The sequence below is a fragment of the Nocardiopsis sediminis genome, from assembly GCF_042650565.1.
GTDB lineage: Bacteria > Actinomycetota > Actinomycetes > Streptosporangiales > Streptosporangiaceae > Nocardiopsis_B > Nocardiopsis_B sediminis.
The window spans coordinates 214417-269448 of the sequence record NZ_JBHSBH010000009.1; the positions used below are offsets into that span (position 1 = coordinate 214417).

At 73.5% G+C, this 55032-nt stretch carries 50 protein-coding genes and 2 tRNA genes; 33 read left to right on the forward strand and 19 right to left on the reverse strand.

Going from position 1 to position 55032, the window contains the following annotated elements; translation table 11 throughout:
- Window positions 1-126 precede the first annotated feature (126 nt).
- The 5 genes from ACFOVU_RS14735 to ACFOVU_RS14755 all read left to right on the forward strand — a co-directional run bounded on the left by ACFOVU_RS14735 (window position 127) and on the right by ACFOVU_RS14755 (window position 5389).
- A complete protein-coding gene (locus ACFOVU_RS14735) occupies window positions 127-792 on the forward strand; it encodes a DUF6758 family protein (RefSeq protein ID WP_378533914.1) in 666 nt (221 codons plus the stop codon).
- 67 nt (window positions 793-859) lie between these two features.
- Window positions 860-1744, forward strand: a complete 885-nt coding sequence (locus tag ACFOVU_RS14740) for a PHP domain-containing protein (RefSeq protein ID WP_378533916.1) — start codon at window positions 860-862, stop codon at window positions 1742-1744.
- Window positions 1745-1929: 185 nt separating this feature from the next.
- Window positions 1930-3177, forward strand: coding sequence for an MBL fold metallo-hydrolase (locus ACFOVU_RS14745; protein ID WP_378533918.1), 1248 nt, complete (start codon window positions 1930-1932; stop codon window positions 3175-3177).
- A 326-nt stretch (window positions 3178-3503) separates the two neighbouring features.
- The gene (locus ACFOVU_RS14750) at window positions 3504-4700 is read left to right on the forward strand and encodes an acyltransferase family protein (protein WP_378533920.1); all 1197 of its coding nucleotides are present in this window, start codon (window positions 3504-3506) and stop codon (window positions 4698-4700) included.
- Between the two features lie 38 nt (window positions 4701-4738).
- The gene (locus ACFOVU_RS14755) at window positions 4739-5389 is read left to right on the forward strand and encodes a TetR/AcrR family transcriptional regulator (RefSeq protein ID WP_378533922.1); all 651 of its coding nucleotides are present in this window, start codon (window positions 4739-4741) and stop codon (window positions 5387-5389) included.
- Here ACFOVU_RS14755 and ACFOVU_RS14760 read toward each other — a convergent pair.
- Window positions 5386-6270: an alpha/beta fold hydrolase gene (locus ACFOVU_RS14760; protein ID WP_378533924.1), complete on the reverse strand. Its 885-nt coding sequence runs from the start codon at window positions 6268-6270 to the stop codon at window positions 5386-5388. The two genes, ACFOVU_RS14755 and ACFOVU_RS14760, sit on opposite strands and share 4 nt — an antisense overlap.
- A 144-nt stretch (window positions 6271-6414) precedes the next feature.
- On the reverse strand, window positions 6415-7845 hold the full coding sequence (locus ACFOVU_RS14765; RefSeq protein ID WP_378534064.1) for a DEAD/DEAH box helicase: 1431 nt from the start codon (window positions 7843-7845) through the stop codon (window positions 6415-6417).
- Between the two features lie 801 nt (window positions 7846-8646).
- On the opposite strand from ACFOVU_RS14765, the gene ACFOVU_RS14770 reads away from it, so the two are divergent.
- The 3 genes from ACFOVU_RS14770 to ACFOVU_RS14780 all read left to right on the forward strand — a co-directional run bounded on the left by ACFOVU_RS14770 (window position 8647) and on the right by ACFOVU_RS14780 (window position 10360).
- On the forward strand, window positions 8647-9387 hold the full coding sequence (locus tag ACFOVU_RS14770) for a ferritin-like fold-containing protein (RefSeq protein WP_378533926.1): 741 nt from the start codon (window positions 8647-8649) through the stop codon (window positions 9385-9387).
- Window positions 9388-9547: 160 nt separating this feature from the next.
- Window positions 9548-9859, forward strand: coding sequence for a DUF6401 family natural product biosynthesis protein (locus tag ACFOVU_RS14775; RefSeq protein ID WP_378533928.1), 312 nt, complete (start codon window positions 9548-9550; stop codon window positions 9857-9859).
- 252 nt (window positions 9860-10111) lie between these two features.
- The gene (locus ACFOVU_RS14780) at window positions 10112-10360 is read left to right on the forward strand and encodes a hypothetical protein (RefSeq protein ID WP_378533930.1); all 249 of its coding nucleotides are present in this window, start codon (window positions 10112-10114) and stop codon (window positions 10358-10360) included.
- Between the two features lie 130 nt (window positions 10361-10490).
- Here the strand turns inward: ACFOVU_RS14780 and ACFOVU_RS14785 are convergent, their stop codons facing one another.
- The 3 genes from ACFOVU_RS14785 to ACFOVU_RS14795 all read right to left on the reverse strand — a co-directional run bounded on the left by ACFOVU_RS14785 (window position 10491) and on the right by ACFOVU_RS14795 (window position 12650).
- Entirely contained in the window at window positions 10491-11291 is an 801-nt protein-coding gene (locus tag ACFOVU_RS14785) for a mechanosensitive ion channel family protein (protein WP_378533932.1), read from the reverse strand.
- 231 nt (window positions 11292-11522) lie between these two features.
- The gene (locus ACFOVU_RS14790) at window positions 11523-12152 is read right to left on the reverse strand and encodes a TetR/AcrR family transcriptional regulator (RefSeq protein ID WP_378533934.1); all 630 of its coding nucleotides are present in this window, start codon (window positions 12150-12152) and stop codon (window positions 11523-11525) included.
- 261 nt (window positions 12153-12413) lie between these two features.
- Complete coding sequence (locus ACFOVU_RS14795; RefSeq protein ID WP_378533936.1) at window positions 12414-12650, reverse strand: hypothetical protein; 237 nt, start codon at window positions 12648-12650, stop codon at window positions 12414-12416.
- A gap of 164 nt (window positions 12651-12814) precedes the next feature.
- Between ACFOVU_RS14795 and ACFOVU_RS14800 the strand changes: the two genes are divergently transcribed.
- The 8 genes from ACFOVU_RS14800 (at window position 12815) to ACFOVU_RS14835 (ending at window position 23504) form a co-directional block, all read left to right on the forward strand.
- A complete protein-coding gene (locus ACFOVU_RS14800) occupies window positions 12815-13762 on the forward strand; it encodes an alpha/beta fold hydrolase (protein WP_378533938.1) in 948 nt (315 codons plus the stop codon).
- Window positions 13763-13966: 204 nt separating this feature from the next.
- Window positions 13967-15145, forward strand: coding sequence for an adenylyltransferase/sulfurtransferase MoeZ (gene moeZ / locus ACFOVU_RS14805; protein WP_378533940.1), 1179 nt, complete (start codon window positions 13967-13969; stop codon window positions 15143-15145).
- Window positions 15146-15292: 147 nt separating this feature from the next.
- Window positions 15293-15655, forward strand: a complete 363-nt coding sequence (locus ACFOVU_RS14810) for an SPW repeat protein (RefSeq protein ID WP_378533942.1) — start codon at window positions 15293-15295, stop codon at window positions 15653-15655.
- Window positions 15656-15683: 28 nt separating this feature from the next.
- Window positions 15684-16007, forward strand: coding sequence for an MGMT family protein (locus ACFOVU_RS14815; RefSeq protein ID WP_378533944.1), 324 nt, complete (start codon window positions 15684-15686; stop codon window positions 16005-16007).
- A 143-nt stretch (window positions 16008-16150) separates the two neighbouring features.
- Complete coding sequence (locus ACFOVU_RS14820) at window positions 16151-19390, forward strand: ATP-dependent helicase (protein ID WP_378534066.1); 3240 nt, start codon at window positions 16151-16153, stop codon at window positions 19388-19390.
- Between the two features lie 19 nt (window positions 19391-19409).
- Window positions 19410-22874: an ATP-dependent helicase gene (locus ACFOVU_RS14825; protein WP_378533945.1), complete on the forward strand. Its 3465-nt coding sequence runs from the start codon at window positions 19410-19412 to the stop codon at window positions 22872-22874.
- Between the two features lie 94 nt (window positions 22875-22968).
- On the forward strand, window positions 22969-23214 hold the full coding sequence (locus ACFOVU_RS14830) for a type II toxin-antitoxin system Phd/YefM family antitoxin (RefSeq protein ID WP_378533947.1): 246 nt from the start codon (window positions 22969-22971) through the stop codon (window positions 23212-23214).
- A 158-nt stretch (window positions 23215-23372) separates the two neighbouring features.
- Window positions 23373-23504 (forward strand): hypothetical protein, encoded by a 132-nt coding sequence (locus ACFOVU_RS14835; RefSeq protein ID WP_378533949.1) that lies wholly within the window; start codon window positions 23373-23375, stop codon window positions 23502-23504.
- A 5-nt stretch (window positions 23505-23509) separates the two neighbouring features.
- Here the strand turns inward: ACFOVU_RS14835 and ACFOVU_RS14840 are convergent, their stop codons facing one another.
- The 4 genes from ACFOVU_RS14840 to ACFOVU_RS14855 all read right to left on the reverse strand — a co-directional run bounded on the left by ACFOVU_RS14840 (window position 23510) and on the right by ACFOVU_RS14855 (window position 29049).
- Window positions 23510-24640 (reverse strand): hypothetical protein, encoded by a 1131-nt coding sequence (locus tag ACFOVU_RS14840; RefSeq protein WP_378533951.1) that lies wholly within the window; start codon window positions 24638-24640, stop codon window positions 23510-23512.
- A gap of 192 nt (window positions 24641-24832) precedes the next feature.
- Window positions 24833-25756 carry an alpha/beta hydrolase gene (locus ACFOVU_RS14845; RefSeq protein ID WP_378533953.1) on the reverse strand — a complete coding sequence of 308 codons (924 nt, stop codon included), beginning with the start codon at window positions 25754-25756 and terminating at the stop codon, window positions 24833-24835.
- A 182-nt stretch (window positions 25757-25938) separates the two neighbouring features.
- Entirely contained in the window at window positions 25939-26586 is a 648-nt protein-coding gene (locus ACFOVU_RS14850) for a response regulator (protein ID WP_378533955.1), read from the reverse strand.
- Window positions 26587-26607: 21 nt separating this feature from the next.
- Complete coding sequence (locus ACFOVU_RS14855) at window positions 26608-29049, reverse strand: histidine kinase (RefSeq protein ID WP_378533957.1); 2442 nt, start codon at window positions 29047-29049, stop codon at window positions 26608-26610.
- 336 nt (window positions 29050-29385) lie between these two features.
- Between ACFOVU_RS14855 and ACFOVU_RS14860 the strand changes: the two genes are divergently transcribed.
- Both ACFOVU_RS14860 and nudC read left to right on the forward strand, forming a co-directional pair.
- A complete protein-coding gene (locus ACFOVU_RS14860; protein WP_378533959.1) occupies window positions 29386-30843 on the forward strand; it encodes a M20/M25/M40 family metallo-hydrolase in 1458 nt (485 codons plus the stop codon).
- Between the two features lie 37 nt (window positions 30844-30880).
- Window positions 30881-31867: an NAD(+) diphosphatase gene (gene nudC / locus ACFOVU_RS14865; protein WP_378533961.1), complete on the forward strand. Its 987-nt coding sequence runs from the start codon at window positions 30881-30883 to the stop codon at window positions 31865-31867.
- 63 nt (window positions 31868-31930) lie between these two features.
- Here the strand turns inward: nudC and ACFOVU_RS14870 are convergent, their stop codons facing one another.
- Together ACFOVU_RS14870 and ACFOVU_RS14875 are read right to left on the reverse strand one after the other, a co-directional pair.
- A complete protein-coding gene (locus ACFOVU_RS14870) occupies window positions 31931-32440 on the reverse strand; it encodes an ANTAR domain-containing protein (protein ID WP_378533963.1) in 510 nt (169 codons plus the stop codon).
- A gap of 79 nt (window positions 32441-32519) precedes the next feature.
- Window positions 32520-32780: a mycoredoxin gene (locus tag ACFOVU_RS14875; RefSeq protein ID WP_378533965.1), complete on the reverse strand. Its 261-nt coding sequence runs from the start codon at window positions 32778-32780 to the stop codon at window positions 32520-32522.
- A gap of 470 nt (window positions 32781-33250) precedes the next feature.
- Here ACFOVU_RS14875 and ACFOVU_RS14880 point away from each other — a divergent pair, with 470 nt between their 5' ends.
- From ACFOVU_RS14880 to ACFOVU_RS14905, 6 genes are all read left to right on the forward strand, one after another.
- Window positions 33251-35350, forward strand: a complete 2100-nt coding sequence (locus ACFOVU_RS14880) for an ATP-dependent DNA helicase UvrD2 (RefSeq protein ID WP_378533967.1) — start codon at window positions 33251-33253, stop codon at window positions 35348-35350.
- The gene (gene tesB / locus ACFOVU_RS14885) at window positions 35340-36263 is read left to right on the forward strand and encodes an acyl-CoA thioesterase II (protein ID WP_378533969.1); all 924 of its coding nucleotides are present in this window, start codon (window positions 35340-35342) and stop codon (window positions 36261-36263) included. The genes ACFOVU_RS14880 and tesB overlap by 11 nt, the downstream gene beginning before the upstream one ends.
- Window positions 36264-36436: 173 nt before the next feature.
- Complete coding sequence (locus ACFOVU_RS14890; protein ID WP_378533971.1) at window positions 36437-36724, forward strand: hypothetical protein; 288 nt, start codon at window positions 36437-36439, stop codon at window positions 36722-36724.
- A 192-nt stretch (window positions 36725-36916) separates the two neighbouring features.
- A complete protein-coding gene (locus tag ACFOVU_RS14895; protein WP_378533972.1) occupies window positions 36917-37195 on the forward strand; it encodes a WhiB family transcriptional regulator in 279 nt (92 codons plus the stop codon).
- A 69-nt stretch (window positions 37196-37264) separates the two neighbouring features.
- Window positions 37265-37423 (forward strand): hypothetical protein, encoded by a 159-nt coding sequence (locus ACFOVU_RS14900; RefSeq protein WP_378533974.1) that lies wholly within the window; start codon window positions 37265-37267, stop codon window positions 37421-37423.
- Window positions 37424-37751: 328 nt separating this feature from the next.
- The gene (locus ACFOVU_RS14905) at window positions 37752-38255 is read left to right on the forward strand and encodes a M48 metallopeptidase family protein (protein WP_378533976.1); all 504 of its coding nucleotides are present in this window, start codon (window positions 37752-37754) and stop codon (window positions 38253-38255) included.
- Window positions 38256-38276: 21 nt separating this feature from the next.
- Here ACFOVU_RS14905 and ACFOVU_RS14910 read toward each other — a convergent pair whose 3' ends face one another.
- Both ACFOVU_RS14910 and ACFOVU_RS14915 read right to left on the reverse strand, forming a co-directional pair.
- On the reverse strand, window positions 38277-38840 hold the full coding sequence (locus tag ACFOVU_RS14910) for an NUDIX domain-containing protein (protein ID WP_378533978.1): 564 nt from the start codon (window positions 38838-38840) through the stop codon (window positions 38277-38279).
- On the reverse strand, window positions 38837-40291 hold the full coding sequence (locus tag ACFOVU_RS14915; protein WP_378533980.1) for a zinc-dependent metalloprotease: 1455 nt from the start codon (window positions 40289-40291) through the stop codon (window positions 38837-38839). Before ACFOVU_RS14915 ends, ACFOVU_RS14910 begins: the two co-directional genes overlap by 4 nt.
- Before the next feature lie 146 nt (window positions 40292-40437).
- Here ACFOVU_RS14915 and ACFOVU_RS14920 point away from each other — a divergent pair, with 146 nt between their 5' ends.
- The 3 genes from ACFOVU_RS14920 to ACFOVU_RS14930 all read left to right on the forward strand — a co-directional run bounded on the left by ACFOVU_RS14920 (window position 40438) and on the right by ACFOVU_RS14930 (window position 43187).
- Complete coding sequence (locus ACFOVU_RS14920) at window positions 40438-41505, forward strand: NAD-dependent epimerase/dehydratase family protein (protein WP_378533982.1); 1068 nt, start codon at window positions 40438-40440, stop codon at window positions 41503-41505.
- A 121-nt stretch (window positions 41506-41626) separates the two neighbouring features.
- A complete protein-coding gene (locus tag ACFOVU_RS14925) occupies window positions 41627-42064 on the forward strand; it encodes a molybdenum cofactor biosynthesis protein MoaE (protein ID WP_378533984.1) in 438 nt (145 codons plus the stop codon).
- Between the two features lie 67 nt (window positions 42065-42131).
- Window positions 42132-43187, forward strand: coding sequence for a YlbL family protein (locus tag ACFOVU_RS14930; RefSeq protein WP_378533986.1), 1056 nt, complete (start codon window positions 42132-42134; stop codon window positions 43185-43187).
- 68 nt (window positions 43188-43255) lie between these two features.
- On the opposite strand, the gene ACFOVU_RS14935 is transcribed toward ACFOVU_RS14930, so the two are convergent.
- The gene (locus ACFOVU_RS14935; protein WP_378533988.1) at window positions 43256-43777 is read right to left on the reverse strand and encodes a PPA1309 family protein; all 522 of its coding nucleotides are present in this window, start codon (window positions 43775-43777) and stop codon (window positions 43256-43258) included.
- Window positions 43778-44033: 256 nt separating this feature from the next.
- On the opposite strand from ACFOVU_RS14935, the gene ACFOVU_RS14940 reads away from it, so the two are divergent.
- The 3 genes from ACFOVU_RS14940 (at window position 44034) to ACFOVU_RS14950 (ending at window position 47486) form a co-directional block, all read left to right on the forward strand.
- A complete protein-coding gene (locus ACFOVU_RS14940) occupies window positions 44034-47045 on the forward strand; it encodes a UPF0182 family membrane protein (RefSeq protein ID WP_378533990.1) in 3012 nt (1003 codons plus the stop codon).
- Between the two features lie 113 nt (window positions 47046-47158).
- A tRNA-Met gene (locus tag ACFOVU_RS14945) sits at window positions 47159-47235 on the forward strand.
- 174 nt (window positions 47236-47409) lie between these two features.
- A tRNA-Met gene (locus ACFOVU_RS14950) sits at window positions 47410-47486 on the forward strand.
- 51 nt (window positions 47487-47537) lie between these two features.
- On the opposite strand, the gene ACFOVU_RS14955 is transcribed toward ACFOVU_RS14950, so the two are convergent.
- From ACFOVU_RS14955 to hisN, 5 genes are all read right to left on the reverse strand, one after another.
- A complete protein-coding gene (locus ACFOVU_RS14955) occupies window positions 47538-48227 on the reverse strand; it encodes an ABC transporter ATP-binding protein (protein WP_378534068.1) in 690 nt (229 codons plus the stop codon).
- A 36-nt stretch (window positions 48228-48263) separates the two neighbouring features.
- Window positions 48264-49319, reverse strand: coding sequence for a peptidase M23 (locus tag ACFOVU_RS14960; RefSeq protein ID WP_378533992.1), 1056 nt, complete (start codon window positions 49317-49319; stop codon window positions 48264-48266).
- A 12-nt stretch (window positions 49320-49331) separates the two neighbouring features.
- Window positions 49332-50540, reverse strand: a complete 1209-nt coding sequence (locus ACFOVU_RS14965; RefSeq protein WP_378533994.1) for an ABC transporter permease — start codon at window positions 50538-50540, stop codon at window positions 49332-49334.
- A gap of 206 nt (window positions 50541-50746) precedes the next feature.
- A complete protein-coding gene (locus tag ACFOVU_RS14970; protein ID WP_378533996.1) occupies window positions 50747-51271 on the reverse strand; it encodes a hypothetical protein in 525 nt (174 codons plus the stop codon).
- An 88-nt stretch (window positions 51272-51359) separates the two neighbouring features.
- The gene (hisN, locus tag ACFOVU_RS14975) at window positions 51360-52166 is read right to left on the reverse strand and encodes a histidinol-phosphatase (protein ID WP_378533998.1); all 807 of its coding nucleotides are present in this window, start codon (window positions 52164-52166) and stop codon (window positions 51360-51362) included.
- A gap of 94 nt (window positions 52167-52260) precedes the next feature.
- Here hisN and ACFOVU_RS14980 point away from each other — a divergent pair, with 94 nt between their 5' ends.
- From ACFOVU_RS14980 to ACFOVU_RS14990, 3 genes are all read left to right on the forward strand, one after another.
- Complete coding sequence (locus ACFOVU_RS14980; protein ID WP_378534000.1) at window positions 52261-52863, forward strand: TetR/AcrR family transcriptional regulator; 603 nt, start codon at window positions 52261-52263, stop codon at window positions 52861-52863.
- A 271-nt stretch (window positions 52864-53134) separates the two neighbouring features.
- Complete coding sequence (locus ACFOVU_RS14985) at window positions 53135-53803, forward strand: HAD family hydrolase (protein WP_378534070.1); 669 nt, start codon at window positions 53135-53137, stop codon at window positions 53801-53803.
- A gap of 66 nt (window positions 53804-53869) precedes the next feature.
- Window positions 53870-54415 carry a DUF2087 domain-containing protein gene (locus tag ACFOVU_RS14990; RefSeq protein ID WP_378534002.1) on the forward strand — a complete coding sequence of 182 codons (546 nt, stop codon included), beginning with the start codon at window positions 53870-53872 and terminating at the stop codon, window positions 54413-54415.
- Window positions 54416-55032 lie beyond the last annotated feature (617 nt).

Consider the following 55032-nt stretch of genomic DNA (forward strand, 5'->3'; position numbering starts at 1 on the left):
GGCCCGCCGCCGGCCCCGCCCGCCTGACACCGCGCACCCCACGGCCCGCCAAGGGGCCGGCCATGACCCCGGCTTGGCCGAAATGCGGGTTTCCGCCCAGGTCACACGGGTACCCCTCGTCACAGCATGAACTTCGTGCCGTCGTGTCCTCGCTGCGGACGCGCCGTCCAGCCGCCCGGCCTGTGGACGAGCGCGTGGCAGTGCGGCGCGCACGGACCGGTCGCCCCGCTGCACCCCGTGCGGCCGCCCGGCCCCGACCCCCTCGACCTGCTCGCCTCCTCCTCCCAAGTACCCGTGTGGCTGCCCTGGCCGCTGCCGGCGGGCTGGGTGGTCACCGGCTTCGCCGACGCCGGCGATGAGCGCAGCGGCGCCGTCGCCACGGTCGTCGCGCTCGCCGGCCCCGCACCGCTGGGCGGGGCGGGCGAGCTGGCGATCATCGCCGAGGACCCCGGCATCGGCCTCGGCGCCCGGATCGCCGGGCTCGACGCCCCCGACCCGGGCGACGGGGTCGGCTCCGGGGCCGCCGACGCCAAGATCCGCCACCAAGGCCACGAGATCGCGCTGTGGAGCATCGACGCCGGCGACAGCCGCGCCGTCTACGCGGGCGAGGCGCTGGCCAGCTGGCTGTGGTTCGTCTTCACCCCCGCCGACGCCGGGGTGCTCATGTGCGAACTCGGCACGCTGCGCGACCTGCGCGACCGCGCCGAGGGCGGCGTCTCGCAGGAGCCCCCGTTCGGGGCGACCTCGGCGTTCCTCACCTCGGTCCTGGCCGTCCGGGAGGACTCCGACTGACCCCGCCCGCCCCCGCGGGGCCCGGCCGCGCGGCCGGATGCGCGGGCACCTGCCTAGAATCGTCCCGATGCGCATCGACCTGCACTCCCACAGCTCCGTCTCCGACGGCACCGAGCCCCCCGGCACGGTCGTCGACCGCGCCGTTGCGGTCGGCCTCGACGTCCTCGCCCTCACCGACCACGACACCGTCGCGGGCCTGCCCGCCGCGGCCGAGCGCGTACCCGCGGGGTTCACCCTCATCCCGGGCATGGAGCTGTCCTGCGCACACGACGGCTCCAGCGTGCACCTCCTGTGCTACCTCTTCGACCCGGCGGCACCGGTCCTCACCGAGGAGCTCGACCGCATCCGCCGCGACCGCGTGCTGCGCGCTGAAGCCATGGTGCACCGGCTGCGCGCCGCCGGAGTGGACGTGACCTGGGAGCGCGTGTGCGAGATCGCCGAGGCCGACGGCGACGGCGAGGCCGCCGGGCCCGAAAGCGGCGTGATCGGCCGGCCGCATATCGCCCGCGCCATCGTCGAAGCCGGGGCCGCCGAGGACGTGCAGGGCGCGTTCGACGCCTGGATCGGCTCCGGCGGGCCCGCCTACGTCGACCGCTACGCCCTCGACCCCGTCCGCGCCGTCTCCCTGGTGTGCGCCGCGGGCGGCGTGTGCGTGCTCGCCCACCCCGCCCGCTCCGAAGGCGTCCTGACCGGGGCGGTTCCGACCGGGATCGTCGAGCGCATGGCCGAGGCCGGGCTCGGCGGGATCGAGGCCGACCACCCCACTCACGACGACGCCGAAAGCGCGTACTGGCGCGACGTCGCGCTCCGGCTCGGGCTGGTGGTCACCGGGTCCAGCGACGACCACGGCGACCTCACCGGCCACCGGCTCGGCTGCCGCACGACCGCCCCCGAGGCCTACGAACGCCTCATGGCACCCGCCACCGGAGCCGCGCCCATCACAGCCGGGTGACGATCCGCGGCGCCCCCGTTACGCCGCCGACCACCTGCTTCGTGGTAGTACGGGGCTTATCGAAGCCTTAGGGCAGGGGTGGGATCCTCACGAGTCGCGCGACCGGGTACCTACATGTACCCCGATACGGCCAGAATGGTCCCGCACACAGGCAGAGTTCGGACGCGAATCGAAGGGTCGGCACCGTGTTCTGGAATCGGAAGGGCAAGAAGAAGGACGGCGGCGAAACCGGTGGCTCCGGCGCGGCGTCCTCGACGGTGACGACCGAGTCGGCGGCCGACGAGGAGCCGGAGGCGGCGCGCGGGGCCGACGACGAAGGCGCCGAGAAGGCCGAGAAGAAGGCCCCCGCCGTGAGCCCGGCCGACTCCGCCGACACCACCGCCGACGACGACGCCGCGGAGCAGAAGGCGGACACCGCGGACGAGGACACCCCGGAGAAGGAGAAGCCGGGCGAGGCCGAGTCGGCGAAGGACGAAGCCGAAGCGGAGAAGGCCGACAAGGACGAGTCCGAGGCGGACAAGGGCGAGCCCGGCGACGACACGGCGGCCGAGGGCAAGGCCGACGCCGACTCCAAGGCCGGCGAGGGCGACGCCGATGACGGCGCGACCGACGACGCGGACACCGGCGAGGCCGCGTCCGCCGGCGATAACGACGACGCCGACGACAACAAGTCCGACGACAAGGCAGACGAGGCCGCGTCCGCCGACACCGACGACGACGCGTCCGACGACGACGCCGAGGAAGACGCCGACGAGGAGACCGCCGCGCCCGAGCCCGATGTGCCCGGGGTCGGCAAGGTCGACGACGAAGGCGTCCAGCGGGTCCGCACGGCCGGGGTGCTGACCGTCGACGGCGAGGAGTTCGACGTCGTCACCAGCACTTGGATCGTCGACGCCGACAAGGAAGGCGTCATCGTGATCGACCCGGCCAACGACGCCGAAGCCATCCTCGAGGCCATCGGCGACCGCGAGGTCTACCTCGTGGCCTGCACCAACGCTTATAACACCCACATCAGCGCGGCCATCGAGGTCGCCGAACGCGACGAGGCCCCGATCGCCCTGCACCGCCGCGAGCTGCGCGCGTGGCGCCGGGTGCACGGCGCCGAGCACCGGCCCGACCTGGAGATCGAGGGCGGCGGCTCGCTGAGCGCCGGCGACCTGGAGATCGACATCCTGCCCATCCCCGGCACGTCCGCGGGCAGTGTGGCGTACTACATCCCCGAGCGCGGCGTCGTCTTCACCGGCGACTCCCTGCGCGCCGGTGAGCTGGGCACCGTGGGCGGCGCCTACATCGACTACACGCGTCAGCTGCACTCCATCGGCGAGGTGGTGCTGTCGCTCCAGCCGGAGACCCGCGTCCTGCCCGACAGCGGACCCGAGACCACGGTCGAGGCGGAGTCGAAGAACTTCGACTCCTGGGTGGCCGCCGACTAGCGCGCACCCCGGACCCGATGGGTCCGTGCTCCGCCAGCACCGCCGAGGCGCGGCCGGAAGGCTCCGGCCGCGCCTTCGTGCTGTCGGCCCCCCCGATCGGCGGACGTCGCCGGTACCGGGGGATGGTTCCGTGTGCGGGGGAACCCTGAGGCGTCCCTGATTCCGGCCCTGGGATCCGGCTCTCCGCTATGGGAGGGGAGGTCCGAGAACCTACGATGCTGTCCATGTGGACAGTAAAGAATCCAGATGGACAGGATGACCATCGGCGCGACCCGTCCCGCGGACTCGACCCCCCAGCTCAGCACGGTGTCCCCGCGCCCGCCCAGGTGCCGCCGACCTCAACGGGCGGGCGGCGCTACCACTACCTCGACAACCTCAAGCTGCTGCTGATCGTGCTCGTCGTGGTCCACCACGCGAGCCAGCCCTACGGCCCCGCCGACTGGTGGTACTTCGAGGGCGACGATCAAGAACCGCTCCTGGGCACGCTGTCCATGGTCAGCGGTGCGTTCCGGATGGCCCTGTTCTTCCTGATCTCCGCGTTCCTGATCCCGCCGGCCTTCGACGGCAAGGGCGGGCGGCGGTTCGTCGCCGACCGGTTCAAGCGCTTCGTCCCGCCCATCCTCGTGGGCTTCTTCGTGCTCGTGCCCGTGCTGATGTACGCCTACTACCTGAACTTCCGGGACCTGCCCCCGATGGGCTTCCTGGACTACTACACCGGCGTCTACCTCGGCATGGGCGACGAACCGGCCGGCTGGACCGGCCCGATCTGGCCGGACCGCCAGTTCGCCCACCTGTGGTTCCTCCAGCACCTGCTCTGCTACGTGCTGCTCTACGCCGCCTGGCGGTGGATCGCCGACCGGTTCCGCCCCGCGGGGCGCGATGCCCGCAGGGCCGCGCCGCGCAGCACCCCGCAGGCGGTCGGCACCGGCGCCATCGTCGCCTTCACCGCGGTGATCGCCCTCGCCACCTTCGCCCTGCGCGTCTTCTACCCCGTCGACCAGTGGGTGCCGATGCTGGAGTTCATCCAGACCGAGCCCGCCGACATGGCGCAGTACGGGTTCTTCTTCCTCGCCGGCGTGCTGGCCTACCGGCGCGGCTGGCTGGAGGCGATCCCCGCCCGGGCCGGCTACGCGTGGCTCGCCGTGGCCCTCGTCCTGTCCGGTGCCCACTTCGCCGCGGGCGGGCGCCTGGACGCCCTCTACGCCATGGGCGGCTTCAACGCCGGGAACCTGCTGTGGTCCACGGTCGAGACCACGATCTGCGTGGGGCTGTCCGTCGGACTGCTGGTGGTGTTCCGGGAGTGGGCGGACCGCCCCAACCGGCTGCTCACCGCGCTGGCCCCGCTGACCTTCACCGTCTACGTCCTGCACGTGCCCCTGGTGGTCGGCTTGCAGTACGCGATGGCCGCCGTGCCCGTCGGGGCGCCCGCCAAGTTCGCGGTGGTGTCGGTCGCGGCGACGGTGGCGAGCTTCGCCGCGGGGTGGCTCGTCCGCAAGACCCCCTACCTGCGGCGCCTCATCTGAGCACGGCCGGCGACGGCGGCGCGGGTAGGTTGGCGTCCATGACCCACAGCAGCGAAGCGGACCTGACGGCACGGGCGCGTATCCGCCTGGCGGCGCTGCGCCTCTTCGCGCGGCAGGGGTTCGCGGCGACCGGGATGCGGGCCATCGCCGCCGAAGCCGGGGTCTCCCACGCCCTGGTCCGCCACCACTTCGGGTCCAAGGACGGGCTGCGCGCGGCGGTCGACGAGGACGTCCTCGACTCCTTCGACGCGACCCTCGCCGGCTTCGGCCCCCAAGGGTCCGACGCCGAGCTCCTCAGCGCGTTCGGCGCCGCCAGCGCCCGCCTCTTCGGCTCCGACGAGGTGCGGCGCGAATACCTGCGCCGGGCGCTGGCCGAAGGCGGAGAGGTCGGGGCCCGGCTGTTCGCCCGGATCCTGGAGGGCGCCCGCACCCGCCTGGCCGACCTGCGCGGCGACACCGAGCCCGGAGGCGCGGACGAGCGGTGGGCGCCCTACCAGGTGCTGTTCCTCATCCTCGGGCCGATGCTCCTGGAGCCCCTGATGCAGCGGACCCTCGGGGGCCCCGTCTTCGCACCCGAGGTCTTGGAGGAGCGCAGCGCCGCCAACCAGCGCCTGCTGATGCACGGGCTGCTCGGCGGCGCCGCGCGCGCGGCATCCGGCGCCGGGGAACGGCGCCCGGCCGGCGGCTAGGCGGCGCGCTCGGGGGTCTCGGCCGCGTTCCAGAAGGCGGTGAGGGCCCCGGCCGTGGTCTCGGGGGCCTCGACATTGGGGGAGTGGGCCGCGCCCGGGACGACGACGCGGCGGGCGCCGAGATCCTTGGCCATGGCCGCCTGGACCTCGGGCGGCCAGGCGTCGTCGTTCTCGCCGTAGAGCACCAGGGTGGGCAGGCCCGTCGCGGCGAGTTCGAGGGTGCGGTCGGGTGCGGAGACCAGGGTGCCGGCCATGCGGGTGAGCGCGTGGGGGTCGTTGGCGAGCATCCGGTCGCGCAGGAACGCGTAGATCTCCTCGGGGACGCCCTTGCCGCGGGCGAGGGCGTCGAGGTGCTGCGTCCAGATCTCGCGCAGGCGCTCGCCCGTGGGCTCCTCGCCCAGGACGGCGGCGAGGTTGCGGGCGTCGGTGGCGCGGTCGCCGCCGACCGCGGCGGGGCCGGAGCTCATCAGCGTGAGGGAGATCAGGGGGACCTGGTCGGCGAGGACGGTGTCACGGCAGACGAGCCCGCCGAAGGAGTGGCCGGTCAGGTGCACGGGCCCCTGGTCGAGGGCGACGATCACCTCGGCGACGGCGGACCCCAGGCCGCCGAGTGTGTACAGGGCGGGGTCGGCGAGTCCGGGGGACTCGTACTGCCCCGGCAGGTCGATGGCGGTGACGCAGCGTCCCGCCTGCGCCAGGGTCTGCAAGAGGGCGATGAAATCCTCTTTGCTGCCGGTGTAGCCCGGCACCAGGACCGCGGGCTGGAGTTCACACCCTCCGGCCGTGGGCACCGCGCTGAGTGCGGCGACGGTACCGAGGGGGGTGGGGATGTCGGTCCGCCGCACACCGGGCGGAAGATCCAGGAACCGAGGTGTACTCACGACGATTGACTATATTCCCCGCCGGTAAAGGATCGCGATCGAGCGGAGGGCGGCGCCCCCGGCTTCGGAGGGCCGCGCCGTCCGGTCCGCTGTGCGGCCGGTCCGCCGCGGTGCGGGCCGGCGCGCGTGTCCGTCAGCGGCGGGTCAGTCCTGCTGGTCCCGCTGCACGTCGACACCGCTGCGGGTGCGGCGCCGTCGGCGCCGCCGCACGGGCGCGGTGGCGGATTCGGCGGCCGGGGCCTCGGCCGCGACCGCGGTGTCGCCGTTGCCGGAGGCGGCCGGCGCCGATCCGCCGCGGGTGCGCTTGCGTCCGCCGCGCCCATTGCGCCCGCCACGGCCGCGGTCGCGCTCGCGGGGCTCGCGCTCGGCTCCGCGCGGGCGGCCGGTGTCGCCGATGTCCTCGACCTCTTCGGCCTCGAGCCCGGCGCGGTCGCGCCGTTCCACGGCCAGCCGGCCCTTGGTGCCCTCGGGGATGCCCAGCGCCGCGAAGAAGTGCGGCGAGGTGGAGTAGGTCTCCTCGGGTTCGGCGAAGGACAGCCCCAGAGCGGAGTTGATCAGCTTCCAGCGCGCGATCTCGCGCCAGTCGATGAAGGTGACCGCGGTGCCCGAGCGCCCGGCGCGGCCGGTGCGGCCGATCCGGTGGGTGTAGGTCTTCTCGTCGTCGGGGCACTCGTAGTTGACGACGTGGGTGACGTCGTCGACGTCGAGCCCGCGCGCGGCGACGTCGGTGGCGACCAGGACGTCGATCTTGCCGTTGCGGAAGGCCCGCAGGGCCCGCTCGCGCTGGCTCTGACCGAGGTCGCCGTGGACCGCCGCGGCGGCGAAACCGCGCTCCTTGAGCTCGGAGGCGACCTTGTCGCAGGCGCGCTTGGTCTGGCAGAACACCATGGCCAGCCCGCGGCCGTCGGCCTGGAGCAGCCGGGCGAGCATCTCGGGCCGGTCCATCTGGTGGGTGCGCCACGCGTGCTGCTCGATGTTGCCGATGGTGGTCTGGCCGGGCTCGTCGTCGTCGCCCGCGCGGACGTGGGTGGGACGCCGCAGGTAGTTGCGCGACAGCGAGACGATCTCGCTCGGCATGGTCGCCGAGAAGAGCATGACCTGGCGCTCCTCGGGGATCCGGGTGAGGATGCGCTCGATGTCGGGCAGGAAGCCGAGGTCGAGCATCTTGTCGGCCTCGTCGAGGACGACCGCCGAGATGCCCGCCAGGCTGAGGTGCCGCTGCTTCTCGAGGTCGAGGAGGCGGCCCGGGGTCCCGACGACGATGTCGACGCCGTTCTTCAGGCCCTCGATCTGCGGTTCGTAGGCGCGTCCGCCGTAGACGGTGAGGATGCGCCCGCCGGTGCGCTTGCCGGCGGTGGTGAGGTCGGCCGCGACCTGGATGGCGAGCTCACGCGTGGGCACGACCACCAGGGCCCGCGGGCGCTTGGGCTCGCCCGGCGCCGCCTGCGCGCGCTGGAGCAGGGGCAGCCCGAAGGCGAAGGTCTTTCCGGTGCCCGTGCGGGCCTGGCCGATGATGTCGGAGCCGGTGAGCGCGAGCGGGAGCGCGAGGGACTGGATCGGGAAGGGCTCGGTGATGCCCTCGGCTTCAAGAGCGTCCGCGATCTGCGGGCTGACCCCGAGATCGCGGAACGTCTTGCGGGGTTCGGTGGTGTTCTCTGTGCTGGTCAGGGCTCATGCCTCCATCTGGCGGGCCGCAATGGCGTTCGTGGCCTATGGCTGGAGCGGACGGGCTCGGTGGGCGGCGAGCCGGATGCCCCGGCGGAAGTCGCCCCCATGGATGAGGGGGCGGAACCGGCGCGGCACGGTAGCCCGGGGATGTTCCCCGGTCCCGGCGCGGTCTGGGTCGTGTTCCGCGGCTCGGTGCAGGCGGTCACGCGGTGGTGACCGGGTGCACAGGGGCCGTCCGCTATGGTGTCGTCGCGCCGGCGGGGTGCGGTGGCCGGACGGCATCGGCCCGCGCGCGCTGCGCGGCCGTGGGAACCGGCCGGCCGGCGCCCGCCCTGGCGCCGCGATGTGTTGTCATGGTGCGCGGCGGAGATCACCGCGCGATAGATCCCGCGTTGGTCCGCGGAGAGACTGTCGCGCACCTATCCCCCTGACGGCCCGCTCGGGCTCCCGTCCGGCCCACCCGGATCAGGCGGCGACCTGGCCCGGGCTCCGCGGCGAGCTGTGCCCTGCGTGCGTCGGGGGACTCCGCGCGGTGACCGGCCGGTGCCGGTCACAAGACAAGAGTCTATCCTGCCGTTCCTCCGCTGGATATGCCGCTTTTCCTGCGGCGGAGCACCGTGGCGCCCCCATCCGTGCAAAAGAACGCCATCGGGGCCCCGAATAATCCGCGCGGTGTTCGCGCAGCCGATGGGCGCTAACCTTTGCAGCATGACGAACGGCTCCCCCTCCGAACCCGAAGCCGCGGCCCCCACGGCGGCCGGGGCCGCACCGGCCGCCGGCGACCGTCCGGCGGGCGTCGTCGACCTGCTCGGCCTGCTGGCCTACGCCGAGCTCGTGGCGTTCTTCCGGCTCGCCGCCCATGCCGGGCTCGCGCCCACGCTCGAGGCCAAGGGCGAGCTCGCGGAGCTGGCCGCCACAGAGCAGGGCCACTACCGGCGGCTGCGCGACCGGCTGGCCGAACTGGGCGCCGACCCCGAGGCCGCCATGGCGCCGTTCGTCGAGCCGATCGACGCCTGGCACGCGCGCACCGAGCCGCAGAGCTGGCTGGAGGGGCTGGTCAAGGCGTACGTGGGCGACGGGATCGCCGGGGACTTCTACCGTGCGGTCGCCGAATCCGCCGACCCCGCCACCAGTGAACTGGTGGCGAACGTGGTCGAGGAGTCCGGGCGCGCCGAATTCGTCGCCGCGCGGGTCCGCGCGGCCGTGGCCGACGACCCCAAGCTGGCCGGCCGGCTGTCGCTATGGGCGCGCCGCCTGGTCGGCGAGGCGCTGAGCCAGGCCCAGGTGGTGGCGGCGCAGCGGGTCGAACTCGCCTCGCTGCTGGTCGGGGCCGGAGGCGGCGACTCCGGGCAGCCGGTCAACGGCGACCTCGGCGCGGTGAGCCGGATGTTCGCCAAGCTGACCGATGCCCACTCCGCCCGCCTGGCGGCGATGGGCCTGACCGGCTGAGCCCGGCACCACGGCGCACCCCACGGGGCCTGGGAACAGGCGATCGGGGCCCATTTCGGTGATGTGGGCCATTCTTCGCCCAAAAGTAACGTTCTGGTATTTTGTTCGCATATAGTTGGTCGGGTTCCGTCCTGCTTCCCCAGCTCAGAGGTATCGATCCATGCGCCGTGGGTTCTTCGCCGAGAGTTCATTGGCACGGCTTTCCCGCGAGTTCGGGATGTTCGGACCGCTGCACGACAGCCCCGACCCGTGGCTGACAGCACAGTTGGACCAGCACGCCGCGGCCGTACGCGACTCGATCTCGGCCGAGGGCGCCCGGGTGAGCCATCGGAGCCTCGCCCGCTACCTGCACGGATTCATGGACGGCTGCCGCGAGCGCGGCTGGCACTCCGGATCCGACGGCTACGACTGGGAGACGCTCCGCGTGCTCTCCATCTGCCGCCTGGCGAAGGAATACGGTTTCGTCCGCTAAGTTGGTCTCGCCAAGGGCGGAGACCCTGCGGATCGGCGTGCGCGCGCCGATCCCCGAAGTGTCCCCAATGGCATCCTCGCCGAGCGTAGGCTTCAGCCATACCGTCGGTGCGGCCACAACGGCCGCGAACGCACCGGCGCGGGACCACGACCCGCAGCCCGGTGGCGAGCGGTGACCCACCGACCCGACCTGGGGACTCCCCACGGGATCTGAACGTGCGGCCTCGAAGGCGCCGCGAGAAAGGAAGAGCGCATGGGGAGCGGCCGGCATGGGGCGGCGCGTCCACCGATCGGCGTCCTGATCCAGCAGGATCGCGTCGACTTCTCTCTCTTCGCCTCCATCATCGTGATCGCCCTGGCGGTCATGGTCCTCATCGGTTTCGGCCTGGCGAGCGCCGCCTTCTGGCTGGCCTTCCTGCCCATCATCGTGACCTCGGCGCTGATCGTGCGCCGTATCGGGCGGCTCTCGCGCGACGAGCTCCGCGACGAAGAACTCCTCTGACCCCGCCGGCCCGGTGGCCGTACCGCATCGGGAACCGGCCCGGTTCCCCGGACTCAGTGAACAGTGAAGGGCGGGGCCTGCGGCCCCGCCCTTTCGCCGTCCCGGCCGGGGACTGCGGTGCACCGCCGGATCAGCCCACGGAACCCCGCTCGTCCTCGGAACGGGCCTCGCGCCCGCGCCCGGCCGATGCGGGCTCCTCGGCGCGGCGCTCCTGCGGGGCGGGCCCGCCCAGCGCGTCGCCGCGCCCGGCGGTGTAGCCCGCCTCGCGCATCCGCCCTGTTTCGCGTTCGGCGGCGTCGAGCCACTTCGACCAGCGCTGCTGCATCGGCCGGATCAGGCCGCCGCCCACGCCCACGACCAGGATGCCGCCGACGGTGGCGAGGACCGCGATCAGCACCGGCTGGGTGACCGTTGTGGCGACGCCCATCTGGTTCAGCGCGGCGATGATGCCCAGCGCCATGATGACGATGCCGGTCACGTTGGCCAGGAGCCGCCCCCAGCTGAGCGCGCCGAGGCCGCCGACGATGACGTCGCGCACGGCCTTGGCGATCATGCCGGCCACCACCAGGATGATCAGCGCGACGATCGCCCGCGGGATGAACGCGATGACGGCGTCGAGCAGCCGCGTGATCGGGTTGGCCGGACCGAAGATGCTGAACGCCAGTTGCAGCGTGATCAGCAGGCCGATGTAGTAGATGATGCGCCCGCACAGGTGGCTGGCGTCATAGCGGGTGCGCTGGAAGTACTCGCCCACCCCGCTGCGGGAGATCGCGCGGTCCAGGCCGACCTTCTCCAGGCCCTTGGCGACCAGCCGGCCGACGAACCTGGCGATGATCCAGCCCAGGATCAGGATGATCAGGAAGGCCGCCAGCCGGGGAACGAAGGAGACGATGGCGGACCACGCCGTCATCAGCCCTTGCCCGATGCCCATGTCGCTTCACCCCCGATATCGCCCGCCGATGCGCGTGACCGGTTGTCCCGCGCCATCCGGGCGAAACAGAATGGATGGCTTCAAGCACCGCATACCCGACAAATCGGGCGGAGAATCCTCGGAACGTGCCCGGCGGCCACGCAAAGTGAGAGTTTGCCGGCCGATGGCAGGAGCATGGCGTAACGGATCGCGGCCGCGCGAACACGCGGCCGCGGTACGGATCCGGGCGGATCAGCCCCGGGTGAGGTCCCAGCCGCTGATGCCGCGCCACGCCAGGCGCGCGACGAGGAGCTCGGCGGCCTCCTTGGGGATGGAGCCGTAGGTGCTCAGCCAGTAGCGGGCACTGGTCTCGGCCATGCCCACCAGGCCGATGCTCAGCAGGTGCGCCTCGTCGTCGGAGATGCTGGTGTCCTGCCGGATCACCTCGCCGATCAGCTCGGCGCAGCGCTGGAGGGTCTGCTCGGTCTTCTCGCGCACCGCAGGCAGGTTGCGCAGGTCGGACTCGAAGACCAGGCGGAACGCCTCGCCCTCGCCGGCCACGAAGTCGAAGTAGGCCTGGAAGCTGGCGGTGACCCGCTGGCGGTTGTCGTCGGTGCTCTCGAGCGCCTCGCGCTGCTTGTCGACCAGCGACTCGGAGTGCTCCTCCAGCAGCGCCAGGTACAGGTCGAGCTTCCCCGGGAAGTGCTGGTAGAGCACGGGCTTGCTGACCCCGGCGCGATCGGCGATCTCGTCCATGGCCGCGGCGTGGTAGCCCTGGGCGACGAACACCTCCTGGGCGGCGGCCAGCAGCTGGCGCCGGCGCGCGAGCCTGGGCAGGCGGGTCCCTCGCGGGCGGGCGTCTGAAGGAGCGGTCACACCCATACCCTCCGAACTCCTCGTGGCGCGGTGCCACGCTCGACGTCCATGCGGTCGGGTGCGCCGTAGCACGTGCGCTCCCGCGTGCCCGGACCGGCTGCGCGGCCGGGCTGCCGGGCGCAGTCCGTCCGCCCGGTGGCCCCGGCGGTCCTGCGGCGGCCCGGCACCGTCAACGGGCGGACCACCGGACCCATCCTACTCGCACGTAGGTTCGGCCCCGCCAGGATCCCGCTTCCACACGTTCACGCATTCGTTGGGGGAGGGAGATCAGCGGTACTCCTCGTCGACCTCCTCGCCGGTGACCTCCTGGGCCTGCTCCACCGCGTCGGCCTCGGGGACCTCGATGTCGTCCTCGAGGTCGGTGTCCTCCAGCCAGTCGGGATCGGTGGCCTCGTCGCGGACGACGGACCGCTGCTCGGTGAGGTCGGCCTCGGCGGCCTCCAGGGAGACCTCCTCGCCCTCGCCGGTGCGCGGGGCGCCCTGCTGCGGATCGGACGTCGTCACGTTGCCTCCCCTGATCGCGGTCGTCGCCGGCTGTCCCGCACACCTACCCGCTCGGGCCGCGACGACACGGCCGGAGGCCCGCGACGTGCCCGCCCGGGCGGATGGGAGCCTGCTGTCGGCCCCGGTGGTTAGAGTGCTTGGGGAGGGGAGTTCGGAGGGGGACCATGCCGGAGCCGATCGCGTTGTGGCCGGGGAAGCGGGAATCGTTCGCCGGCCGGAGCATCTTCGTCCGCCGCGACCGGCCGCCCGACTCCTTCACCGGCGACGCCGCGCAGCGCGACCGCGCCGTCTACGTCCACGGGCTGGGCGGGGCCTCCACCAACTGGACCGACCTCATGGGGGCGCTCTGCGCCGATGTGGCCGGCGAGGCGCCGGACCTGCCCGGGTTCGGTCAGTCGCCGCCGCCCGACGACGGCGCCTACGGCCTCGACGCCCAGGCCGCCGTGGTCACCGACCTGGTCGAGGCCGGGGGCCGCCCCGTGCACCTGCTCGGCAACTCCATGGGCGGGGCCGTCGCGGTGCGGGTGGCCGCGTCATCGCCGCACCTGGTGCGTTCCCTCACCTTGCTCTCGCCGGCCCTGCCCGACCTGTGGCCGCGGCTGATCCCCTACCAGATGACCGGTGCGCTGATCCCCTTCCTCGGCCCGGCCGTCTACGCCCGCATGCAGAGCCGCCCGCCCGAGGTCCGGCTCCAGGACACGCTCAACACCACCTACTTCGACCCGTCCACGGCACACGCCCAGCGCATCAGCGAAGCCCTGGAGGCCGAGCGCGAGCGCGAGAACCACGGCCACGCCCACACCGCGACCCTGGAGTCGCTGCGCTCGCTGGTGGCGGAGTACGTGCGGCGCGGCGCGCACTCGCTCTGGCGGCAGGCCGCCCGCGTGCACTGCCCCACGCTGCTCGTCTTCGGGTTCAACGACCGCTTCGTCAACCCGCTCATCGCCCGGCGGGCCGCCCGCACCTTCCCGCGCAACCGGGTGGTGATGATGCCCGAGACCGGTCACCTGCCGATGATGGAGCACCCCGTCCGCGTCTCCCGCCTGGTCCGCCCCTTCCTCCTGGAGCATTCGGGCGGCGGCCGTGACCGAAGAGCGGGACGGCGCCGCTGAGCCCCAACGGGGCCCGTGGGACGCCCCTTGGCGGGCCGGCGGCCGGGTGACGATGGCAAAGGCCTCCCCAGGGGTGGGAATGCCATACCCCACCCTCTAGGTTGGGTATGAGTGGAAGCCCGTCACGTGCCCCGACGCCCCCGCGTCCGTCACCGGCGACGCCCAGGGGGACGTGGCGCCATCAAGGAAATCCGAGGAGCTGCTGTGTCGCTGCCGCCGCTGGTCGAACCAGCCGATGAGCTGACCGTCGACGAGGTGCGCCGCTACTCTCGTCACCTGATCATCCCCGACGTGGGCATGGACGGCCAGAAGCGCCTGAAGAACGCCAAGGTCCTGGTGGTGGGGGCGGGCGGCCTCGGCTCACCCGCGCTGCTGTACCTGGCCGCCGCGGGCGTGGGCACGCTCGGGATCATCGACTTCGACGTGGTCGACGAATCCAACCTCCAGCGCCAGATCATCCACGGTCAGAGCGATGTCGACCGCCCCAAGGCGGTCTCCGCCCGCGACTCCATCCGCGAGACCAACCCGTTCGTCGAGGTCGTGCTGCACGAGGAGCGGCTCGACTCCGACAACGTCTTCCGCATCTTCGAGCCCTACGACCTGATCGTCGACGGCACCGACAACTTCGCCACCCGGTACCTGGTCAACGACGCCGCCGTGCTCTTGGGCAAGCCCTACGTCTGGGGGTCGATCTACCGGTTCGACGGCCAGGCGTCGGTCTTCTGGTCCGAGCACGGGCCCTGCTACCGCTGCCTCTACCCCGAGCCCCCGCCGCCCGGAATGGTGCCCTCGTGCGCCGAGGGCGGCGTGCTGGGCGTGCTCTGCGCGTCCATCGGCTCCATCCAGGTCAACGAGGCCATCAAGCTGCTCGCCGGGTTCGGCGAACCGCTCGTGGGCCGGCTCATGATCTACGACGCCCTGGAGATGTCCTACCGCACGGTCAAGGTCCGCAAGGACCCCGAGTGCCCTCTGTGCGGCAAGAACCCCACGATCACCGAGCTGATCGACTACGAGGCGTTCTGCGGGACGGTCTCGGAGGAGGCCCAGGAGGCCGCCGCCGGGTCCACCATCACCCCGGCCGAGCTGAAGAAGAAGATGGACGACGGCGACGACTTCCTCCTCGTCGACGTCCGCGAGAAGAACGAGTTCGAGATCGTCCGGATCCCGGGCTCGGTGCTCATCCCCAAGGGGGAGTTCCTCAACGGCGAGGCGTTCGCCAAGCTGCCGCAGGACAAGCAGATCGTGCTGCACTGCAAGTCCGGCGGCCGCTCCGCTGAGGCGCTGGCCGCGCTCAAGCGCGCGGGGTTCGCCGACGCCGTCCACGTGGGCGGCGGCGTCCTGGGCTGGGTCCACCAGGTCGACCCGAGCCTGCCGACCTACTAGCCGCCACACGACCACAGGGGCCGCCGCGGCCGACCGCGGCGGCCCCTTCGGCGTGCCCGCGCCCGGCAGGCGAACCCGGTGGTGAGATGTGTGTCACATCGGGTAGGAGGGGGATGAGCGTTCGCTGAGCGCACCGGGAGGTACGTCATGAAGCCGGTGAAGTCGACCGCACGCTGGGACGATTGGGCGGCCCTCGCCGCCGGGCTGATCGTCGCCGTCAGCTGGCTCTGGCACCAGACGATCGGGCCGCCCACGGCGGCGCTGTTCCTCCTCGGGGTCGCCGCCGTGTTCATGGCGGTCCTGGCCCTGACCCACCCCGAGCTCATCGCCACCGAAGCCGTGATGATCGTCGTCGGCCTCGCGATCTTCATCGCCCCGTGGGCCCTGGGGTTCACCGGGGTGGCGCCCATGGCGTGGACCGGGTGGATCCTGGGCGCGGTGATCGTCGCCCTTGGCGCGGTCGGGCTGCCGCGCGCGATCGCGCTGCACCGGCGGCCCGTGCCCCACTGACCGCGCCCGGGGTCGGTAGCCTCGTGCCATGCCCCGGCCCGACGCGCACCCCACCGAGTACGCCGAACGCGTGCTGGACCTCGTCGAGCGCATCCCGCCCGGCCGGGTGATGTCCTACGGCGACATCGCCGAACTCCTCGGCGAAGGCGGGCCGCGCCAGGTCGGCGCGGTCATGTCCGCCTGGGGCGGCGGGGTCCCGTGGTGGCGGGTCCTGCGCGCCGACGGCACGCCGCCGCCCGGCCACGAGGTGCGCGCACGCGAGAACTTCGCGGCCGAGGCCACCCCGATGCGCGGCGGCACCGGCCGCGTCGACATGCGACGCGCCCGCTGGGCGGGCCCCGGCGCCGAGTGACCGCGCAGGTCCGGCCGGTGATGTGACCGGCCGCACGCCCCCCGCGGGACCGGCTCCCGAGGGGCGCAAGCGGCGGGTGGCGTCCCGGTGCGCCGCGATCATCTGGTGAACTTGGCGGAGTGAGCCCATCCCCGTACCGACTCGTGCGGCGCGTGCACCGCGAGGTGCCGCCGCCCGTGCTCGATGCCGACCAGCAGAGCGTGGTCGACCATGGGGGCGGGCCGCTGCTGGTCCTCGCCGGGCCGGGCACCGGCAAGACCACCACCATCGTCGAAGCCGTGGTCGACCGCATCGAGAACCGCGGGATCGACCCCTCCCGGGTCCTCGTGCTCACCTTCAGCCGCAAGGCCGCCCAGGAGCTGCGCGAACGCATCACCGCACGGCTTCGCCGCACCACCCGCGAACCGCTCGCCCTCACCTTCCACAGCTACGCCTACGCCCTGATCCGCCGCGAGTTCCAGCGCCTGGGCGACGGCGCGCCGCGGCTGCTGTCGGGGCCCGAACAGCTCATGGAGATGCGCGAGCTCCTCGCGGGGGAGGCCGAGGACGGCGCGCCCATGTGGCCCGAGCGGCTGCGTCCGGCACTGCGCACCCGTGGCTTCGCCGAGGAGCTGCGCGACTTCCTCATGCGCGCCCAGGAGCGCGGGTACGACTCCGCCGAGCTGGACCGTCTGGGGCGCGCCCACCGGCGCGACGACTGGGTGGCGGTCGGCGACTTCCTGGACCGGTACACCGGGCGGTTCGATGTCGCGCCGGTGCCCACGTTCAACTATGCCGAGCTGGTGCGGGTCGCCGCCAACCTGCTCAACGACCCCCAGGTGCAGGCGCGCGAGCGGGCGGCGCGCGAGGCCGTGTTCGTCGACGAGTACCAGGACACCGACCCTGCCCAGGAGGAGCTGCTGCGCGCGCTGGCGGGCGACGGCCGCGACCTCGTCGTCGTGGGCGACCCCGACCAGTCGATCTACGGGTTCCGGGGGGCCGACGTCCGCGGGATCCTCGACTTCCCCGAGCGCTTCCCCGCGGCCGGCGGCGCGCCCGCTCCGGTGGTCGCGCTGCGGACCTGCCGCCGCAGCGGCACCGCTCTGCTGGCGGCCTCGCGCGGGGTGGCCCGGCGGCTGCCCGCAGCACCCGCCCCGGGCGGGGGCCCCGTGAACGCCCACCGCGCGCTGGAGCCCGTTGCCGACGCGCCCGGGGGAGACGTCCAGGTGCTGCTGGCCGAGAGCCCGGCGCAGGAGGCCGCCGTCGTCGCCGACACCCTGCGGCGCGCCCACCTGATCGACGGGGTGCCGTGGTCGCGCATGGCGGTGCTGGTCCGCTCCGCCAGCCGCCAGGTCCCCGTGCTGCGCAGGGCGCTGGCCGCAGCGGGGGTGCCGGTCGTGGTCGGCGGCGACGAGCTCCCGCTGGCCGCCGAGCCCCTGGTGCGCCCCCTGCTGCTGCTCATCCGGTGCGCGCTGCGCCCCGGTGCGCTCGACGCCGACACCGCCCGCGAACTGCTGGTGAGCCCGTTCGGCGACGCCGATGCGGTGCGGCTGCGCCGGCTGGGCCGGGCGCTGCGCCGCCTCGACCTCGACGTCCGCGCGGCGCGGCGCCGCATGGCGGCCGAGCGTGCCGGGACCGCCGCGGATGAGCCCGCCGGGGACGGGCCGGGCACCGCGCCGGAGCCGGACACCGGCGACCCCGACGACGACGGCGCCGGTGCGCGCACCGCCGGGGACCTGCTGGCCGCGGCGCTGCGCGACCCCCGCGAGCTGACCCTCGTCGACCCCGATGTGGCCGCGCCCGCCCGGCGCATCGCCGGGTACCTGCGGCTGATCTCCGACCGGGCCGCGGCCGGTGCCTCGGCCGAGGACGTGCTGTGGGAGGTCTGGCGCGCCAGCGGCCTGTCCGACCGGCTGCTGGCCGCGGCCCAGGCTGGCGGCGGGCGCGGCGCGGCGGCCGACCGCGACCTCGACTCCGTCGTGGCGCTGTTCGAGAGCGCCGCGCGCTACTGCGACCGGCTGCCGCCGGGGGTGCCCGAAGGCTTCCTCGACGACCTGGAGGCCCAGGAGATTCCCGGCGACAGCCTGGCCGAGCGCGCCCCCGAGGGCGAGGCCGTGCGCATCCTCACCGCCCACCGGTCCAAGGGGCTGGAATGGGACCTCACCGTGGTGGCCGGGGTCCAGGAGGGCGACTGGCCCGACATGCGGCTGCGCGGGTCGCTGCTGGGCGTGGAGCAGCTGGTCGACACCGTGACCGGGTTCGCCGACAGCTCCGGGGCGGCCGTGGCCTCCAAGCTGCTCGACGAGGAGCGCCGGCTGTTCTACGTCGCCGTCACCCGGGCCCGGCGCTCCCTGGTCGTGACCGCGGTGGGCGGCGAGGACACCGAGGAGCGGCCGTCGCGCTTCCTCGCCGAGCTGGGCGCGGGCGAGCCCGAGCGGGTCAGCACCGGGCGCCGCTGGCTGTCCCTGCCGGCGCTCGTGGCCGACCTGCGGTCGGTGGTCACCGACCCCGCCCGGCCCGACCCGCTGCGCCGGGCGGCCGCCGCCCACCTGGCCCGGCTGGCCGACGAGGGGGTGCGGGGGGCCGACCCCGCGGAGTGGTACGCGCTGACCCGCTTCTCCGACGACCGCCCGCTGGTGGGCGACGACGGGACGATCCGGGTCTCGCCGTCGCAGGTCGAGCGGTTCACCACCTGCGAGCTGCGCTGGCTGCTGGAGAACGCGGCGGGCGCGTCCTCGATGGAGATGTCCTCGGCGCTGGGCAGCATCGTGCACGCGGTCGCGGTCCTGGTCGCCGAGGGCGCGGGCATGGAGGACGTCCGGCTGCGGATGGACGAGATCTGGTCGGAGCTGGACTTCGGCGGGCCCTGGTTCGCGGGCAAGGAGCGCGAGCGCGCCGACGAGATGGTGCGCAAGCTCATCTCCTGGCACGAGCGCAACGACCGCGAACTGGTCGTCACCGAGGAGGGGTTCAAGGTCGACATCGGCGGCATCGAGATCACCGGCCGGGTCGACCGCCTGGAGCGCGACGGCCAGGGCCGCGCCGTGATCGTCGACATCAAGACCGGCGGCAGCCGGCCCAAGGACGACGAGCTGGCGCGCCATCCGCAGCTCGGCGTCTACCAGCTCGCCGTGCTGCGCGCCGCGTTCGCCAAGTTCGGCCTGACCGAGCCCGGCGGCGCGGAACTGGTCCAGGTCGGCAAGGCCGCCACCGCCAAGGCCGCCCGCGAGCAGGGGCAGCGCCCCCTGGGCGACGACCCCGACCCCGAGTGGTCGGACCGGCTCGTCCGGGACGTGGCCGACGGTATGTCGGGGTCGCGCTTCCAGGCGGTGCGCAACCCCTTCTGCGACTCCTGCGCGGTCCGGTCCAGCTGCCCCGCCCACGACGAAGGGAAGCGCGTGTGACCCCCTCGCACGCCCTAGGATGCGATCCCACCCCGGCCCCCGCCGGGGACGTGCAGGCAAGGAGCCCCAGGTGACAGCGAGCGAACAGGCGCCCCCCGAGGCCCCCGCGCCGCGCCGCGCCCTCACCCCGGCCGAACTCGCCCGGATGCTCGGCCAGCCCGAGCCGACCGCCGAACAGGCCGCGGTGATCTCCGCGCCGCTGGGCCCGGGGGTGGTGGTCGCCGGAGCCGGCTCGGGCAAGAGCGAGACCATGGCGGGGCGCGTCGTGTGGCTCGTGGCCAACGGCCACGTGCGGCCCGAGCACGTGCTCGGCCTCACCTTCACCCGCAAGGCGGCGTCGGAGCTGGCCGAGCGCGTGCGCCGCCGCCTCGACCAGCTGCGCGCCACCGAACAGGTCCCCGCCGACGTCCTCGACGCCGACCCCACGGTCGCCACCTACAACTCCTACGCCGCGCGGCTGGTGGGCGACCACGCGCTGCGCGAGGCGGTCGAGCCGTCGACCCGCCTCATCAGCCCCGGCCAGGCGTACCAGCTCGCCACCCGGATCGTGGGCGGCTACGACGGCCCCATGGACGCCGTCACCGTCGGGCCGCGCACGGTGACCGACCGGGTGCTGGAGCTGGCCGGGGAGCTGGCCGACCACCTGCGCACCCCCGACGACGTGCGCGGCGTGGGCCGGTGGATCGCCGACCAGGTCAAAGCGCTGCCCCGCAAGCCCGTCAAGGAGACCCGCGACCTGATCGCCACCCAGCGCAAGCGCGAGCAGCTGCTGCCGCTGGTCGAGCGCTACACCGCCGCCAAGGCCCAGCGCGAGGTCATGGACTACGGCGACCAGGTCGCACTGGCCGCGCGCATCGCCACCCGCCACCCCGAGGTGGGGATGGTCGAGCAGAGCCGGTACCGCGTCGTATTACTCGACGAGTACCAGGACACCAGCCACGCCCAGCTGCTCCTGCTGCGCGCGCTCTTCGGCGGCGGGCACCCGGTCACCGCGGTCGGCGACCCCTGCCAGTCGATCTACGGCTGGCGCGGCGCCAGCTCCGGCAACCTCACCAGCTTCCCCACCGACTTCCCCGAGGCCCCGGGGCGGCCGGCGCCGGTGCGCCGGCTCGCCACCAGCTTCCGCAACGGCGAACGCGTGCTCGACGTCGCCAAGCGGCTGTCGGGGCCGCTGCGCGAGGAGGCCGACTACGTCCCGGTCCTCTACCCCGGGCCCGCGCGCCGCGGGCGCGGCACGGTGGCCTGCGCGCTCTTCGCCACCGAGACCGAGGAGGCGGCGTGGATCGCCGCCACCGTCGACGCCGCCCTGTCCCAGGCCGGCCACCTCGCCCCCGACGGCATCGCGTGGCCCTCGGGCGAAGGGGGCGCGGCGATCGGCCCCGGCGACGTCGCCGTGCTGTGCCGCAAGCGGTCCCAGTTCCCCGCGCTGCGCGAGGCGCTGGAGGCGCGCGGCATCCCCGTCGAGGTCGTGGGGCTGGGCGGACTGATGACCGTGCCCGAGGTGCGCGACATCGTCGCCACCCTGCGCGTGGTGCACGACGCCACCGCGGGCAACGAGCTGGCCCGGCTGCTGACCGGACCCCGCTGGCGGCTGGGCCCGCGCGACCTCGTCGCCCTCGGCGAGCGCGCCGCCGAACTCGCCAAGGAGACCCGGCGCGACCTCACGGGCGATGCGCCCGACCCCGGCGACGACGGCACCGAGGACCTGCTGCGCCGCACCGTCCTGGACCTGACCGCCGAGAGCGGCAGCCTGGTCGACGCGCTCGACGACCTCGGGCCGGCCGACCGCTACTCGGCCACGGGCTACGAGCGCCTGGCGGCCATCGCCGACGAGCTGCGCGCCCTGCGCCGCCAGGCCGGCCAGCCGCTGCCCGACCTGGTCAGCGAGATCGAACGCACCCTCGGCCTGGACATCGAGGTGGGCGCGCGCACCGGCCGCGACCCGGTGGCGGCCCGCGCCGACCTCGACGCGTTCCTCGACGCCGCCGTCCGCTTCGTCGGCAACAGCGACGACCCCACGCTCGGCATGTTCCTGAACTACCTGCGCTCGGCCGAGGACGCCGAGAAGGGGCTGGAGCCCGGAGAGCGGGTCGGCGGCAGCGACACCGTCAAGCTCATGACCGTGCACGCCGCCAAAGGGCTGCAATGGCCGCTGGTGGTCGTCCCGGGGCTGTCGGGCGGGACCACCTCGCCGGTCTTTCCCACCAAGGCCCGCGACGCGGGCGGCTGGGTGTCCAAGGAGCAGAAGCTGCCCTTCCCGCTGCGCGGCGACGCCGCCGGCCTGCCGCGGCTGGCCGGCGTGGACAAGGCGGCCATCGCCGACTTCGTCGCCGCCGACCGCGCCCGGCACCGGATGGAGGAGCGGCGGCTCGCCTACGTCGCGGTCACCCGCGCATCGTTCGCGCTGGTGTGCACCGGGCACTGGTGGGGGCGCAGCAGCACGGCCAAGCGGGGGCCGTCGGACTTCCTGGAGGAGATCCGCGAGGCGTGCACGGCCGGCGCCGGGCGGGTCGCCCAGTGGGCGCCCCCGCCGGAGGAGGGCGACGCCAACCCGCAGACGGCCGAGACCGTCCCGGTCGCCTGGCCGCAGCCCCCCGAGGAGTACGAGGACGCGGCCGCGCGCCGCTACCGCGAGATCGTGGAGGGCGCCGAACTGGTGACGAGGGCACGTGCCCGTAGAGGATCGGCAGAGGGGGAGACGGCGCCCGCGGACAGCGAGGGCCGCAGGTGGCTGGAGCTGCTGGACCGCGCGACCGTGCCCGCGTCCATGCGCCGCCGCCTCGACGGCTGGGCGCGCGACACCGACCTGCTCCTCGCGCACCGCGATGCCCGCACGGGGCCCGGCGACGGTGCGATCGCCGTCGAGCTGCCCGCCCATCTGTCGGTGTCGTCCCTGGTCACGCTGGCGCGCGACCCTTCGGCGCTGGCCCGCCAGATCCGCCGGCCGCTGCCCCGCCCGCCCGCGCCGCACACCCGGCGCGGCACCGCCTTCCACGCGTGGCTGGAGCAGCGCTTCGGCCAGCAGAGCCTCCTCGTCCCCGACGAGCTGCCCGGCGCGGCCGACGACGGCGCCGGGGGCGACGAGGACCTGGCCGAGCTCCAGCGCCGGTTCGAGGACAGCGCGTGGGGCGGGCGCACACCGCTCGACGTCGAGGTCCCGTTCGAGACCATCATCGGCGACCGGCTGGTCCGCGGCCGGATGGACGCCGTGTTCGACGACGCCGGGGACGGCCACTACGACGTCGTCGACTGGAAGACGGGCCGCCCGCCCGAGAACGCCCGTGAGCGGCGCGCGGTCGCGGTCCAGCTCGCGGCCTACCGGCTGGCCTGGGCCGACCTCGCGGGCGTCCCCCTCGACCGCGTCCGCGCCGCCTTCCACTACGTCCGCGCGGACGCCACCGTGCGCCCCACCGACCTCCTGGACGCGGAGGGTCTGGCCGCCCTGGTGGCGGCGGTCCCGGAGGCGCCCGGCCGCGAGGGGTGACGCCGATCAGGCAGCAGTAAGGGGCTTGGGTGAAGTCTCTCCAACCCCTTCTACGGATGGTTGGATATCCGGTACCGGTTCGAAGGGGGGAGTGATGACGATCACCGCATCCGAGGCCCGCAAGAGCCTCCTTTCACTCATAGAGCAGGTCAATGATGACCGTGCACCCGTGGAGATCACCTCGCGCAAGGGGGACGCCGTACTGATCTCTCGCGAGGACTATGAGGCGCTGGAGGAGACCGCACACCTGCTGCGCTCCCCGGCCAATGCGCGGCGCCTGCTCGAGAGCCTGGTGCAGGCCCAGAGCGGGGAGCGCCACGAGTACCCGCTCTCGCGGTAGGGGGTCCTCCTCTCAACGAGGGGGACGACCGCACACTGGTTCCACTACGGGTGAGACGAACGGCAGAGGGGCGACTCCGTCTCCAGGGGGTGTCATCGAGCCAACGGCCGGGGACCCTGTACCGACAAGGTTTGGGGCGCGATAGGGGACGGATCGACGTGGACGAGGACCACGAAGCGGTGCTGGACGAACATGACGCGCGCATCGCCGAGCAGCGGCTGGCCGATATCGAGGCCGGCCGTTCGTCGGTGATCCCCCTCGACAGGGTCGAGCGGGCGCTTGGGCTGTGACCCCGTCACGCCGTGAGGGTGTGGACCCCGGGCGGGGGGCCCGGGGCGGCGGGGGTGGTGAAGGTGGCGGGGAAGGCCACGGCGTCGCCGACGCGGAGGAGGTCGACGGGGACGTCGTTGGCCAGAACGCGTTCGGCTCCGGTGTCGCGGCAGGTGACCGTGACCGGTTCGGCGGCCAGCTCCGGCCGTGGCCAGGGCCGGTCCCACCCGGTCTCCAGGGGCACCACCGCGACGTCGCCCGGCGCGGCGTCGCCGATCCACTCGCCACCGGCGACAACGGCCAGGGCCCGCCCGTAGTGGTGCTTGACGTCGAGCACCCGGGTCAGGAACCAGCCGCAGCAGGGCTCCGGCGGACCCGACGGGGTGACCCGCAGCGTCTCCCCGGGGGCCGCCAGCCGTGAGAGCAGCGACCCGTATTGCCGCCAGTCGAACCCGGTGCTCCATCTGCCCGCCCCGGGCGCGGGGGCACCGCCGACGATCGCGTACTGGGGGCGGGCGATGCCGAACATCGAACTCCACGGGCGCAGCGCATCCAGCATCTCCTTGGCCAGCCGGCCGAGGGTCCGCGCATCGGGCCGGTCGGCGGTGCCCGTGCTGAACCCCAGCGGCCGCACGAGGGTGGACCCGTCCAGGATCTCGGCGCACTCCACGAGCGCCGCGGGGTCCATGCCGACGGGGGCGGCGGCCGTGCCGCCGCCCGACCCCTCGGGTGGGTCGACCCGCAGCAGGACGTCCACCCCGCGGCCCGCGTACCGGGCGGCCAGCAGGATGAGGCGCAGCTCCTCGGGGCTGTCGACGTGCAGCGCAGCGTTTCCGGCGGCCACGGCGGCGGTGATCTCCTCACGGGTCTTCCCGGGGCCGCGCAGCGCCGCGCGGGCGGCGGGGCGCTCCCGGCGGACGGCGCCCAGGCCGTCGGCCGAGACCACCTCGAACCCGGACGCGTGGCGGGCGAGCGCCGAGACCGCGCCCGGGGGAGGGTCGTGCAGGCTGAAGTACAGCTCCACCGACGGGGGCAGGCTGTCGCGCAGGGCCCGGCCGCGGGCGTCGAGGCGGGGGAGGTCGTAGACCCGGACGGGCAACTGGTCGGGGGTGAGGGTGAGGGCGTGCTCGTGGACGCGCTTGGGCAACTCGATCATGGGGGGCTCCTACAGCGCAGCACGGAAGCGGTGGCCACTCACCCATATCACCCGATCCGGGACGCCCAGTGCCCGGCATGCTCCGCCGTCCCGGCGGTGGCGCCCGGCCGGCCCGCGGCCCGCCCCTATCCCCCCTGATCGGGCCCCTGGAGGGGCCGAAATCCGCTCTCCCGCGGCGCGCGGCGCCCCCGGTCACCCGGTCGGCGACGCGCCCGCGTGGGGCCCGGCGGCCAGGTGCCCGGACCGGGACGGGGCCACCGTCGCGGGCCGGGCGCCGTGCGGGCGCGTGCCCAGGGCGATGGCGGCGGTGGTGGTGAGGGCGGCGCTGCCCGGCGTGTAGTACTGGTCGTGCCCGCTGACGGCGCCCGCGGGGAAGGTGGTCGCGCCGAAGGCGGAGCGCATCGGATCGCCGCCGAGGCCGTAGGGCCCCAGCCGGAACGAGGGCACGAAGCGGATCCAGTCGTCGGCGGCGCGGGTGGCCCACACCCGCGCGCGGATCCCGCCGGCGTCGCGCACGCCCATGCCCGGGCTGGCCAGGGCCACGACGTCGTCGGCGACACTGGGCTCGCGCGCGGCCAGGCCGCACACCGTGCTGCCGTAGCTGTGGCACACGAGCGTGGTGTGGGCGGAATCGGGGATCCAGTGCCGGGTGAACCGTGCGAGTTCGGCCGCGCCCAGGCGGGCACGCGTGGAGCTGATGGCGTCACTGCCGAGGTTCTGCGGGGGCTGGTAGCCCAGCCACACCACAACGGCGACGGCGCGGTCCGGGAGCTGCGCGCGCATCGCCTTATAGAGGGCGCGCCCGTTGTCGAGCGGGACCGTCCCGGGGTGCGCGTCGGAGTGGCGGAAGTTCTCGCGGTTCTGCCCGCTGCCGGGGACCACGATCGCCACGTCGTCGGCCGTGTCCAGGTCGCCGATGACCTCCACCACGCGTCCCGTCCCCGCGGGGTCGTCGGCGAGCAGGAGGTGCCCGTCCACCTCCGTCTGCTCGTAGTGCAGCGGCGCGACCGGCCGCGCCGAGTCGGCGCGGGCCGGCAGGGGGCCGCCGGCCGCGCCAGCGAGCGCGGCGGCGGCCAGGGCGGTACCGGTGAGCAGTGCGGGGAGCCGTTGCGTCATGGGCCATGACGCTACGAACGGGCCACCGCCGGACACATCGCCATGGAGAGGGACACCGGGGCCAGCCCCTCAGGGGGATGAGCGAAGCCCCGGCCGGGCGACCGGCGGCGTGCGGGGCGCCCGGATGCGCGGGGCGCGCTGACGAGCGGGGGAGACCGGCGGCGTGCGGGGCACCTGCGGGCTCAGATGAGGCCGTTCTCGTAGGCGAACACCACGGCCTGGGTGCGGTCGCGCAGGTCCAGCTTGGTGAGGACCCGGCCGACATGGGTCTTCACCGTCTGTTCGGCGAGGAACAGCTCCTCGGCGATCTCGGCATTGGACAGGCCCCGGGCGATCTGGCGCAGGACGTCGGTCTCGCGCGGGGTGAGGTCGGCGAACGCCTGCGGCCGGGCGTGGATGCGCTCGCGGCGCCGCTTGGCGATGTCGGCGATCAGCCGCCGGGTGACCGACGGCGCGAGGAGCGCGTCGCCCGCCGCCACCACGCGCACCGCCGCGCGCAGGTCCTCCACCGGGGCGTCCTTGAGCAGGAAGCCGCTGGCCCCGGCGCCGAGGGCCTCGTAGACGTACTCGTCGAGGTCGAACGTCGTGAGCACGAGCACGCGCGGGCCGCCGTCGGCGCCGGCCGCCTCGGTGATCTCACGGGTGGCGGCCAGGCCGTCCATGACGGGCATGCGGACGTCCATGACCACGACATCGGGGCGGTGCTCCCGGGCGAGGCCGACCGCCTCGCGGCCGTTGGCCGCCTGGGCGACGACGTCGATGTCGGGGGCGGCGTCGAGAAGGGTGGCGATGCCGTCGCGGACCATGGCCTGGTCATCGGCTACGATCACGGTTACCGGCACGCGACCACACTACTGTTCGTCGCCGAGCGGGAGGTCGGCGGTCACCTCGAAGCCGCCGTCGGGGAGCGGGGCTGCGCGGAGCCGGCCGCCCAGCATGGCGACCCGTTCGCGCATGCCCACCAGGCCGTGGCCGCCGGAGCCGAGGCCGGGGGTCGCGCCGGGGCGGGCATCGCCCGGGCGGGGGCCGTTGACGACCCGGACCGTCAGGAGGTCCCCTGTGCGCAGGAGGGACACCGACACCGCCGCCCCGGGGGCGTGCCGGCCCGCGTTGCTCAGCGACTCCTGCACGATCCGGTAGGCCGACAGGTCCACGGCCCCCGGCAGCCCGGCCGGGTCCGCTCGCTCCGCGACCGTGACCGCCATCCCCGCCTGGCGCGCCCCCGCCAGCAGGTCGTCCAGGTCCGCCAGCCCCGGCTGCGGCGCGCGCTCGGGGCGTTCGCCCTCGTCGCGCAGGAGGCCGACCACCCGGCGCATCTCCGCGAGCGCGTCGCGGGCGGCATCGCGGATCGCGTGCAGGGAGTCGGTGGCGCCGGGGCCCATCTCCGGGTACTTGTACGGCGCCGCCTCGGCCTGGATGGCGATCATCGACATGTGGTGCGAGACCACGTCGTGCAGCTCACGGGCGATCCGCGAGCGCTCCTCCAGTACCGCCTGGCGCGCCCGGTCCTCCCGGCGCAGCGCGCTCTCCCGGGCGAGCCGGCGCTGCGCGGCCCGCCGGCCGCCCACGTTGTAGCCCAGCAGCAGGACGCCCGCTACGACGGCGGCGAGCCAGGCGCTCTGCGCCACCGGGGTGCCGGCGATCACAGAGGCGGCGACGGTGTCCATCCCCGCTGTGACCACGCCCACTCCGACGGTGGTCCACCCCGGGTGCGCGGCCGCCACCGCGTAGAGCACAACGGGCAGCGCGAGCAGCGCCGCCACCGGCCACGGCCACAGGTCGGTGGGCGGGGAGCCGGCCGTGCCCACCGCGATCAGGATCGCGAAGACCGCCCCCGCGGTGAGCCGCCACGTGAGCAGCGGCGCATACGGCAGCAGCGCGAACGGCAGGCCCGCGGCGCACCCGAGCAGCACCGACGCCGTCACGGGCACACCGTGGAAGAACACGAGCTGGACCGCGACCAGCGCGGCCAGGCCGCCCGACACCGTCGCCAGCAGGCCCCACGCCGCGATCTCGCGCCCCGACAGGGGCACCGGCCCCCCGCCGTCGTCCTCGGGAATCGGCTCGTCCTCGCGCGGGAGCACCAGCCACAGCACCGCATAGGCGGGCACCCCCAGCGGCAGGAGCAGCACGAACGCGGCGCGCAGGGCGATCAGCGCGCCCCTCGACCCCCGCGACAGCGCCCGGCAGACCCCCGCCACCGCCCGGCCCCGCAGTGGGCGCCGCGGCCCGCCCAGCAGTCGCAGCGGCCCGCCGGGGCGGCGCACCGGCGCCCCCCACACGGCGTCGATCACGCCGTCGATAACGGGGACCGAGGTGCGCCGTCCGGCGACGTCACCGGGGCGGGCGATATAGGTCGCGGTGGCGGGCCGGCGCAGGCGCGCGTTCGCGCCGAGGAACAGGGCCGCGACGAGCAGCAGGACCGACCACAGCGCCTCTCCCGCCCGCGCTCCCGGGATCGTCGCGCACGCGATCACCATGAGCACGCTGCACGCGCCCACGCCGTAGACGATCCGTCGCTCGTACTGGGCGGCGAGCGCGTAGAGGACGACGAGGTAGGCCAGCAGGGCCACGGACTCGAACGGCATCACGAGCGCTTGGAACGTGGGGACCAGGAGATGCAGGACGAGCGTCGCCAGCGTCATGAGCCGCCACGTCAGCAGGGGGGAAGCGGGCAGAAGGAACAGGGGTGCGCCCAGGGCGGCCCCGACGGAGAGGTGGACGGCCATGAGGAGACCGCCGACCTCGGGCACGACCGGTACGGGGCTGCCGCGGAACCGCGCCTGTGCGCCGGGGTCGGCCGGCGAGGGATCCCTCAGCAGGCCCGAGTCGGCGAACGGGGTCAGGGAGGCGGCCTCCAGCTCGGTCCTGGTGGTGAGGGCGATGATGATGACGACGACCCCCAGGAAGAGCTGCCGGTTGGCGAGCTCGCGGCCGTGCACCACGGGCCTGCCCGCGGCCCGCACCAGCCAGAACACCGGGTACAGCACGGCGGGCGCCAGCGTCAGGACGAACAGCAGGCGCACCCGTCGCACCTCGGCGCCGCGGCGCGCCGCGATCCTCGCGCACACACCGCCCAGCACCGCCCGCGGAGCGGCCGCACCCCCACCGGCCCCCTCAGGGGGCGGCGGCAGGCGCCGCGCAAGCCCGCCCGTGGGACGCCACACCACGTCGGAGACGACGCTGCCGATCCATCCCCCGGTGGCGCTCCCGCGCACCGGCGTGCCGTCCGCACCGCCGCCGTGCCCGCCCCCAGGCCCGTCAGGACCGGTGTCCCTGTCGTCGGCGGCCATCCCTCACCCGGATCGTCTCATCGTCGCGGCGCAGCCTGCCCGGGAGTGCCGCCCGGTGGCCCTCATCCTCGGGTACGCCCCCACTCTGCCGGGTCCGCGGCACGGCGGCGCTCCCCTCGACCGTAGCCCGCTCACGGAAGAGGCGGACAGGTACCTGAGGGGGAGGTCCGGGGTGGTCCCTGAGGGTGAGCGCGGCGGATGCCTCGCCGCGGCGCGCCGACGGTGTGCCCAGGGGCGGGGCCCGGCCGAGCGGGCGGTGTCCGCGTGCGCGGCGGGGGACCGGAGGTCCTAGGCTCGAGTGCGTCGGAGGACCACCGGGGAAGGGACCGCGGGCTGATGGACGTGCGCAGCTACATCGAGGACCGGCGTGACGAGTTCATCGGCGACCTCAAGGAGTGGCTGGCGATCCCCTCGATCTCCGCCGACCCCGGCCACGGCGCCGACGTCCGCCGGTCCGCCGCGTGGCTGGCCCGCCACCTGGAGGCCACCGGGTTCCCGGTCGTGGAGGTCTGGGAGACCCCCGGGCAGCCCGCCGTGTTCGCGGAGTGGCCCGCGGCCGACCCCGCCGCCCCCGTCGTCCTCGTCTACGGCCACCACGACGTCCAGCCGGTCGACCCCGTCGAGGAGTGGGAGACCGACCCCTTCGCCCCGGTCGAGCGCGGTGACCGGCTCATCGGCCGCGGCGCCTCCGACGACAAGGGCCAGGTCCTCTTCCACGCCCTGGGGCTGCGCGCCGCCCTCGCCGCCTCGGGCGCGGACGCGCCGCCGGTCACCCTCAAGCTCCTGGTCGAGGGCGAGGAGGAGTCCGGCTCCCCGCACTTCGCCGGCCTGCTCACCCGCAACCGCGACCGCCTGGCCTGCGACGTCGCGGTCATCTCCGACACCACCATGTGGGCCGCCGACACCCCGTCTATGTGCGTGGGGATGCGCGGCCTGACCGACGGGCAGATCGACGTGTACGGGGCAGGGACCGACCTGCACAGCGGATCCTTCGGCGGGGCAGTCCCCAACCCCGCCAAGGCGCTGGCCGGCCTCCTCTCGGGCATGCACGACGCCGATGGCCGGGTGGCGATCCCCGGCTTCCACGACGGCGTCGCCGAGGTCTCCGACGCCGAGCGCGCGCTCATCGCCAAGCTGCCCTTCGACGAGGCCGCATGGCTGCGCACCGCCGGGGGCAGCACGGCGACGGCCGGGGAGGCCGGGTACAGCACCCTGGAACGCGTCTGGGTGCGCCCCACCGCCGAGATCAACGGCATGTGGAGCGGGCACACCGGCGCCGGATCCAAGACGATCGTGCCCCGCTCCGCGCACGCCAAGGTGAGCTTCCGCCTCGTGCCCGGCCAGGAGCCACTGCACATCCAGGACCGGGTACGCGCCTACGTCGAGGCGAACCTGCCGCCCGGGCTGCGCGCCGAGGTGACGTTCACGGGGCCGGGCGTGCGCGCGTGCGCGTCCGACATCTCCGCCATCGTCGGCGGCGGCCCCGCTCCCGGCCCCGCGCCGGCGGCGGGCCGCATCGACGGCGGCACGGCCGTGCGCGCGGCCCGTGCCGCGATGGAGCGGGCCTTCGGGACCGAGGTACTGTTCACCCGCGAGGGCGGCAGCGGCCCCGAGGCCGACATCGCCGACATCCTCGGCGCCCCGCTGGTCTTCGTCGCCGTCGGGCTCGACGACGACCGCATCCACGCGCCCAACGAGAAGGTCGAGATCCCCCTGCTGCTCAAGGGGGCCGAAAGCGCGGCCCACCTCTGGGCGGAGCTGGGGCGCGCCCGCACCGGCTCCGCGGGCCGCTGAGCAGCACGAACCCCGCCCCATCGCCGAGAAGGTCGACATGTTCGCACCACACGAGACACCCGCGCTCTCCCGCGGCCTGATCGACGTCGCCGGGCACAGGCGCAGCGACGACGCCTGGCTGCGCAAGGCGTGGGCCGACCCCGGGACGCGCGTACTGGTCCTCCAGGGCGGCGACCCCGGCTCCTACGGCTACCAGGCGATGCGGGCCCGGCAGTCGCAGGCGCTGGTGACGACCACCGGCCCCGGCGACGACGGGACGCCCCGCCTCCTGCTCGTCGCCCCCGATGACGCGCCCGACGGCGACCGCTACCTCCTGGGGACCGACGACGACGGCCGCGCCTACTTCGCGGTGCGCTCCACGGCCGACGACCCCTTCTCGGGCCTGCCCGGCGCCGCCGACGCCGAGCCCGCGTCCCTGCGGGAGGTGGGGGCGCTGCTGGACGCGCGCGATTCCGGGCTGCTCACCCACGCCGTGGCGGTCGCCAACTGGAACGCCGCCCACCGCTTCTGCCCGGCCTGCGGCGCGCCGACCCGCCCGGAATCGGCGGGGCACCTGCGGATCTGCACCGCGGACGGCAGCGAGCACTACCCCCGCATGGACCCCGCGGTCATCATGCTCGTGCACCGCGAGGCCGGCGGGGTGGAGCAGTGCCTGCTCGGCCACAACCCCCGCTGGCCGGGCGCCCGCTACTCGGTGCTGGCGGGGTTCGTCGACCCGGGGGAGTCGCTGGAGCAGGCCGTGGTGCGCGAGGTGGCCGAGGAAACGGGCGTGCGGGTGGCCGACCCCGTCTACCTGGGGTCGCAGCCCTGGCCGTTCCCGCGCAGCCTGATGCTGGGGTACACGGCGCGGGCCGTCGGGACCGCCGAGCGGACCGACGACGAGATCTCCGAGGTCCGCTGGTTCTCCCGCGACGAGCTCCACGCCGCCGCGGAATCGGGCGAGGTCGTGCTCCCCGGTTCGGTGTCGATCGCCCGCAAGCTCATCGAACACTGGTACGGGGGCCCGCTGCCCGGCGAATGGTAGCCGTTGCGCGCCGGAGCGGCCCTGCGCCCTCCCTCCAGGACGCGGGTCACGCGGCGCGCCCGATCATGATGTGGCGCGCTGGTCGGCCCGGCGTCCGCGCCGCGCCGGCTCGGCTTCGGCCGCGGTGCCCTCGCCCGCGAGCTCGCCCGGCAGCGCGGTCAGCGGGTTGGTGCTGCTCGTCACGACGTCGCGGGCCATGTCCGCGACCTTGCGCCCGCGCGAGCGCGCCGCGGAGCGCAGCCGCTCGAACGCCTTGCGCGGGGTCAGCCGGTGGCGCTCGACGAGCACGCCGATCGCCTGCTCCACCACGACGCGCGTGTGCAGCGCGTGCTCGAGCTGGGCCACGGTCACCCGCAGCCGCTCGACCTCGGAGTCCTGCTCGGCCGCCCGCGGCGGCGCGGCCGCCGGCCGGTCGGACTGGCGCTCCTCCGCGGCGAGCAGATCCGCCAGCACCATAGCGTTGAGCAGGTCCGGCAGTTCTTCGCCGTCCTGTACGCGCCACCCCTCAGGGGTCCGCCTGATCAGGCCGTAGGTGGCCGTCCCCTCGCCACGGACAGTTCGGTGAGCCGTCACGTCTTTCCCCCATTCCCTTGCCCCCGCCCGGGGTGCCGGCCGCCGCCCGCCCGAGCGGGCCGGGCGGCGTCCGTTGCGGCTACACTTGCGCCGCTATCTTCTCCTTGACCTGTGTCAAGGACGGGTTCGTCATGGCGGTGCCATCGGGGAACACCACCGTCGGGACGGTCTGGTTCCCGCCGTTGACCCGCATGACGTACTCGGCCGCCTCGGGGTTCTGCTCGATGTCGATCTCGTCGATCGTGATCCCCTCGCGGCCGAGCTGGCTCTTCAGCCGCTTGCAAAAACCGCACCAGGGTGTGGAGTACATCGTGATCCGCCCGGTGCCGGGGGTGGTCATAGCGCCGTCTCCTTCGTCCACGTGGATGAGAACACCGCCTATTACCAACGCCGGAAACCGCGCGGAGCTTCCCCAATGCCGTTTATGTCAGCAGGTGGGACGCTCCTTGGCGGACTTCGGTTCCCCCGGACCGCGGTCATGGGGCCGCGATCCGGCGCGCCGGCGGTGCCTCCGCGCACCGGCCGTGGCGGTGGTCTCGACTGTGCTTACCGGTCACGCTCGCCTCCTCGCTCCGCTCCACCGGCCCAGCGATTCGGGCCTTCGGCCAGGGGCAGCGCCGGCTCCGCTCGCTCGTCGGCTCGCCTTTCCACAGTCTCGGCGATCGCAGTGCGAGCATGCGCGCACCTCCACTGATACTTGAGAGACTGGACCGGGTGAATGGGATCGGCGTGGCCGGACGTGGCCGAACCCGGCCCCGCCGCCTGAAGGACGCAGACGCAGACGCCCCCGAGCCGAACGGAGCGGACAGGATGGACCCCGACCGGGTACTCGACGGCCTCGACCCCGAACAGCTTGAGGCCGCACGCGCACTGCGCGGGCCGGTGTGCATCCTCGCCGGTGCGGGCACCGGCAAGACCCGCGCCATCACCCACCGCATCGCCCACGCGGTCGCCAGCGGCGTCGCCACCGAGCAGCAGATCCTGGCCGTCACCTTCACCGTCCGGGCGGCCGGCGAAATGCGCGGGCGGCTGCGCGCCCTGGGCGCCCCGCGGGTCCAGGCCCGCACCTTCCACTCCGCGGCCCTGCGCCAGCTCTCCTTCTTCTGGCCGCAGGTCATCGGCGGGCCGCTGCCCACCCTCATCGACAGCAAGATCCAGGTGGTCGCGCGCGCCGCCCACTCGTGCGCCCTGCAACCCGACCGCGCAGGCCTGCGCGACCTCGCCGGCGAGATCGAGTGGGCCAAGGTCACCCAGACCCGCCCGGCCGACTACGAATCCGCGATCGCCAAGGCCGGCCGCACCCCGCCGATGCCCGCCCACGACGTCGCCCGCGTCTTCGAGGCCTACGAGGACATCCGCCGCGACCGCAACCTCCTCGACTTCGAGTCGATGCTCGAACTCACCGCGGCCATGCTCGCCGAGCACCAGCAGATCGCCGACCGCGTGCGCGACCAGTACCGCTACTTCGTCGTCGACGAGTTCCAGGACGTCAACCCGCTCCAGAAGCTCCTGCTCGACGCCTGGCTGGGCGACCGCGACGACGTCTGCGTGGTGGGCGACCCCAGCCAGACCATCTACTCCTTCAACGGCGCCACCCCCGGCTACCTCACGGGGTTCTCGGCCGCCTACCCGCACGCCACCGTCGTCAGGCTCGTGCGCGACTACCGCTCCACGCCCCAGGTGGTGCGGGTCGCCAACCTCGCCCTCAAGTCCGCCCCCGGCACCGCCGCGCAGCGCCTCGAACTCGTCGCCCAGCGGCCCGACGGCCCCGAACCCACCTACACCGAGTACGACGACGAACCCGCCGAGGCCACCTCGGTCGCGCGCAAGATCGCCGCGCTCATCGACTCCGGCACCCCCGCCCGCGAGATCGCGGTGCTGTTCCGCACCAACTCCCAGGCGGCCGCCTACGAACAGGCGCTCGCCGACGCCGGCGTCGCGTTCGCCGTCCGCGGCGCCACCCGGTTCTTCGAGCGCGCCGAGATCAAGCAGGCCGTGCACACGCTGCGCGGCGCCCGGCAGGGCGCGGCCGACGACCCGCTCGCCGCCACGGTGCACCACATCCTCGCCCCGCTGGGCCTCACCCCCGAGCCGCCCGAGGGCCGCCAGGCCCGCGAGCGCTGGGAGTCCCTCGCGGCGCTCGCCCAGCTCGCCGAGGACGTCGCCGCCGCCCGGCCGGGCGCCACCATGGACGACTTCGTCGCCGAGCTCGACGCCCGCGTGGCCACCGAGCACGCCCCCGAGTTCGAAGGCGTGACCCTCGCCTCGCTGCACTCCGCCAAGGGCCTGGAATGGGACGCCGTGTTCCTCGCCGGGCTCACCGAGGGCATGCTGCCCATCGTCTACGCCGAAACCGACGACCAGGTCGAGGAGGAACGGCGGCTCTTCTACGTGGGGGTCACCCGCGCACGCGAGTACCTCGCCATGTCCTGGTCGCTGGCCCGCTCACCCGGCGGGCGCAAGACCCGCAAGCCGTCCCGCTTCCTCGACGGCCTGAGGCCGGCCTCGCCCTCCCTGGCCAGCAGCCGCCGCGACCGCAAGCAGGCCAAGGTCGTACGCTGCCGCATCTGCGGCAACACCCTCATCGAGGCCGCCGAACGCAAGCTCTCCCGCTGCCTCGACTGCCCCGCCGACTACGACGAAGCCCTGCTCGAACGGCTCAAGGCGTGGCGCCGCGCGACCGCCGAGGAGCAGAAGGTCCCCGCCTACGTCGTCTTCACCGACGCCACCCTCCAGGCGGTCGCCGAGCACGTCCCCGGCAGCGTCTCCCAGCTGTCGCGGATCTCCGGTGTGGGCGCGGTGAAGCTCGAACGCTACGGCGAGGCGGTGCTGGCGCTGTGCGCCGGGCGCGACCCCGGCCCGGGGGACCCCGCCGACGGCTCCGACGAGGGGGAACCCGATGACAGATGACCTCGCCGCGGGCGGCGGCCCGGAGGCGGCCGGGGCCGCCCAGCCCGGCCAGACCCTCGAGGGCCTGCTGCGGATCCTCGACCTCGAACGCATCGAGGACGACATCTTCCGCGGCCGCAGCCCGCACGGCGGGCCCCAGCGCGTCTTCGGCGGCCAGGTGGCGGGCCAGGCGCTGGTCGCCGCGGGGCGCACCGTCCCCGCCGACCGCCACGTGCACTCGCTGCACGCCTACTTCATCCGCCCGGGCGATCCCTCGGTGCCGATCGTCTACGAGGTCGACCGCGTGCGCGACGGCCGCTCCTTCACCACCCGCAGGGTCGTCGCCGTGCAGCACGGCAAGGCGATCTTCACGCTCTCGGCGTCGTTCCACGGCGAGGAGCCGGGACTGGAGCACCAGGTCCCGATGCCCGACGTCCCCGCGCCCGAAGACCTGCCCACCACCCGCGAGCGCCTGTTCGCCGCATTCGGCAAGGTCCCGCGCTTCGCGAGCTGGCACCCGATCGAGATGCGCCCGGCCGGCCCGCTGTCGTTCGAGGTCGAGCGCGACCCCGGGCTGAGCACCACCCGCAACCTCGTCTGGCTGCGGGTCGACGGCGACCTGCCCGCCGATCCGCTGCTGCACGTCTGCCTCATGACCTACGCCTCCGACATGACCCTGCTCGACACCGTGCTGCTGCGGCACGGCCGGTCCTTCGCGGGCATCTCCATGGCCAGCCTCGACCACGCCATGTGGTTCCACCGCCCCTTCCGGGCCGACGAATGGCTGCTCTACGCCCAGGAGACCCCCAGCGCCACCGGAGCGCGGGGGCTCGCCCGTGGCCTGTTCTTCACCCGCTCCGGCCGGCTCGTCTGCTCGGTGGTGCAGGAAGGGCTCATCCGCGTCCTCGACCGCGAGGGGCCCGCCGCCCCCTGACCCCGGGGCCGCCGGTATTCCCCATGAGTTCCGGCCGGATTCGGCCAAAGTCGCAGGTCAAAAATGAGTTGCCGGGTTCGATCGCCCGGCTCTAGGGTTATCCCATCAGCGTCCGCGCCTGGCCCGGGACCACAATCCCGTCGGCCCGTCCATAGAAGGAGGTGTCCCGTCAGATGATCGGCAACATCACTGAGCTCGACCCGATCCAGCGGTCCGGTCTGCTCTTCGCCATGTCCCGGGGCACCGTCGGCGGTCGTGTCGTTTCTTCCGGACTCCGTCCGGGCGCCGGGGTGGTGCCGCAGACCAAGGCACCCGTTGGCAGCGGTCACGGGACGGACTATGCCCAGGCGTGGTCCATGCCCAAGGCCGATGCCGGCCACACGGAAGTCCAGCTCGATTCGGAAACCCCGCGCCCCAAGGGGGGCGCAGTGGGCAAGTGTCCACGGAGCGTACCGGCCTAGCAGCGTAAACGGCCGGGTGTCTCTCCCGTGGCCGCGGACCCCACACAGGGGGCCGCGGCCATTTTGATCTCCACCGCACCCACCCTCCTCACCGAGGGCGGCCAGGTGGACACGTCTGATGTCGGGGCCCCATCACCGGATGAACATCCGGATGCCAACCGCGATCAAGACGAAACATCAGGGAGGACACCGATGCTTGCGTCGGTCCTGGAGACCCCGCTGCCCGGCGACGTCGAGGTTCCGTGCCGCTGGGAGCCCGACCTCTTCTTCGCCGAGGCTCCGGCGGACGTCGAAGCCGCCAAGGCGGTCTGCCAGGCCTGCCCCGTCCGGGAGCAGTGCCTCGCCGACGCCCTGGAGCGGCGCGAGCCGTGGGGCGTCTGGGGTGGCGAGCTGCTCGTCGCCGGCCAGGTCGTCGCCCGCAAGCGCCCGCGCGGCCGGCCCCGGAAGAACCCCGAGCCCGTCGCGGCCTGAGCGCCCCGGCCCCACGACACGTCCGCCACGCCGCCCACGAACACCTTCTTGAAAAGGACCTGATCTCCGATGCTGCTCTTCGAACTCGTCCAGTTGCAGGACACCGCCGACCAGAAGATCGAGCGCCAGCGCGCCCGCCTGTCGGCCCGCCAATTGCGCGCCGAACTGCGTGAGCGCCGCCGTGCCGAACAGGCACTCATAACACTGTCGGTATCACGCCTGTGTTGACGCAGGCGCCCTGACCGGCCGGGGCCGGTGACCCTCCAGGGGGCACCGGCCCCGGCCGTGTGCGGCTCCGGCCCCGTCAACGGGGGCGAAACCACACCGGGATGACCGCATCCGGCCACCGTTGAAACGTGGTGACAGGCTGTGCGCATCCGCCGATCACGCGGGCCGCGGAGATCACGTCCGGGTCGGCTCCAGGGACGAATGCGGAGTTCACATAGTAAAAATCCGCAATGCGGCCCTTTGGCGTCCGGCGCCTCTGAGCTAACGTGATTTCGTGCCTCCGAACACAAAAGTCGAGGTACGCCGCAGTCCTCGTCGACGGCGAACGGTGTCCGCCTACCGAGACGGAGACAAGACGGTCGTCCTCGTGCCCGCATCGTTCTCGCGCGCCGAAGAGCAGCGCTGGGTGGGCCGCATGCTGGAACGCCTCGACGCACGCGAGGGGCGCCGCCGGCCCGGCGACGACGACGCACTCCAGGCTCGCGCGCGCGAACTCGCCGAACGCTACCTCGACGGCCGGGCGCTGCCCGAAAGCGTCCGCTGGGTCGACAACCAGCAGGCCAGATGGGGGTCGTGTACCCCCGACAACGGCTCCATACGGCTCTCGCGGCGGCTGTCGGGCATGCCCGGCTGGGTGGTCGACTACGTGCTCGTCCACGAACTCGTGCACCTGGTCATCCCGCACCACGGCGCGGAATTCTGGGACATGGTACGCCGCTACCCCAAGGCCGAGCGCGCCCGAGGCTACCTCGAGGGCGTGAGCGCGGCGCCGCGCCTCGACGCCGGCGGCAGCGGCGAAGTCGAGGAAGAGGACGACGTCCTCGGCGACTGACCGGCGCCCGCATCGGGCCGGTCAGCCCGTGCGGTTCTCCGTTGACGCACAGACCGCCTCCGCCGCGGCGCGGACCAGGGTGCGGCAGGCGTCGTCGGTCGGCTCGGGGACGGCGTCGACCGGGAACCAGCCCAGGGCATCGGATTCTGCCTCGGCGCGCACCAGCGCCGCATCATCGGGGGCGACGGCCGCGAACTGCACGTCGAAGTGCACGCTCCCGCCCCCGCACGGCACCTCGTGCCGGTCCAGCCCCACGGGAACGGGCAGCAACCGCAGCCCGCTGATCCCCGACTCCTCCTCAGCCTCGCGCAGCGCCGCAGCGGCGAGGGTGGGGTCGCCGGCCTCGCAGTGCCCGCCGGTCTGGAGCCACAGGCCGATGGTGCGGTGCAGCGTCAGCACCGCATTGCGGCCCGACGCGTCGATGATCGCGGTACTGGCGGTCAGGTGCCCGGGGCGGCACTCGCGCCACATGGCATCGGGATGGGTGTCGAGGTGGTGGAGGTAGGACCGGCGCAGCGCCTCCTGGCGGGGATCGGGTGCGACCCAGGAGGTGAGGACCGCGTGCGCGTCGTCGTGCAGGCTCACGCGCCGCCCTTGGGTCCGGTACCGCCCTGGCCGGAGCCGGGGGTGCCGTCGCCGTCGTCGCCCTCGGCGGAGTCGCCGCGGGTGCCGTCGCCGTCGGTCTCGCCGCTCTCACCGGCTTCGCCGGTGAACTGGGAGATGTCGAAGTCGGCGGTTTCGTCGCCGCCTTCTCCGCGGACGAAGGCCATGGGGTCGTCGAGGTCGTCGCCGGACGGCATGAGGTCGGGGTGCTCCCAGACGGCGTCGCGGCCCTCGACCCCGCGCGCCTCCTGTAGCCCGCGCCACAGCACCGCCGCCTCGCGCTGCCGGCGCGGCCGCAGCTCCAGGCCCACCAGCGTGGCGAAGGTGTGCTCGGCCGGCCCGCCCGTGGCCCGGCGCCGCCGGGTGGCCTCGGCCAGCGCGGCCGCGTGCGGGAGGCGGTCGGCCACGGCCGTGTCGACGACCACCGACACCCAGCCCTCGATCAGCGCGAGCGTGGTCTCCAGCCGGGCCAGCGAGGCCTTCTGCTGCGGAGTGTCCTCGGGCTGGAACAGGCTGCCCTCGCCGTCGGCCCCGGACAGGGCCTCCTGGATCGCCTCGGGGTTGGCCATGTCGATCCGGCCGAGCTTCTCCTCGAGCCCGCTCATGTCGAAGGACATGCCGTGCGCATACTCCTCGACCAGGCTGAAGAGGTGCGAGCGCAGCCACGGCACGTGCCCGTAGAGCCGGTGCAGCGCGACCTCGCGCGCCGCGAGGTAGAGGCGGACCTCGTCCTTGGGGATCTCCAGGCCCTCGCGGAACTTCTCGACGCCGGGCGGCAGCAGGGCCGCGCGCCCCTCACCCGCCAGCGGCAGGCCGACGTCGGTGGAGCCGATCACCTCGCGGGCGAGCTCGCCGATGGCCTGACCGGCCTGCTGGCCGACCAGCATCCCGCCCATCTGCTGGACCATGCCCAGCAGCGGCCCGGCGACGGACTGCATCTCGTCGGGGAGGTTCTGCCCCATCGACTCGACGATGCGCGAGGTCAAGGGGGCGCACAGGCGCGACCAGGTCGGCATGGTGCGCTCGACCCACTCCGACCGGCTCCACGCCTCGACGGTGTTGACCCCCGACGGCAGCGTGGTGACCTCGTTGAGCCAGAGGTCGGCCAGGCGCAGCGCCTCCTGGACCTTGGCGAAGTCGAGCGGGCCGACGCTGGGGTCGCCCCCCTGCGACACCGTGTGCCGGGCGATGTTCTTCGCCACATCCCAGTTGACCGAGCCGCCGATGCCGCCCTGCCCGGAGGCGGGGGTCTGCGCCGACATCATGTCGGCGAACTGGCGGAGCATCTGGGCCATCTGCTGCGGGTCGCCGAACGGGAAGCCGCCCGGCATGTTCATCTCCGGACCACCACCGCCTGGGCCGCCGCCGTGCCCGGAGCCGGAGCCGGAGTCGCCGGAGCTGCGCCCGGACTCGTCGTCCGGGTCGTTCGGCATGCTGAATCCAAAAGGCAGGTCGCTCACGATTAGACCTCAGGCAGGGTTAGGTTTGTCTCCACTGTCACGTTAGCTGGGAGCCGCCCGGAGTGAATACCGAAAACGACCAGGTTCGCCCACAGCACAGCCCCCGCGGGGGAGGGCCGGTGGTCGCCGTCACCGGAGCATCCTCCGGCGTCGGCCGCCTCCTGGTGGAACGCCTGCTCGCGGCCGCGGGTTCCGGGCGGGCCGCGAAGCCGGTCGCGATCGACACCGAGCGCGGCGACATCGAGGGCGCCACCTGGCGCATCGCCGACATCCGCGACCCCGGGCTCGCCGGGCGGCTGTCCGGGGCCGACGTCCTCGTGCACACGGCCGACGACCGGTCGCTGGAGACCCCCGCCAAGGAACGGCGGGCGGCCAACGTCCGGGCCGCGCAGACCGTGCTGACCGCGGCCGCCGCCGCCCGCGTCCCCCGCGTCGTCCTCGTCACGGGGACGACGGTCTACGGCGCCCACCCCGGCGCCACCGTCCCCCTGCCCGAGGACGCGCCCCTCTCGGCCGAGACGGGGCCGGGGATCGCCGGCGACCACGCCGAGATCGAGGACCTCGCGCGCCGCGCGCGCCGCGGCCACCCGGGGCTGTCGGTCACCGTCGTGCGCCCCGCCCCGCTGGTCGGCCCCGGCCTCGACACCGCGCTCACCCGCCACTTCGCCGCCCCGCGGCTGCTCAGCGTGAAGGGCGTCGAGCAGCAATGGCAGTTCTGCCACATCGAGGACCTGGCGAGCGCCCTGGAGTTCATCGCGGTCGAGGGCGTGGACGGCAAGGAGGGCGCGCTCGCCGTGGGCTGCGACGGCGCCCTCGACCAGTCCGAGGCCGAGGAGATCACGGGCCTGCGCCGCTTCGAGCTGCCCGCGAACCTGGCGTTCGGCACCACGCGGCGGCTGCACCAGGCGGGCATCACCCCCGCCTCCGCGGAGGAGCTGAAGTTCCTCGTCTACCCCTGCGTCGTCGACTGCACGACCCTGCGCGACGCCGGATGGCGCCCCGCCTACGACAACGCCGCCGCGCTGCACGCCCTGCTGGAGGCGCGGGGCGGAAAGCACGCCCTGGTCGGGCGCACCCTGGGCCGCAAGGAGGCGACGATCACCGCCGCCGGTGCCGCGGGCGCCGCCGTCGCGGCCATAGGCACGGCGGCGGCGGTCCGGCACCTGCGCAAGCGCCGGAAGTCCTGAGCCGGCGTGGCCAGAAGGCCGGGCGCGGGACCCAAGGAGCACGTGGCCGGTTCCGGATGAACCGGGACAAGAGGGAAGGCACCGGGGCACCGCGGGGGCATGCGTTGATAACGTCGTGCCTGTGGAACCCATCACCCTCGTAGGACTGCGCGCGACCCCGATCACCGTCGACGACGTCGTCACCGCCGTCGACGACCCCCGGGCGGGCGGGACCGCGTTCTTCGTCGGCACCGTCCGCGACCACGACCACGGCCGCGGCGTCGCCGCCCTCTCGTACTCCGCCCACCCCAGGGCCGAGGCCGACATGCGCCGCGTCATGGAGAAGGTCGTCGCCGACACCTCGCGCGACGGCCGCCCCGTGTGGCGCGTGGCCGCGCTGCACCGCGTCGGCGACCTCAAGATCGGCGACATCGCCGTCGTCGTGGCCGCCTCGGCCGCGCACCGCGAGGAGGCGTTCGACGCCTGCCGCCGGCTCATCGACGACATCAAGGCCGAGGTGCCCATCTGGAAGCACCAGGCGTTCACCGACGGCGACACCGAATGGGTGGGGATCGACTAGCGGCGCGCCCACGCACCGTCCGAGGGCCCGGGTGACCGGACGGCGCCGTCCCCTTAGGCTGTGGACCATGCTCCGTCGTGCAAGCACCCTGATCGCCGCGGTCCTCCTGCTGGCCGCCTTCGCGGTCGGCGGTCTGTACCTGCCGGTCCCCTACCTCGTGGCCTCACCCGGGCTCGCGCTCGACACCCTCGGCGAGGCCGACGGCGAGCACGTCATCCAGGTCGACGGCGCCGAGAGCTACGAGCACGACGGCGGGCTGTCCATGGTCACCGTCCAGTACACCGGCGGCCCCGGGACCCGGATGGACCTGTTCACGGTCCTCAGCGCGTGGCTGTCGCCGAGCCAGGCGGTGCTGCCCGAGGAGGCGCTGTTCCCGCCCGACCGCAGCGTCGAGGAGATCAGCGAGACCCAGACCCTGGAGATGGACGACTCCCAGACCAACGCCACGGCGGCCGCACTCACCGAGCTGGGCATCGACTACGAGACCGAGCCGTTCGTCGCCGGGGTGGCCGAGGACATGCCCGCCGAGGGGGAGCTGCGCGAGGGCGACGTCGTCACCGCCGTCGACGGCGAGGCGGTCGCCGGCAAGGACGATGCGGTCCGGCTCGTCGGCGACCGCGGCCCCGGCGACCCGGTCGAGATCACGGTCGACCGCGACGGCGAGACCGTCGACGTCCCGCTGACCACCACCGAGAGCGACGACGGCACCGCGATCGTCGGGATCATGATCGCCGACGATCTGCGGTTCCCCTTCGATGTCGAGATCAGCGTCGGCGACGTCGGCGGCCCCAGCGCCGGGATGATGTTCGCGCTGGGGATCATGGACCGGCTCTCCGAGGAGGGCCTGACCGGCGGCCACCAGATCGCCGGGACCGGCACGATCGCCGCCGACGGCACGGTGGGCGGCGTCAGCGGCGTCGCCCAGAAGATGGTGAGCGCCGAGCGGCTGGGGGCGGAGTACTTCTTCGTCGCGGCCGAGAGCTGCTCGCAGACCTTCGACTCCGCCGCAGCGGGCGACATCGAGGTCGTGCGGGTCGAGCGCCTGGGCGACGCGGTCGGCGCGCTGGAGACGATCCGCAGCGGCGGCGACACCGGCGACCTGCCCCGCTGCGAACCGGGCTGACCCCCACCGGTCGTCGGCCGCCGGCCCCGCTCAGCGGGCCCGGCGCCGGGGCCGGGACCCGCAGCGGGTCACTCCTCCTCGAAGGTGAGCGCCAGCGCCGACGTGAGCGCGGGCACCAGGTCCTCCCCGTGCAGCACCTGCTCGTCGCTGTCGTGGCTGCGCATCCGCAGCGCCGAATGGCGGCCACCGTCGCGCAGCACCCCGGCGACCATCCGGATCTCCTCCGCGCCGTCCTGGCGCCGGGCCCACTCACCGGGGTCGGCGTCGCCCGGCGGCGTCAGGGTCTCGTCCGACCCCTTCACGACCAGCCGCTCCATGACCAGGGCGCATCCGGCGACGGTCTCGGGCCAGGCCATGCGCCCCAGCGCCTCCTCGAAGGCCATGTCCGAGGGCAGCGGCTCCTGCTCAACGGGGGTCAGCTCATCGGCGCCGACCTCCCCGCTGACCCCGAGCATCTCGGCCAGCGCCGGCTCCCGGCCGACCAGATCTGCGGTCGGCACCAGGGCATAGACCCGGATGGGCTGGTCCCAGCCCTGCCCGGACGCATGGCGCTCGATATCCATCACGACTTCGCGAATGTTGAAAGACACCCCACCATGGTGACGGATGGCCGGAGCGGCGGCGCGGTATCCGGCGAGTAGGGTCGGAACACAACAGGCTGACACAGGCCGCCGTAACAGCCCCGAGTCCCCGCCGATGTGATGTTGTCATCGGTTCGGCGCGGAGATTCGGGAACCTGCCGCCCGGCCAATAAGTTGCCCGTACGTAAGGGGACACCCGTCTCACAGATAGCTAGAGCAAGGGGGAGGCGTGAGCTTCCGACCGCCCGGCGCGACTGCGCCGCGAATGCCTCGTCGATCACGGCTGCTCGCGCCGGTCGTCCTGGTCGTCGGCATCATCGTCGCGGGCCTGCTGATAGCCGCGAACTTCTGGACCGACTACAAGTGGTTCGACTCCGTCGGCTACACGTCGGTCTTCCTGACCGAGCTGCGGACGCGCGCGATGCTCTTCGTGGCCGGCGCGGCCGTCATGGCGCTCATGGTCGGGGCGAGCATGTACTTCGCCTTCCGGACCCGGCCGCTGGCCCGTCCGGTGAGCCTGGAGCAGCAGGGCCTCGACCGGTACCGGATGTCCATCGACCCGCACCGCAAGCTCTTCTTCTGGCTGATCGTGGCCGGCCTGGGCCTGCTCACCGGGGTGTCGGCCAGCGGTGACTGGGGCGTCTTCCTCCAGTTCGCCAACTCCACCGAGTTCGGCGTCGAGGACCCGCAGTTCGGCACCGACGTCTCCTTCTACACCTTCGTCTACCCGTTCCTGCGGGTGGTGCTGGGCTACCTGTTCGCCGCCGTGATCCTGGCGTTCATCGCCGCGCTGGTCGTGCACTACCTCTACGGCGGGGTGCGCCTCCAGGGCCAGGGCCAGCGCGCCACCCCCGCCGCGCGGGTGCACCTGTCGGTGCTGCTCGGCGTGTTCGTGCTGCTGAAGGCCGCGGCCTACTGGCTCGACCAGTACGGCCTGGTGTTCTCCAACCGCGGCTACGCGTTCGGCGCCGCCTACACCGACGTCAACGCCGTCCTCTACGCCAAGATCATCCTCGCGATGATCTCCGTCGTCTGCGCGGCGCTGTTCTTCGCCAACATCTACTTCAAGAACGCCATGGTGCCGTTCGCCAGCCTCGCCCTCCTGGTGCTGTCGTCGGTGCTGATCGGCGGCCTCTGGCCGCTGATCGTCCAGCAGTTCCAGGTGAGCCCGAACGAGCAGCGCGTCGAGCGCCCGTTCATCCAGCGCAACATCGAGGCCACGCGTGAGGCCTACGGCGTCGACGAGGTCGAGGTCGTCGACTACGACGCCCAGACCCAGCTCACCCCCGAGCAGCTGTCCCAGGAGGCCGCGACCATCCCCAGCGTCCGGCTGCTCGACCCCTCGGTGGTCTCCCAGACCTTCCAGCAGATGCAGCAGGTCCGCGGCTTCTACCAGTTCCCCGAGGTGCTGGACGTCGACCGCTACCAGGACCCCGAGGGCAACAACGTCGACACCGTCGTCGCCGTCCGCGAGCTGAGCGGCCCGCCCGAGGACCAGAACAACTGGCTGACCCGGCACACCGTCTACACGCACGGCTTCGGCATCGTCGCGGCGGCCGGCAACCAGGTCGACACCGAGGGCCGGCCGGTCTTCAGCGAGTACAACATCCCGCCCACGGGCGAGCTGTCCGAGGTCACCGGCGAGTACGAGCCGCGGATCTACTTCGGCCGCGAGGGCGCCGAGTACGTGATCGTCAACGCCGAGCCCGAGTACGACTTCCCGCTCGGGGGATCCTCCGAGGACGTCCCCACCACCGAGGACGCCGCCTCCCCGACCCCCTCTCCCTCTCCCGAGGCCGACAACGCCAACCCCCCGGCCAGCGGGGAGCAGAGCGCCGACGCCGAGCAGGGCCAGAGCCCCGACGCCGAGGCGAGCCCCGGTGCGGGCGCCGAGGCCGGCGAGGGCAACGCGAACGACACCGGTCAGCAGACCAACCACTACGACGGCGACGGCGGGGTGCGGCTGAGCAACTTCTTCGACCGGATCCTCTACGCCATCAAGTACCAAGAGATGGACATCCTGCTCAACAACGCCATCACGTCGGAGTCGCAGATCATCTACGACCGCGACCCCGTCCAGCGCGTCGAGCAGGTCGCCCCGTTCCTCACCGTCGACAGCAGGCCCTACCCGGCCATCGTCGACGGCAAGGTCCAGTGGATCGTCGACGCCTACACGACCTCCAACGGCTACCCCTACGCCAACCGCATCGACTTCGCCGATGCCACCGAGGACACCTTCACCCAGGGCAACAACACGGTGGAGTCGCTGCCGGGCAACCAGGTCAACTACATCCGCAACTCGGTCAAGGCCACCGTCGACGCCTACGACGGCACGGTCACCCTGTACGGGTGGGACGAGGAGGACCCCGTCCTCCAGACCTGGTCCAAGGCGTTCCCCGGGATCATCACCGAGCGCGATGACATCGACGCCGAGCTGCTGTCGCACCTGCGCTACCCCGATGACCTGGTCAAGGTGCAGCGCGAGATCCTGAGCCGGTACCACATCACCGACGCCGACGCCTTCTACGGCGGCCAGGACTTCTGGACCGTCCCCAACGACCCCACGAGCGAAGAGGGCGAGGGGGCCCGCCCCGAGCCGCCGTACCGGCAGACGATCCGGTTCCCCGGCGACGAACAGGCGTCCTTCTCGGTGACCTCGACCTTCGTGCCCCGGGGGCGGGAGAACCTGGCGGCGTTCATGTCGGTCGACAGCGATCCGAACTCCGACAACTACGGGCAGCTGCGGGTGCTCAACCTGCCGCAGGACACGGTCGTCCTGGGGCCGGGCCAGGTGCAGTCGCAGTTCCAGGCCGACAGCAGTATCCGCGACGTCCTGCTGCCGTTGCAGCAGAACGACCAGTCGCGGATCATCAACGGCAACCTGCTGACCCTCCCGTTCGCCGACGGCCTGCTGTACGTGGAGCCCCTCTACGTGCAGGCCGAGGGGAGCGACAGCTCCTACCCGCTGCTCCAGCAGGTCATGGTCGGCTTCGGCGAGGAGGTCGCCATCGGCGGCAACCTCCAGGAGGCGCTGAACAACCTCTTCGAGGGAGGCGAGGGCCCGCTCGACGAGTCGGGTGACCAGCCGCCCCCCGAGAACGACGGCGAGGCCGGCGGCGGCGCAGCGGGCGGCGACCTCGCCGATGCGCTGGCCGAGGCGGCCGACGCCTACCAGGAGGGGCAGGACGCCCTCCAGGAGGGCGACTTCACCGCCTACGACGAAGCCAACGACCGGCTCGCCGACGCGCTGGAGCGCGCCGAGCAGGCCGCGGGCTAGGGCTGGGCACCAGCGCCGTGCGGCGGGGCACCGCCCCGCCGCACGGCACGCCCGGCGGCCCGGTAAACGATTTGGCGTTACCGCCCGGGCACGCTAGTCTTAAGACACATCGACGCGGGGTGGAGCAGTTCGGTAGCTCGCTGGGCTCATAACCCAGAGGTCGCAGGTTCAAATCCTGTCCCCGCTACCAAAACGAAAAGGCCTGGTTTCCCGAAAGGGAGACCGGGCCTTTTCCATCATTCGCCCCACGTGCGGCCGGGCCGTCCCGGCGGCGGGGTGCCGAGCTGGAGCGGACGCGCCGCGGCGCCACGCTCGGATCGATTTGGTGCCGCAGTGAAAGCGCGCTACTATAAAGACACATCGACGCGGGGTGGAGCAGTTCGGTAGCTCGCTGGGCTCATAACCCAGAGGTCGCAGGTTCAAATCCTGTCCCCGCTACCAAAACGAAGAGGCCCGGTTTCCCGAAAGGGAAGCCGGGCCTCTTCTCTGTCTCTACGCCGTCCGGCCCTCCACGATGCTCACCGTCCGGTCGGCCACAGCGGCCACCTCCGGGTCGTGGGTGACCACCACGACCGCCGCCCCGCGGCTGCGCGCCTGGCCGAGGAGCTGCTCCATGATCATTTGGCTGCTGGCGGCGTCCAGGGCGCCCGTGGGCTCGTCGGCGAGGATGAGCGAGGGGTTGCGGCTCAGCGCCCGCGCCAGCGCCACACGCTGCTGCTCACCGCCGGAGAGCTGGTGCGGGTAGGAGGAGAGCCGGTGGCCCAGGCCGACCGCCGTCAGCAGCTCCTTGGCCACGGCGCGGCGGCGCACCATCGGTACACCGCCCAGCACCATCGGCACCGCCACGTTGGCCAGCGCCGTGCGCCGGTCGAGCAGGTGGAACTGCTGGAAGACGAACCCGATGCCCTCGTTGCGCAGCCGCGCCCGCCCGCCCTCGCGCAGGCGGGTCACGTCGACCCCGTCGAAGACGTGCTCGCCGGCGTCGGCCGTGTCGAGCAGGCCGAGCACGTTGAGCAGGGTGGACTTGCCCGACCCGGACTGGCCGACGATCGCCACCACCTCGCCGCGGCCCACCTCCATCGAGCAGTCGTCCAGGACCCGCAGCACCGAGCCCGAGACGCGGAACTCCCGGCGCAGCCCGCTCACCCGCAGCAGGGCGTCGGTGTGGCGGCCGCGGGCCAGGAGCCGCCCGGCGCGGGGCGAGGTGAAGGCCGACACCTAGAACCCCTCGTCCGTCATCGCGCCGTCCTCGGCGGAGGGGTCGGACTCGGCGGGGGTGTCGAACTCGCCCTCCAGCGGGACCGGGTCCAGGACCTGGTCGTCGAGGGTCAGGCCGTCGGTGACCTCCACCATCGTGCCGTCGGAGACGCCCAGCTCCACTTCGTGCGGCTCCTCGCCGCCGTCCTCGCCGACCACGATGACCTCGCCCTGATCGGCGCTGCCGCGCACCGCGGTCAGGGGGACCAGCAGGGCGTTCTCGGCGCGGCCGGTGACCACCGAGAGCCTGCCCTGCACACCGGGGAAGACCCGCAGGGAGTCGGGTACCCGGCAGTGGAGCTCGGCCGTGGCCTCGGCTCCGCCGCCCCCGCTGTCGCCGCCGCCCATCATGTAGGGGTCGGCGGGAATGTCCTCCTCCGTCTCGGTGCTCTCGGAGGTCTCCTCGCTGATCTCGCCCAGCGAGAGGAAGTCGCACTCCTCGGCGGCGGGGCCCTGGTCGATCCGGAGCAGGATCTCGCGCGGGTCGTCGTAGAACCGGTAGAGGTCGTTGGGCGGGATGGCGGCGACCGCGCGGAACTCGTCCTGGGTGATCTGCGCGACGGCGGCCCCGGGCTCGACGGGGTCGCCCACGGCGAGGTCGCCGAGGCCGTCGACGGTCCCCGAGGACGGCGCGGTCAGGGCCAGCGACTCCGTGGCCGGGGCGTCGTCCCCACCGTCGTCTCCGCCGCCGTCCCCGGCGACGGTGACGGACACGATGGGCGCGCCCTCCTCGACCGCGTCCCCGTCGGACACCCAGACCCGGGAGACCTCGCCGGCCTCCCGCGTCTCCACCGGGGAGGCGGCGTCGGCGCGCACGGTGGCGTCCAGGACCACCTGGGAGTCGATCGACCCCCGCTCCACGGGGACGGGCGCGCTCTCGGCGACCGTCGTCGCGCCGCCGTCGAGCACGGGGTCGTCGTCGCTTCCGCCGGTCGGCCGGCCGAGCAGCAGGTAGCTCCCGCCCCCCAGCCCGGCGAGGACGGCCAGCACGACGCCGGTGATGATCCATTTCTTCACGCGGTTCCGCTCCTATTCGCGCAACCCGGCCACCACGGACGCGCTGAGCGCCCGCCAGGCGGGGATGACTCCGGCCAGCAGCCCGACGCCCGCGGCGCTGCCGAGGCCGACGAGCACGGCCTGGAAGGGTACGTACACCGCCACATCGGGCGGGAGAAAGTCGGCGGCCAGGGCGTCGGCCGCCGTTGCCAGCCCATAGCAGGACGCCAGCGCGACGGCCCCGGCCACCATCGACACCACCACGGACTCGGTGACCACGGCGACGAACAGGGTCAGCCGGCTCGCGCCCAGCGCCCGGTAGGTCGCCAGCTCGCGGCGCCGCTCCCGGACGGTCACCAGGCCGACGTTGAGGACGCCGAGGAGACCGGTGGCCAGCGTGATCCCCGCGATGCCCAGGAGGGCGAGCGAGAGGTAGAACAGGAGCTGCTCGATCTCCTCGGCCCCGTCGATGCGGAAGACCGTGATCGCGTTCTCAGGGTCGTCCACCCCCCACCGCCAGGCGGCGGAGGCCAGGCGCGAGTGGACCGCCTCTTCGTCGGCGTCCCCGGGGTCGACCCGCACGGCGTAGCTGAGCTGGATGCCCTGGCCGTCCGGCTCCGCGCCGGGGTAGGCGATGTCGACCGACGCGGGCGAGCGCAGCAGATAGGCGCTGCTCCATCCGGAGTCCAGGGCGGTGCCCTCGACGACCCCGACGACGCGGACGTCGCGCCACTCCGAACCGCCGATCTGGAGGTCGGCGGAGTCGCCGATCTGGTCGGCCAGGACCTCGTTCACGACCAGCACGGGCGCCAGCGACTCGGTGTCGGCCTCGGTGAACCAGCGGCCTTCCCGCATGTTGAGGCGGCGGATGTCGCCGAGCGCGGCGTCGACGACGGTCGTCTCGACGTCGGGGATCACCTGGCCGCCTGAGCGCACCAGGACCGTGCCCGAGGGGTAGGCCGCGAGGGAGACCGCCTGCCCGCCGGCGCGCTGGAGGTCGGTCTCCAGGGCCTCGACGTCGGCGACCTCGGCCGTGACGTCGACCTGCATGGTCGCCGCGACGCCGAAGTTCGCCTCCGTGTACGAGGTGGCGAAGCGCTCACCGACATCCCCGGCCGTCACGACGGTGATGAGCGCGCCGACCCCGACCACGATGCCCGCGCACGACAGGATCGTGCGCGAGACGTTGGCGCGGGAGCCGGCGAAGGCCAGCACGATGCCGGCGATGACGGAACGCAGCAAGCCGTCGGCCTTTCTGCATGGGGGGCGCAGGCGCGTGTGGGGGCGCCTGCTGAATACGTCATCGCAACGGTCGGCCGAAACGGTTCATTCTCGGCGCGGAAAAATGGGGAGCCGTGGGAACGCAGGGCGGCCCCGGCCCGGTCATCGGGTCACGGGGCCGGCGGGCGGGTACGCGGCGGAGAAGGGAAGGGGCGAAGGGCGGGCGGTCAGCCGATGCGGAAGCCGTCGCAGGAGATGAAGGCGGAGTCGGAGCCCCCGGTCGTCCAGATGACCGTGTAGGTCCCCTCGCCCGGCGCCTCGGGTGCGGCCTCGAACCCCGAAGGGAACGCCAGCTGCGCCCAACCGTCGCCCGTGGCGGTCGTCGCGGCGTCGAATCGGTCGCCGTCAGGGGTGACGACCTGCGCGCTGACAGCGGTCTCTCCGGAGCCCTCGGCGTCGCGGAGCCGGAGATCGGCGTCCTCGCCGGCGGCGACCTCCGCACGCGGGGCGGAGGTCTCCCAGGCTCCGGGGGCATCGCCGTGGAGCAGCGGGGCGCAGGCGACGGATTCGGGGTCGAAGGCCAGCTCGGTGAGGTCGGCCTCGTCGGCGCCCGAGGACGCCTCGGGCGCGATCATCGCCTCCAGCTCGCTCTGCGACGGACCGGTGTCGCCGCCGCAGGCGGTGACCAGCAGGGACCCGGCCAGGGCCGCGGGGAGCAGGAGGAAGCGGGGCAGGTGCGGGAGATCGGACACGTGCGGCACCCTACTACGGCTTCCGCGGATCCGTTCGCGAAACGTCCGTTCCGCGCGGAGATCGGTCACGGCCGGGTTCGTCGTCCCATCACGTGAGCCGCAGCGGGGTGGGGCCCCCGTTGAGCCACGTGAGCACCTGGCTGTGCAGCGCCCCGTTCGTGCACACCAGGGAGCCCCCGTCGGTGAAGTCCTGCCCGCGCAGGTCGGTGGCGCGCCCGCCCGCCTCCTCCAGGATCACCGAGAGCGGCGCGGCGTCCCACAGCGACAGCTCGGGCTCCGCGGAGATGTCCACGGACCCCTCGGCCACCATGACGTGCGACCAGAAGTCGCCGTAGGCGCGGGTGCGCCAGACCGCGCGGGTGAGGCCCAGGAAGGAGTCGAGGCGCTGCTGCTGCTCCCACTCCGAGAGTTCGGAGAAGGACAGGGAGGCGTCGCCCAGCTCCGTGACCCGCGAGACCGAGCAGCGGGTGGCCTTGGTCAGGGCGCGGCCGGTCCAGGTGCCGCTGCCCTTCGACGCCCACCAGCGGCGGGTCAGGGCCGGAGCCGAGACCAGCCCCATGACCGGGCGGTCGTGCTCCAGCAGGGCGATGAGGGTGGCCCAGACCGGCACGCCCCGCACGTAGTTCTTGGTGCCGTCGATGGGGTCGACCACCCACACGCGGTGGCTGTTGCCCGTCTTCCCGTACTCCTCGCCCAGAACGGCATCACGGGGGCGGGCACGGGAGAGGACGCCGCGCAGCGTCTCCTCGACGGATCGGTCGGCCTCGGTCACGGGGGTGAGATCCGGTTTGGTGTCGACCTTGAGGTCGAGCGCCCGGAAGTGCTTGAGGGAGATGTCGTCGGCCGCGTCGGCGAGGACGTGGGCGAGACGCAGATCATCGTCAAAGGACGCCATGGCCGGTAACGCTACCTTCCCGAGACCCGCCGCAACGCGACGGCACCCCCGCGTGACCAGAGTGTTAGCCATTCGGCGTGGCACCATGGGACCCATGACTCCCGGGAGCCCGCGGCCCGCCACCCGCGACACCAGGGGTGTGCGAGGGCGGCTCATCGACGCCGCCTACGCCGGTGTCGTGGCCGGTCACTGGGCCCGGATGCGCATGGCCGACATCGCCGCCGACGCGGGCGTCTCCCGGCAGACCCTCTACAACGAGTTCGGCAGCAAGGAGGGGCTGCTCCAGGCGGTCGTGGTCCGCGAGGCGGGCGGCTTCCTCGATGGCGTCATGGACATCCTCACCGGCCACGGCGACCACGTGCCGGGCGCGGTGGCCGCGGCGGCGCGCTGGACCCTGCACGCCACGGCGGCGAACCCGGTCTGGCGCGCGATCATCACCGGCGACGAGGTGATGCTGCCCGTGCTCACCACCCGCGCCGAACCCCTCCACGTCGAGCTGGGCAAGCGGATGACCGGCCACCTCCGCGCCACCCACCCCGATCTGGGCGACCGCGCCGAGGACATCGCCGAGGTCGCCCTGCGGCTGACCATGTCCTACGTGCTCCTGCCGATCGATCCCGACCGGGCCGCGGGCCGGGTGGAGATGGCCGTGAAGGGCATGTTCCACACGGTGGCCGACTACGCCCCGGGCCGCTGAGGGGGCGGGGAGAACAGCATGTTCCACACGGTGGCCGACCGCACACCGGGCCGCTGAGGGGGCGGGGAGAACAGCATGTTCCACACGGTGGCCGACCGTGCCCCGGGCCGTTGAGGGGGCGCCACGCCGGGGGCGGGCGCCCGATTCCCGGCGAAGGCGGGGAGACTGGGTTCCCGTGACCTCTTCATCTTCATCCTCCGCTTCTTCAGCCGGATCGCCGTCCGACGGGACGGCGGACGCCCGCTACCCGTCCCCCGACCCGCCCGCTTTCCTGTTCGACCTCGACGGAACGCTCATCGACAGCGTCTACCAGCACGTCATCGCGTGGCGTGCGGCCCTGTCCCACATGGGCATCGACCTCGCCGTGTGGCGCATCCACCGGCGCATCGGGATGAGCGGGGGCCTGTTCGTCTCGGCGCTGATGCGCGAGACCGGGCGGCGGCTGACGGCCGAGCAGGTCGAGGAGCTCCAGGCGGTGCACGCCGAGGAGTTCCTGCGGCAGCACGACTCCGTCCGGCCCCTGCCCGGCGCCGCCGAGCTCCTGCACCACCTCACCGAGCGCGGGGTGAAATGGGCCATCGCCACCAGTGGGCGCCGCCGCACTGCGGGCCGCTCCCTGGAGCTGCTGGGGCTGCCCGCCGACACCCCCATGGTCACCCGCGACCTGGTCCGCCACGCCAAGCCCGACCCCGACCTGTTCCTCGCGGCGGCGGCCCACCTCGGCGTCGACCCGCGCCAGGCCATGGTGGTCGGCGACAGCGTCTGGGACCTGCTGGCCGCCCGCAGGGCCGGTGCGCTGGGCGTGGGGGTGCTGTCGGGCGGGTACGGCCGCGACGAGCTGGAGCGCACCGGCGCCTTCCGCGTCTACACCGACGTCGGCGACATGCTGGACCGGCTGGACGAACTGGGCGTGCGGGGCGCAGGAGACCTGGACCGGTGACCCCGGACGGGCGCTGAACGGCGGGCCGGGGGTGACGTGGGGCGCTCGCTCTGCTTCGATGAACCCATGCCCGCTGGCGAACCGCTCCGGCTCCTCAGCCTGCTGAGCGCCCCTGAACGGCTGCGGATCTTCTCCGCCGTCGTGCTCGGGGCCACGACCACGGACGACGCCGCCGAACTCGCCGGCGTCCCGGCGCGCGAGGCGCTGCGGTGCCTCGGCCGCCTCGAACGGGGCGGCCTCGTGGAGCGCCGCGGCGCCCGCTGGGCGGCCAGACCCGATGTCCTGGGCGACGCGGTGGCCGCCGCATCCGCCCCCGACCCGCCGGACCTCCCCGAGGACGACGGCGCCGGGGCGGAGTCGGTGGTCGCCGCGTTCACCCGCGACGGCCGCATCGTCGCGATCCCGGTGCGCCGGTCCGAGCGGCTGCTCCTGCTCGACCACGTGGCCCGCGCCTTCGAGCCCGGCATCCGCTACACCGAAGCGGACGTCAACGCCGTCCTGCGGTCCATCTACACCGATCACGCGACCCTGCGCCGCTCCCTGGTCGACGAGGGCTTCCTCGACCGCGACACGGGCCACTACTGGCGCTGCGGCGGCACGGTGGACCTGTGAGGGCTCCGTGACCGCACCGGGCCGCCCCGGGAAGCCCCATCGCGCCATCGTGTGGAGCCTGCCGAGCAGGGCACGGTAGCGGCGTGGCCGCGAGCCCGGAACGATCCGAAAAGCCGGGCAGAGGGCGTCGGGGGTACGCAGTGCCGGCCGAGTCGGCGAGGTGACGGCGCCGGGACCCCGCGGTGCCGCCCGTGACCGGGTGACGGAGGCGGCCCTTTGGGGAATGTCCGGTGAGGCGTATTCTGGTGGTGTATGTCCGGTCCGACGCGCTTCCTGCGCATGGTGTTGATCTCCATGTCGCTCACGAGCACCGATGACGGCCTGTGTCGCCGCCGGTGCCGCTGTCGCGTGCGCTGACACGGCCGGTCTGCGATCGGACCGGCTCCCGCGCCGCCCGACGTCGCCGTTGTGGCGCTCACCCCGCCCGTGACCGGGCTCGGTCCCGCCGCTCCGGACGCGGTCGGCCCTGTCCCGAGGCCGGCCCCCGCGCCCGCCGTCCTTCGCCCGCCATCCGGCCCCGCCGGAACCGCGCCCTGCCCACCGCCGAGTACGGCCACCCCGTCCCGACACGCAACACCCACACCTTCTCCCGGCCGCGGCCGCGGCCGCGGCCGCGG

What these genes read in the sequence shown, in the direction of transcription:
- ACFOVU_RS14735 (WP_378533914.1), top strand. Translation starts at nt 127, where the DNA reads ATGAACTTCGTGCCGTCGTGTCCTCGCTGCGGACGCGCCGTCCAGCCG.
- ACFOVU_RS14740 (WP_378533916.1), top strand. Translation starts at nt 860, where the DNA reads ATGCGCATCGACCTGCACTCCCACAGCTCCGTCTCCGACGGCACCGAG.
- ACFOVU_RS14755 (WP_378533922.1), top strand. Translation starts at nt 4,739, where the DNA reads ATGACCCACAGCAGCGAAGCGGACCTGACGGCACGGGCGCGTATCCGC.
- ACFOVU_RS14770 (WP_378533926.1), top strand. Translation starts at nt 8,647, where the DNA reads ATGACGAACGGCTCCCCCTCCGAACCCGAAGCCGCGGCCCCCACGGCG.
- ACFOVU_RS14775 (WP_378533928.1), top strand. Translation starts at nt 9,548, where the DNA reads ATGCGCCGTGGGTTCTTCGCCGAGAGTTCATTGGCACGGCTTTCCCGC.
- ACFOVU_RS14780 (WP_378533930.1), top strand. Translation starts at nt 10,112, where the DNA reads ATGGGGAGCGGCCGGCATGGGGCGGCGCGTCCACCGATCGGCGTCCTG.
- ACFOVU_RS14785 (WP_378533932.1), bottom strand. Translation starts at nt 11,291, where the DNA reads ATGGGCATCGGGCAAGGGCTGATGACGGCGTGGTCCGCCATCGTCTCC.
- ACFOVU_RS14790 (WP_378533934.1), bottom strand. Translation starts at nt 12,152, where the DNA reads ATGGGTGTGACCGCTCCTTCAGACGCCCGCCCGCGAGGGACCCGCCTG.
- ACFOVU_RS14800 (WP_378533938.1), top strand. Translation starts at nt 12,815, where the DNA reads ATGCCGGAGCCGATCGCGTTGTGGCCGGGGAAGCGGGAATCGTTCGCC.
- ACFOVU_RS14810 (WP_378533942.1), top strand. Translation starts at nt 15,293, where the DNA reads ATGAAGCCGGTGAAGTCGACCGCACGCTGGGACGATTGGGCGGCCCTC.
- ACFOVU_RS14815 (WP_378533944.1), top strand. Translation starts at nt 15,684, where the DNA reads ATGCCCCGGCCCGACGCGCACCCCACCGAGTACGCCGAACGCGTGCTG.
- ACFOVU_RS14825 (WP_378533945.1), top strand. Translation starts at nt 19,410, where the DNA reads ATGCGATCCCACCCCGGCCCCCGCCGGGGACGTGCAGGCAAGGAGCCC.
- ACFOVU_RS14830 (WP_378533947.1), top strand. Translation starts at nt 22,969, where the DNA reads ATGACGATCACCGCATCCGAGGCCCGCAAGAGCCTCCTTTCACTCATA.
- ACFOVU_RS14840 (WP_378533951.1), bottom strand. Translation starts at nt 24,640, where the DNA reads ATGATCGAGTTGCCCAAGCGCGTCCACGAGCACGCCCTCACCCTCACC.
- ACFOVU_RS14845 (WP_378533953.1), bottom strand. Translation starts at nt 25,756, where the DNA reads ATGACGCAACGGCTCCCCGCACTGCTCACCGGTACCGCCCTGGCCGCC.
- ACFOVU_RS14855 (WP_378533957.1), bottom strand. Translation starts at nt 29,049, where the DNA reads ATGGCCGCCGACGACAGGGACACCGGTCCTGACGGGCCTGGGGGCGGG.
- ACFOVU_RS14860 (WP_378533959.1), top strand. Translation starts at nt 29,386, where the DNA reads ATGGACGTGCGCAGCTACATCGAGGACCGGCGTGACGAGTTCATCGGC.
- nudC (WP_378533961.1), top strand. Translation starts at nt 30,881, where the DNA reads ATGTTCGCACCACACGAGACACCCGCGCTCTCCCGCGGCCTGATCGAC.
- ACFOVU_RS14875 (WP_378533965.1), bottom strand. Translation starts at nt 32,780, where the DNA reads ATGACCACCCCCGGCACCGGGCGGATCACGATGTACTCCACACCCTGG.
- ACFOVU_RS14880 (WP_378533967.1), top strand. Translation starts at nt 33,251, where the DNA reads ATGGACCCCGACCGGGTACTCGACGGCCTCGACCCCGAACAGCTTGAG.
- tesB (WP_378533969.1), top strand. Translation starts at nt 35,340, where the DNA reads ATGACAGATGACCTCGCCGCGGGCGGCGGCCCGGAGGCGGCCGGGGCC.
- ACFOVU_RS14890 (WP_378533971.1), top strand. Translation starts at nt 36,437, where the DNA reads ATGATCGGCAACATCACTGAGCTCGACCCGATCCAGCGGTCCGGTCTG.
- ACFOVU_RS14895 (WP_378533972.1), top strand. Translation starts at nt 36,917, where the DNA reads ATGCTTGCGTCGGTCCTGGAGACCCCGCTGCCCGGCGACGTCGAGGTT.
- ACFOVU_RS14900 (WP_378533974.1), top strand. Translation starts at nt 37,265, where the DNA reads ATGCTGCTCTTCGAACTCGTCCAGTTGCAGGACACCGCCGACCAGAAG.
- ACFOVU_RS14915 (WP_378533980.1), bottom strand. Translation starts at nt 40,291, where the DNA reads ATGCCGAACGACCCGGACGACGAGTCCGGGCGCAGCTCCGGCGACTCC.
- ACFOVU_RS14930 (WP_378533986.1), top strand. Translation starts at nt 42,132, where the DNA reads ATGCTCCGTCGTGCAAGCACCCTGATCGCCGCGGTCCTCCTGCTGGCC.
- ACFOVU_RS14940 (WP_378533990.1), top strand. Translation starts at nt 44,034, where the DNA reads ATGCCTCGTCGATCACGGCTGCTCGCGCCGGTCGTCCTGGTCGTCGGC.
- hisN (WP_378533998.1), bottom strand. Translation starts at nt 52,166, where the DNA reads ATGGCGTCCTTTGACGATGATCTGCGTCTCGCCCACGTCCTCGCCGAC.
- ACFOVU_RS14980 (WP_378534000.1), top strand. Translation starts at nt 52,261, where the DNA reads ATGACTCCCGGGAGCCCGCGGCCCGCCACCCGCGACACCAGGGGTGTG.
- ACFOVU_RS14990 (WP_378534002.1), top strand. Translation starts at nt 53,870, where the DNA reads ATGCCCGCTGGCGAACCGCTCCGGCTCCTCAGCCTGCTGAGCGCCCCT.